57 protein-coding genes and 1 riboswitch (2 of these 58 running past the window's edge) are annotated in these 55,062 nt (G+C 64.9%); of the genes, 25 read left to right on the top strand and 32 right to left on the bottom strand.

The window, feature by feature from the left end:
- Window positions 1-1,211: the 5' end (the start) of an ATP-dependent chaperone ClpB gene (gene clpB / locus ASG57_RS20720; protein WP_024337301.1), read on the bottom strand. 1,429 nt of this gene lie to the left of the window's left edge; the window shows 1,211 of its 2,640 coding nt (coding positions 1-1,211); the start codon lies at window positions 1,209-1,211; its stop codon lies off the left edge, out of view.
- A 240-nt stretch (window positions 1,212-1,451) separates the two neighbouring features.
- On the opposite strand from clpB, the gene ASG57_RS20715 reads away from it, so the two are divergent.
- On the top strand, window positions 1,452-2,240 hold the full coding sequence (locus tag ASG57_RS20715) for an MOSC domain-containing protein (RefSeq protein ID WP_057197259.1): 789 nt from the start codon (window positions 1,452-1,454) through the stop codon (window positions 2,238-2,240).
- Between the two features lie 116 nt (window positions 2,241-2,356).
- Here ASG57_RS20715 and ASG57_RS20710 read toward each other — a convergent pair whose 3' ends face one another.
- Window positions 2,357-3,001, bottom strand: a complete 645-nt coding sequence (locus tag ASG57_RS20710; protein WP_057197258.1) for an NlpC/P60 family protein — start codon at window positions 2,999-3,001, stop codon at window positions 2,357-2,359.
- Between the two features lie 200 nt (window positions 3,002-3,201).
- Here ASG57_RS20710 and ASG57_RS20705 point away from each other — a divergent pair, with 200 nt between their 5' ends.
- Window positions 3,202-4,065: an alpha/beta fold hydrolase gene (locus ASG57_RS20705; RefSeq protein ID WP_057197256.1), complete on the top strand. Its 864-nt coding sequence runs from the start codon at window positions 3,202-3,204 to the stop codon at window positions 4,063-4,065.
- 122 nt (window positions 4,066-4,187) lie between these two features.
- Here the strand turns inward: ASG57_RS20705 and metW are convergent, their stop codons facing one another.
- Window positions 4,188-4,850 (bottom strand): methionine biosynthesis protein MetW, encoded by a 663-nt coding sequence (metW, locus tag ASG57_RS20700; protein ID WP_057197254.1) that lies wholly within the window; start codon window positions 4,848-4,850, stop codon window positions 4,188-4,190.
- Window positions 4,851-4,852: 2 nt separating this feature from the next.
- Window positions 4,853-6,058: a homoserine O-acetyltransferase MetX gene (metX, locus tag ASG57_RS20695; RefSeq protein ID WP_057197477.1), complete on the bottom strand. Its 1,206-nt coding sequence runs from the start codon at window positions 6,056-6,058 to the stop codon at window positions 4,853-4,855.
- A gap of 85 nt (window positions 6,059-6,143) precedes the next feature.
- A riboswitch (SAM riboswitch) is annotated at window positions 6,144-6,223 on the bottom strand.
- 194 nt (window positions 6,224-6,417) lie between these two features.
- Here metX and ASG57_RS20690 point away from each other — a divergent pair.
- From ASG57_RS20690 to ASG57_RS20680, 3 genes are read left to right on the top strand one after another with little or no spacing between them, the layout of a single operon-like run.
- Window positions 6,418-7,263, top strand: coding sequence for a chorismate mutase (locus ASG57_RS20690; protein WP_024337295.1), 846 nt, complete (start codon window positions 6,418-6,420; stop codon window positions 7,261-7,263).
- A 36-nt stretch (window positions 7,264-7,299) separates the two neighbouring features.
- Entirely contained in the window at window positions 7,300-8,397 is a 1,098-nt protein-coding gene (hisC, locus tag ASG57_RS20685) for a histidinol-phosphate transaminase (protein ID WP_024337294.1), read from the top strand.
- On the top strand, window positions 8,394-9,326 hold the full coding sequence (locus ASG57_RS20680; RefSeq protein ID WP_024337293.1) for a prephenate/arogenate dehydrogenase family protein: 933 nt from the start codon (window positions 8,394-8,396) through the stop codon (window positions 9,324-9,326). The genes hisC and ASG57_RS20680 overlap by 4 nt, the downstream gene beginning before the upstream one ends.
- A 58-nt stretch (window positions 9,327-9,384) precedes the next feature.
- Here the strand turns inward: ASG57_RS20680 and ASG57_RS20675 are convergent, their stop codons facing one another.
- A complete protein-coding gene (locus ASG57_RS20675; RefSeq protein ID WP_024337292.1) occupies window positions 9,385-10,569 on the bottom strand; it encodes a DUF2125 domain-containing protein in 1,185 nt (394 codons plus the stop codon).
- A 110-nt stretch (window positions 10,570-10,679) separates the two neighbouring features.
- Here ASG57_RS20675 and ASG57_RS20670 point away from each other — a divergent pair, with 110 nt between their 5' ends.
- Window positions 10,680-11,285: a gamma-glutamylcyclotransferase gene (locus ASG57_RS20670; RefSeq protein ID WP_057197475.1), complete on the top strand. Its 606-nt coding sequence runs from the start codon at window positions 10,680-10,682 to the stop codon at window positions 11,283-11,285.
- Here ASG57_RS20670 and ASG57_RS20665 read toward each other — a convergent pair.
- The 4 genes from ASG57_RS20665 to ftsE all read right to left on the bottom strand — a co-directional run bounded on the left by ASG57_RS20665 (window position 11,282) and on the right by ftsE (window position 14,522).
- Window positions 11,282-12,055, bottom strand: coding sequence for a lysophospholipid acyltransferase family protein (locus ASG57_RS20665; protein WP_024337290.1), 774 nt, complete (start codon window positions 12,053-12,055; stop codon window positions 11,282-11,284). The genes ASG57_RS20670 and ASG57_RS20665 overlap by 4 nt on opposite strands.
- An 11-nt stretch (window positions 12,056-12,066) precedes the next feature.
- Window positions 12,067-12,771: a YdcF family protein gene (locus ASG57_RS20660; RefSeq protein WP_057197252.1), complete on the bottom strand. Its 705-nt coding sequence runs from the start codon at window positions 12,769-12,771 to the stop codon at window positions 12,067-12,069.
- Between the two features lie 130 nt (window positions 12,772-12,901).
- Window positions 12,902-13,870, bottom strand: a complete 969-nt coding sequence (locus tag ASG57_RS20655) for a cell division protein FtsX (protein WP_024337288.1) — start codon at window positions 13,868-13,870, stop codon at window positions 12,902-12,904.
- Window positions 13,863-14,522 carry a cell division ATP-binding protein FtsE gene (ftsE, locus tag ASG57_RS20650; protein ID WP_018646542.1) on the bottom strand — a complete coding sequence of 220 codons (660 nt, stop codon included), beginning with the start codon at window positions 14,520-14,522 and terminating at the stop codon, window positions 13,863-13,865. Before ftsE ends, ASG57_RS20655 begins: the two co-directional genes overlap by 8 nt.
- Before the next feature lie 179 nt (window positions 14,523-14,701).
- On the opposite strand from ftsE, the gene ASG57_RS20645 reads away from it, so the two are divergent.
- Together ASG57_RS20645 and ASG57_RS20640 are read left to right on the top strand one after the other, a co-directional pair.
- Complete coding sequence (locus ASG57_RS20645) at window positions 14,702-15,580, top strand: MJ0042-type zinc finger domain-containing protein (RefSeq protein ID WP_057197473.1); 879 nt, start codon at window positions 14,702-14,704, stop codon at window positions 15,578-15,580.
- A 30-nt stretch (window positions 15,581-15,610) separates the two neighbouring features.
- On the top strand, window positions 15,611-15,985 hold the full coding sequence (locus ASG57_RS20640) for a response regulator (RefSeq protein ID WP_024337286.1): 375 nt from the start codon (window positions 15,611-15,613) through the stop codon (window positions 15,983-15,985).
- Window positions 15,986-16,010: 25 nt separating this feature from the next.
- Here the strand turns inward: ASG57_RS20640 and ASG57_RS20635 are convergent, their stop codons facing one another.
- Window positions 16,011-18,671, bottom strand: coding sequence for a TIGR02302 family protein (locus ASG57_RS20635; protein ID WP_024337285.1), 2,661 nt, complete (start codon window positions 18,669-18,671; stop codon window positions 16,011-16,013).
- A gap of 169 nt (window positions 18,672-18,840) precedes the next feature.
- On the opposite strand from ASG57_RS20635, the gene ASG57_RS20630 reads away from it, so the two are divergent.
- A complete protein-coding gene (locus ASG57_RS20630; protein WP_008567285.1) occupies window positions 18,841-19,224 on the top strand; it encodes a carboxymuconolactone decarboxylase family protein in 384 nt (127 codons plus the stop codon).
- An 83-nt stretch (window positions 19,225-19,307) separates the two neighbouring features.
- Complete coding sequence (locus ASG57_RS20625) at window positions 19,308-20,216, top strand: NAD(P)-dependent oxidoreductase (protein WP_024337284.1); 909 nt, start codon at window positions 19,308-19,310, stop codon at window positions 20,214-20,216.
- 180 nt (window positions 20,217-20,396) lie between these two features.
- On the opposite strand, the gene lysA is transcribed toward ASG57_RS20625, so the two are convergent.
- The 3 genes from lysA to argH all read right to left on the bottom strand — a co-directional run bounded on the left by lysA (window position 20,397) and on the right by argH (window position 23,461).
- On the bottom strand, window positions 20,397-21,662 hold the full coding sequence (gene lysA, locus ASG57_RS20620) for a diaminopimelate decarboxylase (protein ID WP_057197250.1): 1,266 nt from the start codon (window positions 21,660-21,662) through the stop codon (window positions 20,397-20,399).
- 23 nt (window positions 21,663-21,685) lie between these two features.
- Window positions 21,686-21,970, bottom strand: coding sequence for an LPS translocon maturation chaperone LptM (gene lptM, locus ASG57_RS20615; protein ID WP_024337282.1), 285 nt, complete (start codon window positions 21,968-21,970; stop codon window positions 21,686-21,688).
- Between the two features lie 93 nt (window positions 21,971-22,063).
- Window positions 22,064-23,461, bottom strand: a complete 1,398-nt coding sequence (gene argH, locus ASG57_RS20610) for an argininosuccinate lyase (protein WP_024337281.1) — start codon at window positions 23,459-23,461, stop codon at window positions 22,064-22,066.
- 101 nt (window positions 23,462-23,562) lie between these two features.
- Between argH and tlpA the strand changes: the two genes are divergently transcribed.
- Window positions 23,563-24,228, top strand: a complete 666-nt coding sequence (gene tlpA, locus ASG57_RS20605; protein WP_024337280.1) for a thiol:disulfide interchange protein TlpA — start codon at window positions 23,563-23,565, stop codon at window positions 24,226-24,228.
- A gap of 6 nt (window positions 24,229-24,234) precedes the next feature.
- Here the strand turns inward: tlpA and ASG57_RS20600 are convergent, their stop codons facing one another.
- From ASG57_RS20600 to ASG57_RS20575, 6 genes are all read right to left on the bottom strand, one after another.
- On the bottom strand, window positions 24,235-24,429 hold the full coding sequence (locus ASG57_RS20600) for a putative motility protein (protein ID WP_028182113.1): 195 nt from the start codon (window positions 24,427-24,429) through the stop codon (window positions 24,235-24,237).
- Window positions 24,430-24,500: 71 nt separating this feature from the next.
- On the bottom strand, window positions 24,501-25,382 hold the full coding sequence (locus tag ASG57_RS20595) for a 3-hydroxybutyryl-CoA dehydrogenase (RefSeq protein ID WP_024337278.1): 882 nt from the start codon (window positions 25,380-25,382) through the stop codon (window positions 24,501-24,503).
- Window positions 25,383-25,573: 191 nt separating this feature from the next.
- Entirely contained in the window at window positions 25,574-26,518 is a 945-nt protein-coding gene (locus ASG57_RS20590; protein WP_024337277.1) for an electron transfer flavoprotein subunit alpha/FixB family protein, read from the bottom strand.
- Window positions 26,518-27,267, bottom strand: a complete 750-nt coding sequence (locus ASG57_RS20585; protein ID WP_024337276.1) for an electron transfer flavoprotein subunit beta/FixA family protein — start codon at window positions 27,265-27,267, stop codon at window positions 26,518-26,520. The genes ASG57_RS20590 and ASG57_RS20585 overlap by 1 nt, the downstream gene beginning before the upstream one ends.
- Window positions 27,268-27,393: 126 nt before the next feature.
- Window positions 27,394-27,966, bottom strand: a complete 573-nt coding sequence (locus tag ASG57_RS20580; protein WP_057197248.1) for a cob(I)yrinic acid a,c-diamide adenosyltransferase — start codon at window positions 27,964-27,966, stop codon at window positions 27,394-27,396.
- Between the two features lies 1 nt (window position 27,967).
- Complete coding sequence (locus ASG57_RS20575; protein ID WP_024337274.1) at window positions 27,968-28,162, bottom strand: twin transmembrane helix small protein; 195 nt, start codon at window positions 28,160-28,162, stop codon at window positions 27,968-27,970.
- A 295-nt stretch (window positions 28,163-28,457) separates the two neighbouring features.
- Between ASG57_RS20575 and ASG57_RS20570 the strand changes: the two genes are divergently transcribed.
- Entirely contained in the window at window positions 28,458-29,351 is an 894-nt protein-coding gene (locus ASG57_RS20570) for a YihY/virulence factor BrkB family protein (protein WP_024337273.1), read from the top strand.
- On the opposite strand, the gene ASG57_RS20565 is transcribed toward ASG57_RS20570, so the two are convergent.
- Both ASG57_RS20565 and gluQRS read right to left on the bottom strand, forming a co-directional pair.
- The gene (locus ASG57_RS20565; RefSeq protein ID WP_028145786.1) at window positions 29,278-30,546 is read right to left on the bottom strand and encodes an ATP-binding protein; all 1,269 of its coding nucleotides are present in this window, start codon (window positions 30,544-30,546) and stop codon (window positions 29,278-29,280) included. The two genes, ASG57_RS20570 and ASG57_RS20565, sit on opposite strands and share 74 nt — an antisense overlap.
- A 101-nt stretch (window positions 30,547-30,647) precedes the next feature.
- A complete protein-coding gene (gene gluQRS / locus ASG57_RS20560) occupies window positions 30,648-31,520 on the bottom strand; it encodes a tRNA glutamyl-Q(34) synthetase GluQRS (RefSeq protein WP_028145787.1) in 873 nt (290 codons plus the stop codon).
- A gap of 111 nt (window positions 31,521-31,631) precedes the next feature.
- Here gluQRS and ASG57_RS20555 point away from each other — a divergent pair, with 111 nt between their 5' ends.
- Entirely contained in the window at window positions 31,632-32,285 is a 654-nt protein-coding gene (locus ASG57_RS20555) for a DNA-3-methyladenine glycosylase family protein (RefSeq protein WP_024337271.1), read from the top strand.
- On the opposite strand, the gene ASG57_RS20550 is transcribed toward ASG57_RS20555, so the two are convergent.
- Entirely contained in the window at window positions 32,282-33,169 is an 888-nt protein-coding gene (locus tag ASG57_RS20550) for a LysR family transcriptional regulator (RefSeq protein WP_057197246.1), read from the bottom strand. The two genes, ASG57_RS20555 and ASG57_RS20550, sit on opposite strands and share 4 nt — an antisense overlap.
- A gap of 174 nt (window positions 33,170-33,343) precedes the next feature.
- Between ASG57_RS20550 and ASG57_RS20545 the strand changes: the two genes are divergently transcribed.
- From ASG57_RS20545 to ASG57_RS20520, 6 genes are all read left to right on the top strand, one after another.
- Window positions 33,344-34,318: an NAD(P)H-dependent flavin oxidoreductase gene (locus tag ASG57_RS20545; protein ID WP_024337269.1), complete on the top strand. Its 975-nt coding sequence runs from the start codon at window positions 33,344-33,346 to the stop codon at window positions 34,316-34,318.
- A 32-nt stretch (window positions 34,319-34,350) separates the two neighbouring features.
- Window positions 34,351-35,535, top strand: a complete 1,185-nt coding sequence (locus ASG57_RS20540; RefSeq protein WP_024337268.1) for an ABC transporter substrate-binding protein — start codon at window positions 34,351-34,353, stop codon at window positions 35,533-35,535.
- Complete coding sequence (locus ASG57_RS20535; RefSeq protein ID WP_283806203.1) at window positions 35,532-37,112, top strand: acyl-CoA synthetase; 1,581 nt, start codon at window positions 35,532-35,534, stop codon at window positions 37,110-37,112. The genes ASG57_RS20540 and ASG57_RS20535 overlap by 4 nt, the downstream gene beginning before the upstream one ends.
- A gap of 134 nt (window positions 37,113-37,246) precedes the next feature.
- Window positions 37,247-39,019, top strand: a complete 1,773-nt coding sequence (locus ASG57_RS20530; protein ID WP_057197471.1) for a flavin-containing monooxygenase — start codon at window positions 37,247-37,249, stop codon at window positions 39,017-39,019.
- Window positions 39,020-39,072: 53 nt separating this feature from the next.
- Window positions 39,073-40,047: a peptidyl-alpha-hydroxyglycine alpha-amidating lyase family protein gene (locus tag ASG57_RS20525; RefSeq protein WP_057197242.1), complete on the top strand. Its 975-nt coding sequence runs from the start codon at window positions 39,073-39,075 to the stop codon at window positions 40,045-40,047.
- Between the two features lie 203 nt (window positions 40,048-40,250).
- Window positions 40,251-40,808 carry an HNH endonuclease gene (locus tag ASG57_RS20520; RefSeq protein ID WP_008142962.1) on the top strand — a complete coding sequence of 186 codons (558 nt, stop codon included), beginning with the start codon at window positions 40,251-40,253 and terminating at the stop codon, window positions 40,806-40,808.
- Between the two features lie 16 nt (window positions 40,809-40,824).
- Here ASG57_RS20520 and ASG57_RS20515 read toward each other — a convergent pair whose 3' ends face one another.
- The gene (locus tag ASG57_RS20515) at window positions 40,825-41,706 is read right to left on the bottom strand and encodes a DMT family transporter (RefSeq protein WP_024337264.1); all 882 of its coding nucleotides are present in this window, start codon (window positions 41,704-41,706) and stop codon (window positions 40,825-40,827) included.
- Window positions 41,707-41,852: 146 nt separating this feature from the next.
- On the opposite strand from ASG57_RS20515, the gene ASG57_RS20510 reads away from it, so the two are divergent.
- Complete coding sequence (locus tag ASG57_RS20510; RefSeq protein WP_024337263.1) at window positions 41,853-42,074, top strand: dodecin; 222 nt, start codon at window positions 41,853-41,855, stop codon at window positions 42,072-42,074.
- Window positions 42,075-42,187: 113 nt separating this feature from the next.
- Here the strand turns inward: ASG57_RS20510 and ASG57_RS20505 are convergent, their stop codons facing one another.
- The 6 genes from ASG57_RS20505 to ASG57_RS20480 form a co-directional block, all read right to left on the bottom strand.
- Window positions 42,188-43,156 carry an ABC transporter ATP-binding protein gene (locus tag ASG57_RS20505; RefSeq protein ID WP_024337262.1) on the bottom strand — a complete coding sequence of 323 codons (969 nt, stop codon included), beginning with the start codon at window positions 43,154-43,156 and terminating at the stop codon, window positions 42,188-42,190.
- Entirely contained in the window at window positions 43,153-44,148 is a 996-nt protein-coding gene (locus ASG57_RS20500) for an ABC transporter ATP-binding protein (protein ID WP_024337261.1), read from the bottom strand. Before ASG57_RS20500 ends, ASG57_RS20505 begins: the two co-directional genes overlap by 4 nt.
- On the bottom strand, window positions 44,148-45,065 hold the full coding sequence (locus ASG57_RS20495; RefSeq protein ID WP_057197470.1) for an ABC transporter permease: 918 nt from the start codon (window positions 45,063-45,065) through the stop codon (window positions 44,148-44,150). The genes ASG57_RS20500 and ASG57_RS20495 overlap by 1 nt, the downstream gene beginning before the upstream one ends.
- Window positions 45,031-45,990, bottom strand: a complete 960-nt coding sequence (locus ASG57_RS20490; RefSeq protein WP_057197241.1) for an ABC transporter permease — start codon at window positions 45,988-45,990, stop codon at window positions 45,031-45,033. Before ASG57_RS20490 ends, ASG57_RS20495 begins: the two co-directional genes overlap by 35 nt.
- A gap of 26 nt (window positions 45,991-46,016) precedes the next feature.
- A complete protein-coding gene (locus tag ASG57_RS20485; RefSeq protein WP_024337259.1) occupies window positions 46,017-47,807 on the bottom strand; it encodes a peptide ABC transporter substrate-binding protein in 1,791 nt (596 codons plus the stop codon).
- Window positions 47,808-48,095: 288 nt separating this feature from the next.
- Window positions 48,096-49,514, bottom strand: a complete 1,419-nt coding sequence (locus ASG57_RS20480; protein WP_024337258.1) for a M20 family metallopeptidase — start codon at window positions 49,512-49,514, stop codon at window positions 48,096-48,098.
- Between the two features lie 289 nt (window positions 49,515-49,803).
- Between ASG57_RS20480 and ASG57_RS20475 the strand changes: the two genes are divergently transcribed.
- The 3 genes from ASG57_RS20475 to ASG57_RS20465 all read left to right on the top strand — a co-directional run bounded on the left by ASG57_RS20475 (window position 49,804) and on the right by ASG57_RS20465 (window position 52,158).
- Window positions 49,804-50,775 carry a S1C family serine protease gene (locus tag ASG57_RS20475; RefSeq protein ID WP_057197468.1) on the top strand — a complete coding sequence of 324 codons (972 nt, stop codon included), beginning with the start codon at window positions 49,804-49,806 and terminating at the stop codon, window positions 50,773-50,775.
- 24 nt (window positions 50,776-50,799) lie between these two features.
- Window positions 50,800-51,870, top strand: a complete 1,071-nt coding sequence (locus ASG57_RS20470; RefSeq protein ID WP_057197239.1) for a carboxylesterase family protein — start codon at window positions 50,800-50,802, stop codon at window positions 51,868-51,870.
- Window positions 51,871-51,951: 81 nt separating this feature from the next.
- On the top strand, window positions 51,952-52,158 hold the full coding sequence (locus ASG57_RS20465; RefSeq protein ID WP_024337255.1) for a hypothetical protein: 207 nt from the start codon (window positions 51,952-51,954) through the stop codon (window positions 52,156-52,158).
- A 79-nt stretch (window positions 52,159-52,237) separates the two neighbouring features.
- On the opposite strand, the gene ASG57_RS20460 is transcribed toward ASG57_RS20465, so the two are convergent.
- Both ASG57_RS20460 and ASG57_RS20455 read right to left on the bottom strand, forming a co-directional pair.
- On the bottom strand, window positions 52,238-52,894 hold the full coding sequence (locus ASG57_RS20460) for a DsbA family protein (protein ID WP_024337254.1): 657 nt from the start codon (window positions 52,892-52,894) through the stop codon (window positions 52,238-52,240).
- Window positions 52,895-53,006: 112 nt separating this feature from the next.
- Window positions 53,007-53,456 carry a PaaI family thioesterase gene (locus tag ASG57_RS20455; protein ID WP_057197466.1) on the bottom strand — a complete coding sequence of 150 codons (450 nt, stop codon included), beginning with the start codon at window positions 53,454-53,456 and terminating at the stop codon, window positions 53,007-53,009.
- A 103-nt stretch (window positions 53,457-53,559) separates the two neighbouring features.
- Between ASG57_RS20455 and ASG57_RS20450 the strand changes: the two genes are divergently transcribed.
- Window positions 53,560-54,108, top strand: a complete 549-nt coding sequence (locus ASG57_RS20450) for a TetR/AcrR family transcriptional regulator (RefSeq protein WP_057197237.1) — start codon at window positions 53,560-53,562, stop codon at window positions 54,106-54,108.
- A gap of 81 nt (window positions 54,109-54,189) precedes the next feature.
- Here ASG57_RS20450 and ASG57_RS20445 read toward each other — a convergent pair whose 3' ends face one another.
- Entirely contained in the window at window positions 54,190-54,660 is a 471-nt protein-coding gene (locus tag ASG57_RS20445; protein WP_024337251.1) for a hypothetical protein, read from the bottom strand.
- 200 nt (window positions 54,661-54,860) lie between these two features.
- Here ASG57_RS20445 and ASG57_RS20440 point away from each other — a divergent pair, with 200 nt between their 5' ends.
- Window positions 54,861-55,062 carry the 5' portion of a PsiF family protein gene (locus ASG57_RS20440; protein WP_024337250.1) on the top strand. The gene runs 80 nt beyond the window's last position, so only the first 202 of its 282 coding nucleotides appear in the window; the start codon lies at window positions 54,861-54,863; its stop codon lies off the right edge, out of view.

Raw genomic sequence — 55,062 nt, 5'->3', positions numbered from 1 at the left:
TTCAGCCGCGCCGCGGCCTCGTCCATGAGGTCGATCGCCTTGTCCGGCAGGAAGCGGTCGGTGATGTAGCGGTTGGACAGCGTCGTCGCCGCAACAAGCGCGGAATCGGTGATCCGCACGCCATGGTGCTGCTCGTACTTGTCCTTCAGGCCGCGCAGGATCGAGATAGTGTCTTCGACCGAGGGCTCGCTGACGAAGATCGGCTGGAAGCGCCGCGCCAGCGCCGCGTCCTTCTCCACGTGCTTCTGATACTCGTCCAGCGTGGTCGCGCCGATGCAGTGCAGCTCGCCGCGAGCGAGCGCAGGCTTGAGCAGGTTGGAGGCGTCCATCGCGCCGTCGCCCTTCCCGGCGCCGATCAGCGTGTGCATTTCGTCGATGAACAGGATGAAAGTGCCCTCGCTCCCGGTCACTTCCTGGAGCACGGCCTTCAGCCGCTCCTCGAACTCGCCGCGGTACTTCGCACCGGCGATCAGTGCGCCCAGGTCGAGCGAGAGCAGCTTCTTGTCTTTCAGGCTCTCCGGCACGTCGCCGTTGACGATGCGCAGCGCAAGGCCTTCCGCGATGGCAGTCTTGCCGACGCCGGGCTCGCCGATCAGCACGGGATTATTCTTGGTCCGGCGCGACAGCACCTGGATGGTGCGGCGGATCTCCTCGTCGCGGCCGATGACCGGATCGAGCTTGCCGTCGCGCGCAGCCTGGGTCAGGTCGCGGGCATATTTCTTCAGGGCGTCATAGGCGTTCTCGGCGGTCGCCGAATCCGCGGTGCGGCCCTTGCGCAACGCCTCGATCGCCGCATTGAGGTTTTGCGGGGTGACGCCGCCCTTATTGAGGATCGTGCCGGCCTCGCTGGTCTTCTCCAGCGTGAGGCCGAGCAGCAGCCGCTCGACGGTGACGAAACTGTCGCCAGCCTTCTCGCCGGCCTTCTCGGCCGCGTCGAAGGTGCGGGCAAGCTCCGGCGCGAGGTAGATCTGCCCGGCGCCACCGCCGGAGACCTTCGGCACCTTGCCGAGCGCGTCCTCGGTCGCCTTCAGGATTGCACGGGAATTGCCGCCGGCACGGTCGATCAGACCGGCAGCGAGGCCCTCATTGTCGTCCAGCAGGACTTTCAGAACGTGCAGGGTGGAGAATTGCTGGTGCCCCTCGCGCATCGCGAGCGACTGCGCAGACTGGATGAAGCCCCTGGAGCGTTCGGTGTACTTCTCGATGTTCATCTTTTCTGTCCCTCGGCCTGCCCTTGGGGCCCTCTCAGGCACCCCAATACGGCATCTTCATTGGGTTTCCGCTGTCCGCATTGACGTTTCTCAAGCGGGAACGGTCGTGTTTTGCCGACGTTGCCGACGGCCTGAGGCAGATGTGGGAAGCTGGGGGCCGGTGCGAAAGAGGCAAATTCACAATTTCGTGCGCTTGTGGGACGGCTTGGCGCAGACAGGCCGAATCCCTTAAGTAACGGCATGATAGACAGCCACATTGCCGAGATTACCGATCTCTACCGATACCCGATCAAGGGCCTGACGCCCGAACGCCTGTCGCGGGTCCCTTTGCGGGTCGGCAAGACCCTGCCCGCCGATCGCCGCTACGCCATCGAGAACGGCCCGAGCGGCTTCGATCCTGATGCGCCCCAGTGGAAGCCGAAAATCCAGTTTCTGATGCTGGCGCGCAACGAGCGGCTGGCTGAACTCCATACCCGGTTCGACGACGCCAGCCATGTGCTGACCATCAGCAGGGACGGCCGAATCGTCGCGAGCGGGGACCTCGAGACCGCCGCCGGACGTGCGGCCATCGAGGCCTATTTCAGTGAGAACTTCCAGCCGGAGCTGAAGGGCCCGCCCAAGGTTCTGTCCGGCCGCGACCACAGCTTCTCCGACGTCGCCCGCAAGGTCGTCTCGATCATCAATCTCGACAGCGTCCGCGCGATCGAGAACATGCTGGACGGCGTCGCCGTGCATCCCCTGCGCTTTCGCGCCAATCTCTACGTCAAGGGCTGGCCGGCTTGGTCGGAGCTCGACCTCGTCGGCCGGACGCTTGCGGTCGGGCAGGCCCGGCTGCAGGTGGTCAAGCGCATCGTCCGCTGCCCGGCCACCAATGTCGATCCTGAAACGGCCAAGCGCGATCTCGAGATACCGCCGACGCTCTCGCGCCATCTCGGCCACATGGATTGCGGCATCTACGCCGAGGTCATCGCCGACGGTGACATTGGCGTCGGCGATGCGGTGGCGGTGGAGGAGCCGAAGCTGGTGTGAGCTGCTGCGCCGGCTGCGCACACTCCGTCATTGCGAGGAGCGATGCGACGAAGCAATCCAGACCATTTCCGCGGAGGGATTCTGGATTGCTTCGCTCGCAATGACGAGGCGTCACCTCAATTGGGCATCACATACGCATAGATCCGGCCGCGCGAGACCGGCGCTTCGCGGACGCGGTTGCCGCTGTTGCCGGAGATCATGATCGGATTGCCCTGCGCATCGATGCCGGTGATGATACCGACATGGCCGCCCCGGCGCCCGCGCGACATCACCGCGATGGCGCCGACCTGCGGGCCGGACACGCGCGTGCCGTAGCGCGCGAAAGAGCTCGCCATGTCGGAGCCGGTACCCTGATGGCCGGTCTGTTGCAGCACCATATTCATGAAGCGCGCGCACCAAAGTCTGCCGCGCCCGGTCGGATTGCCGCCGAGATAGCGGCGCGCTTCGGACACGAGACCCGATCCGCCACCGAAGCCGCCGTTCATCCCCGCACCGCCGGCGTTGGCATTCGGATCATAGCTGGCCTGGGTGTTGTCGAAGCCACTCGCCTGCAGCTGTGCCGCGCTCCGCGCGAAGCGCGAGCTGCGTGCATGATGGCGGTGATGATGATGTCTGGCGTGGTGCACGTGACTGTGCCGCTCTGCGCTATGACGATGAAGCGGCCGTGCCGAGGCCGGAGAAACGAACGCGGCGACCGCCGCAAAGAAAAGCGCCAGCGCGACAACACAACGCGACAGGCGAAACGCAAACAACTCAACCATTCTTCATCCTTCGTTACACCCCGCTTTCCCGATCGGCCCGTGCGGTGGGCCAAACATGCAGGCGCGTATCAGAATCCGGATGTGGCGAGATCAAGACACGTTCTTGGAGATTTTGCGCGGAGGTTAACGATGCTAGAACTCGCATGCGTGAACTGCAGAACGGCATTCCAATGCCGCAGCACTCTCAGGGAGCAAACCCGATGCCTTACGCCGTGACGAGGGACAAGTGCCGACTTTATTTCGAGGAAGCCGGCAGCGGCACGCCGATCATCTTCCTGCACGAATTTGCGGCCGACTACACCAATTGGGAGCCGCAGATGCGCTACTTCTCGCGCGGCCATCGCTGCATCACCTATTCGGCGCGCGGCTATACGCCGTCGGATGTGCCCGACGGCGAGGTCTACACCTACACGCATTTCTACTCCGATGCGCTCGCGGTGCTCGACCATCTCGGCATAGATCGCGCGCATCTGGTCGGCCTGTCGATGGGAGCCTATTCCTCGCTTCAGATCGGATTGAACGCCCCGCAGCGCGCCTTATCGATGACGCTCGCCGGCGTCGGCTCCGGGTCGGAGATCGAGAATCTCGAGAACTGGCGCAAGCAGTGCCGCGCCAATGCCGAGCAGTTCGAGACCCTCGGCTCCGTCGAGGTCGCAAAGATCACGCGCGAGGCACCGAGCCGGATTCCGTTCCTGGTGAAGGATCCACGCGGGCATGCCGATTTCTATGCCGCGCTGGCCCGGCACGACGCCAAGGGATCGGCCAATACGATGCGCGGCTTCCAGGGCGGTCGCCCCTCGATCTACACCATGACGGACGCGATCAGGGGCGTAGCGACGCCCGCACTGATCATCTGCGGCGACGAGGACGATCCGTGCGTCGGGCCGAGCCTGTTCCTGAAGAAGCACCTGCCCGCGGCCGGCCTCGCGATGTTTCCGAAATCTGGCCACGTCCTCAACCTGGAAGAGCCCGCACTGTTCAACGAGAGCGTGGCGCGGTTCGTCACGCTGGTGGAAGCCGGTCGTTGGCCGGCGCGCGATCCGCGGTCGCTGGCGGCGCACTAGAGCGAAGGCGTCGCCAAACACTCCGTCTCGTAGCCCGGATGGAGCGCAAGCGTAATCCGGGACTCTCGAGCGCGGCGCGACCTGCCCCGGATTGCGCTCCGCTCCATCCGGGCGACGGCAGACTATTTCCCGGCGCCCCTGCTCAGCAAGAACACCGCCTGCTCGCCGAACATGTTCCACACCCACCAAGGCAGGTTCAGCGGCACGGGCCGGCCATAGAGATCGAGCGCGACGGAGCGTTCCATCTTGACGTTGATCTCGTCGCAAAGCTCGACGAAATCCTTGATCGTGCAGAAATGGATGTTGGCGGTGTCGTACCATGTCGCCGGCAAGTTCTCGGTGCGTGGCATGTGGCCCCCGATCAGCAGCTGGAGTCGCATCTTCCAGAAGCCGAAATTCGGGAACGACACGATGGCGCGGCGGCCGATGCGCAGGAGATTCTCCAGCACGACACGCGGCTGCCGCGTCGCCTGCAGCGTCTGCGACAGGATCACGTAGTCGAAGGCGTCATCGGGATAATTCACGAGATCGGTGTCGGCATCGCCCTGCACCACCGCGAGCCCCTTGGCGACGCAGCGGTTGACGCCCTCGCGCGACAGCTCGATGCCGCGGCCGTCGATGCCGCGGGTCTCCAGCAGTTGAAGCAGATCGCCCTCGCCGCAGCCGACATCGAGCACCTTCGACCCCGGCTTGACCATCTCGGCCACCAGCAGATGATCGACGCGATACTGACCGGCCGCCCCGCTCGTCACGCCGTTCAGCGGCAGCACTTCCTGCACAGACATCGCTAGCCGTCCTTTCTGCCCGTGAGCCCGCGGGCCTTCCCGGCGGACTGCAGGAACGCGCGCGAGATGTCGAAGAACTCGGGAACGTCGAGCAGGAAGGCGTCGTGGCCACGATCGGTCTCGATCTCGGCAAACGACACCCGCGCGCTGGAAGCGTTCAACGCGTGCACCAGCGCGCGCGATTCCGAAGTCGGGAACAGCCAGTCGCTGGTGAAGGACACCACGCAGAAACGCGTCTTGATGCCCGCAAACGCCTTCGCCAGCACGCCGCCGTGATCGGCGGCGATGTCGAAATAGTCCATCGCACGCGTCAGGTAGAGGTAGGAGTTGGCATCGAAACGCTCGACGAAGGACGAGCCCTGGTAACGCAGATAGGACTCGACCTGGAAGTCGGCGTCGAACGAGAAGGTCGGCAGATCTCGATCCTGCATGCGCCGGCCGAACTTGCGATGCAGCGCCGCGTCCGAGAGATAGGTGATGTGCGCCGCCATCCGCGCCACGGCGAGCCCGCGATGCGGATGGATGCCGCGATCTGCATAGCCGCCGCCGTGCCAGTCGGGGTCGGCCATCACCGCCTGGCGGCCGAGCTCGTGGAAGGCGATATTCTGCGCCGAGTGACGCGTCGAGCATGCAATTGCCAGCGCGGAGAACACGCGGGCGGGATAGGCCGCGGTCCATTGCAGCACCTGCATGCCGCCCATCGAGCCGCCGACGACGGCAAACAGCGTCTCGATGCCGAGCCTGTCGATCAGCATCGCCTGCGCGCGGACCATGTCGGGAATGGTGATGACGGGAAAATCCAGGCCCCAGACCTTGCCGGTGACGGGATTGATCGAGGCCGGCCCGGTCGAGCCCATGCAGCCGCCGATCACGTTGGAGCAGATGATGAAGTAGTGCTTGGGATCGATGGGCCGTCCCGGGCCCACCAGCGTCTCCCACCAGCCCGGCTTGCCGGTGACGGGATGCACATTGGCGACATGTTGATCGCCGGTCAGCGCATGGCAGATCAGCACGGCGTTGGAGCGATCGGCGTTGAGCTCACCATAGGTCTGATAGGCGATCTGGAACGGGGTGAGATCGACGCCGCAATCGAGCCGCAGCGGCTGCTCGGCGCCGAAATGCGCGACCTGCGAGCTTGGATGATCCACTTCATGCGACCGTTCGTCGGCGCTGATCGCAGGACTGGGTACCGACTTGACGCCAACCATCATCGACCTCGTTTGCGACTGCCCTCAGACCGCCGCTGGAATCAGGCCATGAAAAACCCGGCCTGAACGATAGGTTCGGCCGGGATCGGAAGCGTCCCCGGCCTGTTTAGCGAGTTTTTTAACGTGGCTGCAAGCCGGCCGGCTCAAATGACCACGGAACGGGCAAAAGCTACCGTCTTGGGCGGTTTTCGTCAAGTCGCGGCCCGAATGAGCTAAGATCAGTGCGGCGCCGCCCGCAGAAAGAGCCGTCATTTCTCTTTGCTTTCGCCGGGCCGACTGCCTAATCAGGATGTTGCTCGCAGCGGATCCACCCCTAAGGCTGATCCGCATCGGAACGTCTTCAACAGCCCTCGCCAGATATGTCCCAACGTCCGCCCGCGCCACCCTCGCTTCAGGAACTGCGCAAGGAGATCGATGCGATCGACGAGAGCATGCATCGCTTGCTGATGCAGCGCGGCGACATCATCGACCGCCTGATCCAGGTCAAGCAGACACAGGAGGTCGGCTCGGCGTTTCGGCCTGCGCGCGAGGCCGACATGATGCGCCACCTCGTGCAGCGCCATCGCGGCATCCTGCCGCTCGACACGGTCGAGAGCATCTGGCGCGTCATCATCTCGACCTTCACTTACGTGCAGGCGCCGTTCTCGGTGCATGCCGATATCTCGGCGAGCGAGCCGGCGATGCGCGATTCCGCGCGCTTCCATTTCGGTTTTACCGTGCCTTACGTCGCGCATTTCAGCGCGCAGGCCGCAGTCGAAGCGGCAGCAAAGTCCAAGGGCGATCTGGCGCTGGTCTCGGCGACGTCGAGCCGCACGCCGTGGTGGCTGGAGTTGGAAGCCGATGGCGCGCCGAAAATCATCGCGCGGCTGCCATTCGTCGAACGCGCGGACCATCCGGCCGCCTTGCCGGTGTTTACGATCTCGCGGGTCGCCGACAGCGCGCTGGTTACGGAGGTCGAGACCTTCAGCGTGCGCGTCTCCGGGTGGAACGCCGAGGTCGCACGGGCCCTGTCGCCGCTGGCGGAGATCGTGGCGGTGCCGGACACGGCCTTCGACGGCGCGGCGCTGCTGGTCTCGGTCACGAGCGCAACCAGCATCGACAAAATTAAGGCTGCCCTGATCGAGGCGGGGGCGTCGGTGCGCTCCACGGCCCTCGTCGGCAGCCACGCAACGCGCTATACGGTGCCCCCGACCGGCACGAAATAGTAAATCGCGAGCAGCCCAGCCTATCCGGAGTCCCAGATGTCCCGCCCCGTGCCGAATCCCGGCATTCTCGATATTGCACCCTACACCCCCGGCAAGAGCCCGGTGCCGGAGCCGGGCCGCAAGGTGTTCAAGCTCTCCGCGAACGAGACGCCATTCGGGCCCTCGCCCAAGGCGATCGAAGCGTTCAAGCGCGTGGCGGATCATCTCGAGGACTACCCGGAAGGCACCTCGCGCGTGCTGCGCGAGGCGATCGGCCGCTCTTTCGGGCTCGATCCCAACCGCATCATCTGCGGCGCCGGTTCGGACGAGATCCTCAACCTGCTCGCCCACACCTATCTCAGCCACGGCGACGAGGCGATCTCCACCACGCACGGCTTCCTGGTCTACCCGATCGCGACCATGGCCGTCGGCGCCAAGAACGTGGTGGCGCAGGAGAGCAACCTCACCGCCGACGTCGACGCCATCCTGAAGGCCGTGACGCCGCGGACAAAGCTGGTCTGGCTCGCCAATCCCAACAATCCGACCGGCACCTATCTTCCGTTCGACGAGGTCAAACGGCTGCGCGCCGGCCTGCCCTCGCACGTGTTGCTGGTGCTCGACGCCGCCTATTGCGACTACGTCTCGCGCAACGACTACGAGATGGGGATCGAGCTCGTCGCCACCACCGAGAACACAGTGGTGACGCACACCTTCTCCAAGATCCACGGGCTCGCTGCGCTGCGCATCGGCTGGATGTTCGGGCCCGAGCACATCATCGATGCCGTCAACCGCATCCGCGGTCCCTTCAACGTGTCGACACCGGCGATGTACGCCGCCGTCGCCGCGATCGAGGACACCGCGCACCAGGCGATGTCGAAGCAGTTCACCGAGACCTGGCGCAACTGGCTCACCGAGGAAATCGGCAAGCTCGGACTGAAGGTAACGCCAAGCGTCGCCAATTTCGTGCTGATCCATTTCCCGACCGACAAGGGCAGGACCGCCGATGACGCGGACGCTTTCCTGACCAGGCGCGGTCTCGTCCTGCGTGCGCTGAAGAACTACGGACTTCCGCATGCGCTGCGCATGACGATAGGTACCGAAGAGGCCAACCGCCTCGTCGTCGAGGGCTTGCGCGACTTCATGGCCGGCAAATGAGCGAACAGGCGCACTTCCAGCGCGTCGCACTGATCGGCTTCGGCCTGATCGGCGGCTCGATCGCGCGCGCTGCGAAGCTCCAGGGCCTGGCTTCCGAGATCGTCACCACCGCACGCTCGGAGAAGACCCGCGCGCGCGTCGCCGAGCTCGGCATCGTCGATCAGGTGGTGGCGACCAATGCGGAGGCGGTGAAGGATGCCGATCTCGTCATCCTCTGCATTCCGGTCGGCGCCTGCGGAGCTGTGGCGCAGGAGATCGCCGCGCATCTGAAGCCGGGCGCGATCGTCTCCGATGTCGGCTCGGTCAAGGGCGCGGTTGTCCGCGACATGGTCCCGCATCTGCCGAAAGGCATTCATTTCGTGCCGGCGCATCCGGTTGCGGGCACCGAGCATTCCGGCCCGGATTCGGGTTTCGCCGAGCTGTTCATCAATCGTTGGTGCATCCTGACCCCGCCGGAAGATACCGATGCGGCGGCCACGGAGCATCTGCGGGCGTTCTGGGCGGCGATGGGCGCCAAGGTCGAGATCATGACGCCGGATCATCACGATCTCGTGCTCGCGATCACCAGCCATCTGCCGCATCTGATCGCCTACACCATCGTCGGCACCGCCGACGAGCTGGCGCAGGTGACGGAATCCGAGGTGATCAAATTCTCCGCCGGCGGCTTCCGCGATTTCACCCGCATCGCCGCGTCCGACCCGACGATGTGGCGCGACGTCTTCCTCGCCAACAAGGAGGCCGTGCTGGAGATGCTGGGCACCTTCACCGAGGATCTCGCAAAACTCACCCGCGCGATACGGCGCGGCGATGGCGAGGCGCTGTTCGACCACTTCACCCGCACCCGCGCCATCCGCCGCGGCATCGTCGAGATCGGCCAGGACTCGGCGGCGCCCGACTTTGGTCGCCTGGCTGCGCTCAAGAAGCCGTAGCTTCACACTCGAGGTTCCGGGTTCATTCGCTTTGCGAATGCCCCGGAGTAACGGCAAGTCAATACAGCGGCGGAATCTGGCCGACCTTCACCGGGCCGAGCAGCACGGCGCCGTCGACGAATTTCAGCGGGAAACTTCGCGCCTTCTTGCCTTCCAGCGTGCTCTCTGTGCCGATCGAATTGATGCCGGCCGCAACGCCCGCATTGGCGTTCTGCTTGATGACCTTGCCGAGGCCGGGAACGGCGCGGTCGAGCGCTCCAAAGAGATTGTTGAGGTCCTGCGACTTCACGCCCGGCGCGAGTCGATCCAGCGTCGCCTGCGGCACGCCCTCCTCCAGCATCTTCTCGATGCCGAGCGCCGGGATCACGCGCTCGAGGCCTGTGACGGTCATCTGCAATTCGCCGTCGAGCCGGCCATTGGGCGAGAGGCCGAGCTTGCCGGCCGCGACCGCGATCATCTCGCCCTGCTGGATGCGCGACTGCACGATCTCGATATGGCCGCCGGCGGCCTGGATCTCGCGAAAGCGCTGCGGCCAGGGCTTTGGCGTGAGGTCGGAGAGGCCGGTGATCTTGGCGCGGGTGTCGGCTTCGAACGGCTCGGCTAACAGCGGGTGCACGCCCTGAATGCTGCCCTGCGCGACGTGAAGCACGGTCTCGATCACGGGATGATCGGGCTTTGATCCCTCCGCGAGACGTCCGTGCAGCTCGACCTGCCTGGCGCGCGCAAGCGGCACCTGGACGCTGCCGTCGAGCCGATTGAGGCTGGGGTCGTCGAACACGATGGAGGCACGGTCCGGCACGGCCGGCAGGCCAGCCACGCTGGCGCGCCCCTTGCTCCAGTTCACCGCGAAGGTGTTCTGCGTGATGCCGTCGGTCAGCGTGGCCGGCGCGGAGAATTCCGCGATGACGCGCTTGGGGTCGTAGACCTGGGCCACGACCAGGATGTTGTCGAGCTTCGCCGTGAACGGTGTCTTGCTCGCGTTCTGCGACACCAGGGCGACGCTGGCGCCGGAGCATTGCACCTCGAAGCGGAACGGGAAGCCCGCGATCGAGCGCTTGGCGCAATCATAGATGCGGCCGGACTTGGCCTCCTGCGCGCGCCAGGCGTCGGCGGCGATTTCGGCCTGCGACGCCGCATAGAACCAGAAGCCGCTCCACGCAACGGCGAGGATCAGGACAAAGACGGGGGCGATGAAAAGGCCCCAACGGGAGCGGCGGCCTGTGGCAACGGTCATATTGGACATGCGGCGACCCTTTGACGCCAGATTCAGGCAAATGTAAGCGGGGCCGGCCTACGACGAAAGGCCGAGAAATCGCTTCGCTTCGGGGCATGGTTCTGGTAGCCGTGCCCGAAATGTCGGAAATCACCGTCCCCTCCGTCACCACCGCCAAGGGCGACCTCTGGGTGTTCGGCTACGGTTCGCTGATGTGGCGGCCGGGCTTCGAGTTCGAGGAACGCGTCCCGGCACGGCTGGTCGGCGAGCATCGCGCGCTCTGCGTCTATTCCTTCGTGCATCGCGGTACGCCAGAAAAGCCGGGTCTGGTCCTTGGACTCGACCGCGGCGGCGCCTGCCGCGGCATCGCCTTTCGTGTCGCCGAGAAGAACCGCGCCGACGTTGTCGCCTATTTGCGCGCACGCGAGCAGGTCACGTCGGTCTATCGAGAGGTGATGCGTTCGGTGTGGCTGGAGAACGATGCGCGCCAGCGTGTCTCGGCGCTCGCCTACGTCGTCGACCGCGGCCATGTGCAATATGCCGGCCGGCTGTCGCTGGCCGAGCAGCACCGTCATGTGCTCCAGGGCCATGGGCAGTCCGGCGCCAACCGCGATTACCTCACGGCAACGGTAAAGGCGATCGAGGCGGAAGGCTTTCGCGACGCCCAGCTGCACCAGCTTGCATTGATGCTGCATGGTGATGCGCTGCACGTGCCGGCCCCGACCGGAGATCGCGAAAGCCGCTAGCCACCGGTCGGCGCGTAGCTTGGCGCGGAGCCAATCAATTGCTCCTGCTCCTTGCGGCCGGCTTCGACGAGACGGCCGGTCGCGTCCTCGATCGCCGTCTGCACGCGCGAAAGAAACTCGTCCTTCGGCAGCCCCGCCGGCAGCGGGTCGAGAAACTCCACCACCAGGGTTCCAGGATAGCGCATGAAGGTGCGGCGCGGCCAGAACAGACCGGAGTTCAGCGCGATCGGAAGGCACGGCACGCCGCAGGACGAATAGATCTGCGCAAAGCCGGTCTTGTAGTCGGGCGCCGCCCCGGGAGCACGGCGCGTGCCTTCCGGAAAGATCACGAGCTGCTTTCCGCTGCGCACCGCCTCGCGCGCCCGCCGCGTCATGTCGAGCAGCGCCTTCACGCCGGCATTGCGGTCGATCGCGATCATCCCGGTCTTGACCAGGAATTGACCGAACACCGGGATCTGCATGAGCTGGCGTTTGAGGATGAAGATGGGCCGGTGGAAGAAACCCGGCAGCACGAAGGTCTCCCAGAACGACTGATGCTTGGCCACGATCAGCAGCGGTCCCTTCGGAATCTTCTCGACACCCCGGAATTCCACCTTGATGTTGCAGACCACGCGCATCAGGAACAGCGTCGTCTTGGCCCACCATTCCGCCACCGTGAGCATGGCTCGCGGCGGCAATGCGAAGGTCGGCAGCGCCACGATCGCAAGACACACCAGCACGGCGTAGAACAGCACGTTGAATACGAGCGAGCGGAGAAATATCAGAAACATCGATGGTCCGATCAATTGGCCTGTGCGGTGGCGGGCCGCTTCGGCTGCTGACCTGCAGGCTGCTCCGATATCTCGGGCCAAAGGTCAATCCCGAGATCCTCCAGCCGCACCCTGAGCTCGGCCGCGATGTATTTGACATATTCCGACAGAAGCAGCCGGAGCGTCGAGCCCGACGTCCACCACGGCTCCTCGCGCCATTTTTCGCCGACCACGGCGAACGGGATCAGCGTCGTCTGTGGCATCGCATGTGAAAATTCCACCAGCGCGCGCGGCATATGATAGTTGGAGGTGACCACGATCAGCGATCTGAACCGGCGCCCCTCGGCCCAGCGGCGCGCCTCCGCTGCGTTGCCGCGGGTCGTGAGCGCGGTACGGTCGAGATCGACGCAACAGGTCATGAATGACTGGTTCTCCGGCAGGGTCCGGGAGATGTCGCTCGCCGTCGAAGTCGGATGCACGCCGGAGATCAGGAGCCGCCTGCCGTAGCCGGCAGCGAGCAGCTCCATCGCGTCCGATACCCGCGAGGAGCCGCCGGTCAACACCACGATCCCGTCCGCCTTGCGGTCGGGCACCGTCTCCACGCCGCGCAATTGCGACAGGAATGCAAGGAAGCCTGCGGCCGCGGCGACGAAGGCAAGCGCGATCGTCGACACGATGGCCGCGCGCAGCCAGCCGCGCGGCAGTTTCGGCGATCGATCGTCGGTCGGCGAGGTCATGCGATGTCGGTGATCCCTTCCCTGAGATGATTTTAAGACGTTTTTGGGCGAAGTGGAGTCCGGTTAGTGCGAAGAACAACTCGGTCTGAGACCGGTCGCCTTCTACAACAGCAAGCGGGAAAGAAAGAACTCAATCAACATCATTCAACGTCGCAAACAGAGTCTGGCGTGCGGCCGCCGCGGTGATGGCGCCGATCAGCACGGCCTGGACGGCGAGCACGATGTAGCCGGATGGCCGCAGCGAGAAGGTGCCGAGCAGCGCGGCGAACTGGTCGCCGACGGGGGTACCGGAGAACCAGCCCGCGACGGACTCGGAGAAGCCGAACACCAGCATGGCCGCGCCGCCGCCGATCAGACCGCCTTCGAGGCCCAGCCTGAGGAAATGACGCAGGAAGTGATTGGCAATGTAGCGATCGCCGGCGCCGACGAAATGCAGGACTTCGACGATCGGACGGTTCGCCGCCATGGCGCCGCGGGTTGCGAACGAGACCGATATGATGGTGGCGATGATGACAAGCGCGAGGATGCCGAGGCCGGCCAGCACGGTCGCGTTGGTCATCGAGCGCATGCGCTCGATCCAGGCCCGGTGATCGTCGACGCTGGCACCCGGCGCAACCTGTGTCACGAGCGCGCGCAAGGCGCCGAGATCGAGTGGCGTGCCCGGCTGCACGCGCGCGATGATCATGCGCGGCACCGGCAGATCGTCCATCGACAGGCCGGTGCCGAGCCAGGGCTCGAGCAGCCTGCCGCTCTCTTCCCTGGTGAACGGCTTGACCTCGACTATGCCGGCTTGCGTGCGCATTGCCTCGGTCACGGCTGCGGTGTCACGATCAAGGTCACGACCGGCCTGCGGACGAACCTGGATGGTGATCTCGCTCGCGACGTCGGACTGCCATTCGGCGGCCGAGGCACTCACCAGCAGCACCGTGCCCGTGGCCATCGAGGCGAGGAAGCTCATGATGGCGACGACGGCGACCAGCGCGCGGCCGTGGATCGAGGCGCGCGGGACGATCGGCGACATGTTGCGCGCCTTGGCCGGAAGCTGCGGACGCTCCTGCCCGAGGTCGACCAGGACGCCGCGCTCGTCGGTCCTACTCATAGACGTGCAGCCGTCCCTGGTGCAGCACCAACCGTCGTGCTTCGTATTGATCCATCAGGCCGATGTCGTGGGTAGCGATGATGACGGCGGTGCCTGACTTGTTGAGCTCGATGAACAGCCGCAGCAGGCGGCGTCCGAGCGTCGGGTCGACGCTGCCGGTCGGCTCGTCCGCAAGCAGCAGCTGCGGCCGCGAGATCACGGCGCGGGCGATCGCCGCGCGCTGCTTCTCGCCGCCCGACAGGATCGGCGGCAGCGCGTCCATGCGATCGCCGAGGCCGACCCAGCGCAACAGGTCGATCACCTCCTTGCGGTAACTCGACTCGCTGCGGCCCATGACGCGGAACGGCAGCGCGACGTTCTCATAGGTCGTCATGTGATCGAGCAGGCGGAAATCCTGGAGCACGATGCCGATGCGCTTGCGCAAATCCGCGATCTCGTCCTTGCCCAGTTGCGAGATATCGTGGCCGAAAAGGTTGACGAGGCCCCGCGTCGGCCGATGCGACAGAAACAACAGGCGCAGCAGGGAGGTCTTGCCGGCGCCGGACGGTCCGGTGAGAAACTGGAAGGAATGCGCCGGAATCTGGAAGCTGAGATCGCGCAGGATCTCCGGCCCCAGGCCATAACGCAATCCGACATTTTCGAACCGAACCAAGCTCAGCTCCGTTCGAGAGGGGCGGCAGGCTGCACGCCATCGCCCCGCAATATGCGATTAACGGCTTTTGCGACCGTTATGGTTTCCGGTTCGTTAACGCTCCCCCGGTAGCATACAGGCAGCCCGGTTGTCCGGGCCTGCGGCTTCTTCAAGACCAGTTCATGCATCAAGGCTCGTCCATGCATATCGTCTGCCCCCATTGTATGACATCCTACGCGATCAAGCTTGCGAGCCTGGGGGCGAACGGACGGGCCGTCCGCTGTTCCCGCTGCAAAGAGACCTGGATCGCTCATCCCGAGGACGCGGTCGAGGAGGCCTCCGTTCCGGCCATGGCCGCGGCCGGCCGAGCCGACGAGCAGTCCGATCTCGCCGAGCAATGGAACTCCTATGCCAGGGACGACGGCGTCGCTGATGCGCCGGTCGTTGACAGTCCCTCGATTGCCAGCGACTGGCCGGACGAAGCGGCCAGGGAAGCCGAGGACGAATGGTCAGCGGCGGCTCGGCAGGCCGAGGCGGAGGTCGTCGGCGCGCAGCATCAATCCTGGTTCTCCGGCCTGTTCCGCCGCCGCGGCGCACGGGTAAGTCGCCCGGTTGCTACCGCGGCTCCGCCCAGGTCCTATTTTGGCCTGCCGACCGCCTGCGCCGCGATGGGCGCACTGGTGCTGGCGCTGGTGATCTGGCGCGGCGACGTGGTGCGGCTGCTGCCGCAGACGGCGGCGTTCTACAAGATGGTCGGCCTCGAGGTGAACCTGCGGAGCCTCGCCTTCAAGGACGTCAAGCTCTCCAGCGAGACCGTAGACGGTAAGCAGGTGCTGGTCATCGAGGGCGTGATCGTCGGCCAGGGTAAGAAGCCGCTCGATATCCCACGCTTGCGCTTTGCCGTGCGCGACGCGCAAGGCGCGGAGATCTACGCCTGGAATACGGTACTGGAACAGACCGTGCTGCGGCCCGGCGAGCGCGCCTTCTTCCGCTCGCGCCTCGCCTCGCCCCCGCCGGAGGGCCGCAACATCGACGTTCGCTTCTTCAACCGGCGCGACATTGCCGGCGGCAGCGTATAATCGACCCCGCAGGGCCCAAAGGTTGGTCTCATGCCGAAAATCTTGATCGCCGACGACGAGGACTCGATGCGCACGCTTGTGGCGCGCGCCATCGCGATGGACGGCCACGAGACCGTCACCGCCCAGGACGGCGCCGAGGCGCTGGAGATCCTGACCCGCGAACACGGCGCTTTCGACCTGCTGCTCACCGACATCCAGATGCCGGTCATGGACGGCATCGCGCTGGCGCTCTCCGCCGCGCGCGATTTCCCCGATCTGACGATTTTGCTGATGACCGGCTTTGCCGACCAGCGCGAGCGCGCCTCGAACCTGAATGCGCTGGTCCATGATGTCGTGACCAAGCCGTTCTCGGTCGCGGATATTCGCACGGCGGTTGCCGATGCGCTGGCAGTGAAGAAGAGATAGCGGCGCTGCTTCTCCAGATTGCCGCTCAAAACTCCTTCAGCAGCCGCTCGATGTAATCGAGCTCGATCTGCGGGCGCGAGGGATCGCCGAGACGGCGGCGGAGCTCTTCGAGAATGCGGCGAACACGCTGGGTGTCGATCTCGCCGGGAATCTTGACCGTGTAATCGTCGCCATATTCGCGCCCGTGCAGCGGACGGCCGAGCGGATCGGTCTGGTTGCCGCCGCTCTGCTGGCGCCCGGCGCGCTGTCCGGGGCCATCGCCCTGGCCGTCGCCATCGCCCTGCTGCATGGCCTCGGCCATCTTCTGCGCACCCTTGCGCATCGCGTCGAGCGCCTTGCCCTGCGAATCCACGGCGCCGTCGGCGTTGCCCTCGCCGAGCTTTGATCCCGCATCGCCCATGGCACCGTCGGCGGCATCCAGACCGCCGTCGTCATCGCCCTGGTCGCCGTCCTGATCGCCGTTCTGACCCGGCTGGCCCTGGTCGCCTTGCTGGCCCTTCTGTCCCTGCTGCCCTTTCTGCCCCTTCTCTCCCTTCTGCCCAAGGCCGCGCTTGGCAAGCTCGTCCTGCAACTTCTTCAGCCGATCGCGCAGCCCCTGCTGGTCCTGCTGCAGCTCGGACATGGACTGATCGCCCTGTTGCTGCTTGCCGCGCGAGCGTTCGCGCCGGGAATCCTGGCCCTGCTTGAAAGTCTTGTCGCGCAATTGCTGCTGCTTGCGGATCATATCGCCGAGCTCGTTGAGCGCCTGCTCCATGTCGCTCTCGCCGGCTTGCCCCGGCTGCGCCATCTGGAGGCCCTCCAGCATCTGCTGGAGCTGGTCGAGCAGCTGCTTGGCGGCATCCTTGTCGCCGGACCGCGACAGACGCTCCATCCGGTCGATCATGTTCTGCAGATCCTGCTGCCGCAGGACCTTGGTATTAGGGTCGAGCGGCCGCGCCAGCTGCTGCGGATCATTGTTGTTGCGGAGCTGCTCGGCAAGCTGGCGCATGAAATCGTTCAGCGCCTGACGCAGATCCTGCGTGAGCTTCTTGATCTCTTCATCGCTCGCGCCGCGCTCCAAGGCCTGCTTCAGCGCATCCTGAGCTGCGCGCAGGGCCTTCTCGACGTCGGAGATCTTGCCGTCCTCGATCGTCACCGCAAGCGCCCACAGGCTCGCCACGACCTCGCGCAGGGCATCGTCGGTGCGCGCGGCCTCGAGCTGCCGGGCCACGCTGTGCAGGCCGAGATATTGTCCGGGCTCCGGCGTAAACATTTCCGGCGCAATCATCAGGGCGTCGAGCGCCGCATACACGTCGGAGTTCTTGTTGGCGTCGAGCGCGAGAATGCGGCGCTGCTCGATCAGTGCACGTGCCACCGGCTTCGTGAAGAGCCGTTCGGGCAGGCGCATATTGAATGCCTCGCTTGTGGCCTCATTGCCGGCCTCGTCCTTGGCCGTGAGGGTCAGCGCGACCTCGGCGCCGGCATAGGGATCCTCGCTGAGATCCTTCACCGACTGTCCGACAGCGTTGCGGGTCCGCGCATTCGGCAGCGCGAGCGGGAATCGCGGTGGCTGGAACAGCGGACGCGCAGCCGTCCTGGTGTCGCCGTCGCCGGCAGCCTTCGGCGCATCCTTGGCGGGGTCCTTGGTGTCGTCCGGGGCATCGGTCGAACGCAGGGCAAATTTCGCCTCGGCGCCGGTGACGCCGTAATCGTCCTCGATCTTGTAGGAGAGCTGGAGTGCGCCGCGCGCCTGGCGCTCCGGGTCCTTGGCGAGCGCGATCGTCGGCGCACGGTCTGGCGTTGCCGCAAAGGCCCATTGCGGCTGTCCGGAGGGCGCGCGGACATGTGCAGTGCCGTCGCCGGAAATGGCAAAATGCCTTTCGTTGGTCCCCTGGGGGCTAGCCTCGGTGGGAGCCACCTCCTTGAGGCCGCCCGAGACGGCGACATCGAGGCTACCGCCGGACGAGCGCACGATCAGGGTCGAGCCGGCGGGAACGGCGAGAGGACCGCTGGCGGGCAGCGCCGCGGCCTCCTTGTTGGCGGCCGACAGGATAACCGGCGGCTTGCCGGTATAGAGCGGCGGCGTGACCCAGGCGTCGACGCGAACATTGGTCGGCGCCAGCACCCCATTCCAGTTGAAGGCGGCGCCAAGCCGCATCGCACGCTCGTCACCGGCGGCGAAGAAGGTCGCAACCAGCATCACCATGACCAGCGCCCGCAGCGCCCAGGGGTCGTGAAGCGCGAGCCGCGGGTGCGGCAGACCGGCGTGGATGCGCTTGAGGGAGGCCAGCGTACGCTCGCGCTGCGCCTGCCACAGCGCCTGCGCGACCGGATCCTGCGAGGTCAGCGTGTCCGTGAGCGTGGTGGCCGGGCGGTGACGGATGCCGGAGCCACGATCGAGCCGGGCGAGCGCTTCCTCGCGGCTCGGCCAGCGGAAGCGACTCAACGGGAACAGGGCGGCAAGTGCGACGGCGGCGAAGAGCCCCAGGCCAATGGCCCGGGCCAGGAACGGCACCGCCAGCCAGAGGCCGGCCCAGGACACCACCAGAAACAGGCCGACGACGGTCAGGAGGCGCGCCACATTGGGCCAGGCACGCTCCCACGCGATGGCATAAGTAGCCCGGTCGAGGGCCTGCGCCAGCTTCAGCCGCGACAGCGCATCACTGTTGCGGATCGGGTCTGACGGGTCGGGGGTGACGCCGTTCAATCAACTCTCCAGGTTGCCCGGTACAGCAAAGCGTATCACAACGGCAGCACTGAGGCATCCGTTCCTGTACGGGAGAGCCCCCTTTTCCCGCATAACACGAGGACGTGACTGGCTCGGAACAACCCCGTAATTTCCGCGCGCCATCCACCAGAGAAACGAAGGAAACGTCATGGACAAGAAGATGCACGACAAGGGCCTGGAAGTCCGCAAAGCGGTGCTGGGCGAGGCCTATGTCAACAACGCCCTGAAAAACGTCGACGATTTCAATCGCCCGTTCCAGGAGATGCTCAACGAATATTGCTGGGGCACGGTATGGGGCCGCGAGGAGCTGCCGCGCAAGACCCGCAGCATGCTTAACATCGCGATGATCGCGATCCTCAACCGCCAGCACGAGTTTCGGGCGCATTTGAAGGGCGCCCTGACCAATGGCGTGACGCGCGACGAGATTCGCGAGATCCTGATGCAGGTCGCGATCTACGGCGGCATGCCGGCCGCAGTCGACAGCTTTCGGATCGCGCGCGAGGTGTTCGCGGAGATCGACGGCAAGGCGTAAGACAGGATAGCCGCTCTGAAATCGTATTGCTCCGTGATCGGGAGCGAAGCAACGAAGCAATGACGACGGGAGGAAGGATCACCATGGACATCGGATTCATCGGGCTTGGAAACATGGGCTTCCCGATGGCGCGGCGGCTGATCGAGGCGGGACACAGGCTCGTCGTTTTCGATACGCGTAAGGAGATCATGGACAAGCTCGTGGTGCGCGGCGCCACGCCGGCGACTTCGCCAAAGGACGTCGCCGATCAGGTCGAGACGGTCATGGCGAGCCTGCCCTCGCTGCAGGCTTCGCTCGAGGTCGCGACGGGCGCAAACGGCGTGATCGAGGGCAGACGCGCCAAGCGCTTCGTCGATCTGTCGACCGTCGGCTCGGCGATGGCTGCGAAGATTCACGGCCTGCTCGCCAAGCGCAACATCGTGCAGATCGACTGTCCCGTCTCCGGCGGCGTCGGCGGCGCCGAGAAGGGCACGCTTGCGGTGATGGTGTCGGGGCCTAGGGCCGAGTTCGAGCTGTTGAAGCCTGCGCTCGACGTCATCGGAAAGGTCTTCTTCATCGGCGAGAAGCCCGGCGCGGCGCAGACCATGAAGCTCGCCAACAATTTCCTGTCAGCGACCGCGATCGTGGCGACCTCGGAAGCGGTGGTGATGGGCGTGAAGGCCGGCCTCGATCCCGCAGTGATGATCGACGTCATCAATGCGGGCTCGGGCATGAATACCGCGAGCCGCGATAAATTCCCGCGCGCGGTGCTGCCGCGCACGTTCGATTTCGGCTTCGCCACCGGATTGATGGTGAAGGACGTGCGCCTGGCGCTGGAGGAGATGAAGCAGCTCGGCCTGTCGATGGAGGTTGCGGACGCAGTCGGGCGGCTATGGGAGACGGTGATCAGCACGGAAGGCGCCGAGTCCGATTTCACCGCGGCGATCAAGCCGATCGAGAAGAAGGCGGGGGTGGTGGTGGGTGGAGCGAAGGGTGGATTGGCAGGAAAATAGCCGCCCCAATCTCCGCTGTCGTCCCCGGGGCGCGCGAAGCGCGAGCCCGGGACCCATAATCACGGGGCAGGATTTGGCGAAGACTCGTAGTGACCGATTTCGCGGAGCAACTTATCCCTGTTGTTATGGGTCCCCGCCTTCGCGGGGACGACACCGAGGTCGTTGCAGCGGGTCGTCAGCTCACAGCCACGGCGCAGGCTTGTCCATCGCGATCAGCTGCTCGACCTCGACGCGCGGGCGCACCACGGCATATTGGTCGCCCTTCACCAGCACCTCGGGCACCAGCGGCCTGGTGTTGTATGTACCGGCCTGCACCGCACCGTAGGCGCCTGCGGTCATGATGGCGAGGAGATCGCCCGCCTTCGGCGTCGGCAGCGTGCGATCGAGGGCGAGATAGTCGCCGGTTTCGCAGACGGGACCGACGACGTCCGCCTTGATGGTGGCGGCACCCTTCGCGGGCTGCTTCACCGGCAGGATGTCGTGATAGGCCTCATACAGCGTCGGGCGGATCAAATCGTTCATGGCTGCGTCGATGATGACGAAATTCTTGCCGTCGCCGTGCTTCACATAAATGACCTTCGTGACCAGGATGCCGGCGTTGCCGACGATCATGCGGCCCGGCTCGAACATCAGCGTGCAACCGAGATTGTGGCTGACGCGCTTGACCATGGCGGCATAGGCATCGGGCGCCGGCGGCACCTCGCCGTCCATGTCATAGGGAATGCCGAGGCCGCCGCCGAAATCGACGTGGCTGATGTTGTGGCCATCGGCGCGCAGCGTCTGCACGAATTCGGAGAGGATGCGGAACGCGGTCTCCATGCCGGAAAGGTCGGTGATCTGGCTGCCGATATGCACGTCGGCCCCGGTCACCTCGATGCCCGGGAGCTTCGCGGCGCGCGCGTAGACCTCGCGGGCATGCACGATCGGGATGCCGAACTTGTTCTCGGACTTGCCGGTGGAGATTTTTGCATGCGTGCCGGCATCGACGTCGGGGTTGACGCGCAGCGAGATCCGGGCGGTCTTGCCCGTCTCTGTCGCCAGGCGCGACAACAATTCGAGCTCGGGCTCCGATTCGACGTTGAGACAAAGGATGTCGGCAGCGAGCGCTGCGCGCAGCTCCTCTTCCGTCTTGCCGACGCCGGAGAAGACGATCTTGCTGGCGGGAATGCCGGCGGCCAGTGCGCGCTTCAGCTCGCCGCCGGAGACGACGTCAGCACCGGCGCCGAGCTTGGCCAGCGTGCGCAGCACCGACTGGTTCGAGTTCGCCTTCATGGCGTAGCAGACCAGCACCTTCTCGCCGGCGAAGGCGTCCGCGAAGACGCGGTAGTGCCGCTCGAGCGTTGCAGTCGAATAGCAATAGAACGGCGTGCCGACGGTCGCGGCCAGCTCGGACAGATTCACCGCCTCGGCGTGCAGCACGCCGTTGCGATAATCGAAATGGTTCATGGCGTGGGCTCGGTTGTGCCGGCTTATCTCTTGCCGGGAGGTTCGTCCAGGAGCGGGTCGAGAATGAACGGTTTCTTCCTGCCCCTGCCTGCCGCGGGTGCGGCATCCGCACCGTAGGTTGGGTTGAACACGCTCGGCGTCCTCTGGGCTTCGGTCTCGGTATCGGTCGGTGCGGCACCGCCGGCGGTTGACGCGGTCGGCGGCAAGTCCAGCGGGCCCTTGCGGCCGCAGCCGGCGAGCGCGAGCGCCGTCAGGCTCAAGACAATGATGGCCCACCCCGAGCCGGCCGGGCGAAACTTTGACGTCACGACGAAATCCCCACTACGCGGGCCGCACCATACAGAGATTGGCGCGCTCTGGCGAGAGCCGGATGACTATGAAACATCAGCGAAATTTTACCCTCAGCCCCGTTTTCGCTCTTTTTCCAGCCGCTTCGCCCAGGCCTTGGCCTGAGCCGCCACGTTCTTCGGCGCAGTGCCGCCAAAGCTGGTGCGGCTCTTCACCGAGGATTCGACCGAGAGCACACCGAGGACATCCTTGGTGATTCTTGGCTCGATCGCCTGCATCTCCTTGAGCGGCAGTTCGTGCAGGGCGACGCCGCCCTCGGCGGCCTTGGCGACGATGCGGCCGGTGACGTGATGGGCCTCGCGGAACGGCATCTTCAAGGTCCGCACCAGCCAGTCGGCGAGGTCGGTCGCGGTGGCGTAGCCCTCGCCTGCGGCCGCCTTCATCTTGGCTTCGTCGGGCACGAGGTCGTGGACCATGCCGGTCATGGCGCGGATCGCCAGCGACAGCGCGGCGAACCCTTCCATGGCGCCCTGCTTGTCCTCCTGCATGTCCTTTTGATAGGCGAGCGGCAGGCCCTTCATGACGATCAGGAGGCCATTGAGCGCGCCGATGACGCGGCCGGTCTTGGCGCGCACCAGCTCGGCAGCATCCGGGTTGCGCTTCTGCGGCATGATCGAGGAGCCGGTCGTGAACTTGTCGCTGAGTCGGATCAGGCCGACCAAAGGCGAGGTCCAGATCACGATCTCCTCGGCAAAGCGCGACATGTGCACGGCGCAAATCGCGGCCGCCGACAACGTCTCCAGCACGAAGTCGCGGTCGGAGACCGCGTCGAGCGAGTTCGCCATCGGCCGGTCGAACAGAAGCGCCTTCGCGGTGGCGTGGCGATCGATCGGGAACGAGGTGCCGGCCAGCGCGGCCGCGCCGAGCGGGGATTCATTGAGCCGCTTGCGCGCATCCTGGAACCGGCCGCGGTCGCGCGCGGCCATCTCGACATAGGCGAGCAAATGGTGGCCGAAGGTCACGGGCTGCGCGGTCTGCAGATGCGTGAAACCGGGCATGACGGTCGCGGCATGCTCCAGCGCGCGCTCGACCAGCGCCTGCTGGAACGCGGCCAGCGCCGCATCGGTCTCGTCGATGACGTCGCGGACGAACAGGCGGAAATCAGTCGCGACCTGGTCGTTGCGCGAGCGCGCGGTGTGCAGCCTCCCGGCCGCCGGACCGATCAGCTCCGACAGGCGGCTCTCGACGTTCATGTGAATGTCCTCGAGCGCGCGCTTGAACTCGAAGCCGCCCTTGCCGATCTCTGACAAGATCGTGTCTAGACCCTTGCCGATATTTTTCGCATCAGAGGCCGTGATGATGCCCTGGTCGGCCAGCATCGCGGCGTGGGCCTTGGACGCGGCAATGTCCTGGGCGAACAGGTGACGATCGACGTCGATGGAGACGTTGATCTCTTCCATGATCTCGTCGGGACGTTCCGAGAATCGGCCGCCCCACATCTTGTTGCTCATGATCCCGTGCTCACGCCTCGAATTACCGCGCATTTGCTGGCCGCAACCAGCCGTATTAAGAGGCCCCTGATAGCCATATCTGCGACCGGATGACAAACGATATGCTCGACAAGACGCCCTCGGCCACGCGCCGGATCCCCCTCATCGTCGCCGCCGTGACGGTCGTGGGCCTGGCCGGCTTCGCCGCACTGTACGGGTTCGGCCTGAGCCGGGCGCCTTCCGGCGACCCGACCTGCAAGCCGGCGGTGGCGACGGCGCAAAAGATCGCCCCCCTCGCCCACGGCGAGTTGGCGGCGCTGACCATGGCGAGCGCCCCGTTGAAGCTGCCCGACCTCGCCTTCGAGGACGCCGACGGCAAGCCGAAAAAACTGTCCGACTTTCGCGGCAAGACGCTGCTGGTGAACCTCTGGGCCACGTGGTGCGTGCCCTGTCGCAAGGAGATGCCGGCGCTGGACGAGCTCCAGGGCAAGCTGTCGGGCCCGAATTTCGAGGTGGTGGCGATCAACATCGACACCCGCGACCCGGATAAGCCCAAGACGTTCCTGAAAGAGGCCAATCTTGTCAGGCTCGCCTATTTCAGCGACCAAAAAGCCAAGGTTTTCCAGGATCTTAAGGCTGTGGGCCGGGCGCTGGGCATGCCGACCTCGGTGCTGGTCGATCCCCAAGGCTGCGAGATCGCGACGATCGCGGGGCCGGCGGAATGGGCGAGCGAAGACGCGCTCAAGCTGATCCGGGCCGCTACCGGCAAGGCCGCCGCGTCGCTCTAGAATAGCTCAGGCGGTGACGTTGAGATTGCCGCCCACGCCAGGACCGACATTGGCAAGCGAGGGCTGCCCGGCACCCATCAGGGTCAGGACGGTGGATTTCTCCATGTCCATGTTCTGCTTGGTCAGCGTCGCCGCGATGTTCGACTGCAGCGCACCTTGCTGAGCGGCCAGCATGGTGCTGACCATTGCCATCATGTCCATTACGCGAACCCTCTTACCGGCCGTAACCTAGGCGCGAGAGGTTAACGCGACATGAATTGTCACGAAACGGATCAACGAGTCGGAACCGGCTTGGCGCCGCGGTAATCGTAGAAGCCGCGCTGGGTCTTGCGGCCGAGCCAGCCGGCCTCGACGTACTTCACCAGCAACGGGCACGGGCGGTACTTGGAGTCGGCCAGCCCCTCATGCAGCACCTGCATGATGGAGAGGCAGGTATCGAGACCGATGAAGTCGGCAAGCTCCAGCGGGCCCATGGGATGGTGCGCCCCGAGCTTCATGGCGGCGTCGATCGCCTCGACATTGCCGACGCCTTCGTACAGCGTGTAGATCGCCTCGTTGATCATCGGCAGCAGGATGCGGTTGACGATGAAGGCGGGGAAATCCTCGGAGACCGCGACCTGCTTGCCGAGCTTGCCGACGAATTCCTTGGCGGTCTCGAAGGTGGAGTCGTCAGTAGCGATGCCGCGGATCAGCTCGACCAACTCCATCAACGGCACCGGATTCATGAAGTGAATGCCGATGAAGCGCTCGGGCCGGTCGGTGGCGGCGGCCAGCCGCGTGATCGAGATCGACGACGTGTCGGAGGCGATGATCGCCTCCGGTTTCAACACGGCGCAGAGCTCGTGGAAGATCTTGCGCTTGACCTCTTCCTTCTCGACCGCGGTTTCGATGACGAGGTCGCAATCGGCGAGGTCGTCGAGCTTCTCCGCGGGCGAGATGCGCGCCAGCGCCTTGGTCTTGGCCTCCTCGGTGACGACCTTCTTGGAGACCTGGCGCGCCAGATTGCCGTTGATGGTGGCCATGCCGGACTTGAGGCGGTCGGCCGAAACGTCGTTGAGCATCACGTCGAAGCCGGCGAGCGCCGCGACATGCGCGATGCCATTGCCCATCTGACCCGCGCCGATCACGCCGACCTTCTTGATCTCTGCCGCCATAATGTCATCCACCGGAACGGCGCGCATGTCGCGCCTGCCTATCCCCCGAGCCGGGAGGATCGATTTAATCAGAACCTTGGCTCGAAACCTAGATTGGATCGCTTCGAAGGCGCGCCCAACGCCAAAGAAAGCGCCTCAGAAATGCAACACCGGCCGGAGCTTATACCTCCGGCCGGTGTTTTTCCTGCCTTTTACTTGCCGAGCTTGCCGAGTTCGGCCGTCAGCTCCGGAACCGCCTGGTAGAGATCTGCAACCAAGCCGTAATCGGCGACCTGGAAGATCGGCGCGTCCTCATCCTTGTTGATCGCGACGATCACCTTGGAATCCTTCATGCCGGCCAGATGCTGAATGGCGCCGGAAATGCCGACGGCGACATAGAGCTCGGGAGCCACGACCTTGCCGGTCTGGCCGACCTGCCAGTCGTTCGGCGCATAGCCGGCGTCGACCGCGGCGCGCGAGGCACCGACGCCAGCGCCGAGCTTGTCGGCGAGCGGCTCGATGTACTTGGCGAAGTTCTCGCGGCTTTGCATCGCGCGGCCACCGGAGACGATGATCTTGGCCGAGGTCAGCTCGGGACGATCGCTCTTGGCGACCTCCTCACCGACGAAAGTCGACAGGCCGGGATCGGCCGCCGCCGCAACGTTCTCGACCGGCGCACTGCCGCCTTCGCCCGCTGCGGCGAAGGTGGAGGTCCGCACCGTGATCACCTTCTTGGCATCCTTCGACTTCACGGTCTGGATGGCGTTGCCGGCATAGATCGGCCGCTCGAATGTGTCGGGCGCGACCACCTTGATGATCTCCGAGACCTGCATGACGTCAAGCAGGGCGGCAATGCGCGGCATCACGTTCTTGAAGCGCGAGGTCGCCGGCGCGACGATCGCGTCGTAGCCGGACGCCAGCGATACGACCAGCGCAGCCAGCGGCTCGGCCAGGTCGTGCGCGTAGAGGTCGCCATCGGCGAGCAACACCTTCTTCACGCCGGCAAGCTTCGCGGCGGCATCGGCCGCGGCCTTGGCATTCTGCCCGGCGACCAGCACCTCGACGTCCGCGCCGAGCGCGGCAGCTGCGGTGAGAGCCTTGTTGGTAGCGTCCTTGAGCGACGCGTTGTCGTGTTCGGCAATCAGAAGCGTCGTCATCAGAGCACCCCGGCTTCGTTCTTGAGTTTCGACACGAGCTCGGCGACGTCCTTGACCTTGACGCCTGCCTTGCGGCCGGCCGGCTCCGTCGTCTTGAGAATCTCGAGACGCGCTGCGACGTCGACGCCGTAATCGGCCACGGTCTTCTCCGCGATCGGCTTCTTCTTGGCCTTCATGATGTTGGGCAGCGAAGCGTAGCGTGGCTCGTTGAGGCGAAGATCGGTGGTGACGATCGCGGGCCCCTTCAGCTTCACGGTCTGCAGGCCGCCGTCGACTTCGCGGGTGACCTTGAAGTCGGACCCTTCGACCTCGAGCTTGGAGGCGAACGTCGCCTGCGACCAGCCGAGCAGCGCGGCCAGCATCTGTCCGGTCTGGTTCGAGTCATCGTCGATCGCCTGCTTGCCGAGGATGATCAGGCCCGGTTGCTCTTCTTCCGCGACCTTCTTCAGGATCTTGGCGACAGCGAGCGGCTCGACATTGCCCTCGGCCTTCACCAGGATGCCTCGGTCGGCACCCATGGCGAGGCCGGTGCGGATCGTCTCCGACGCCTGCGCCGGTCCGATCGAGACCACCACAACCTCAGTGGCCTTGCCGGCTTCCTTCAGGCGCAGCGCTTCCTCGACCGCGATCTCGTCGAACGGATTCATGGACATTTTGACGTTGGCGAGTTCAACGCCCGATCCATCGCCCTTGACGCGGACCTTGACGTTGTAATCGACCACCCGCTTTACCGGCACTAAGACCTTCATCGATCCTCTTTCACTCAATTTGGGAGGGGGGTTATCAACTGGCGCGGAACCTAAAGGCCCGATCTGCCCCGGTCAACGCGCGAACGGCTCTAATTTTGGCCCTCTGAGATGCGGGCGCGCGATGGGTCAGCGGTTCTGGCCGGGAACCCAGAGCACGTCGCCGGCGCCATTGCCGTTGGCAGCACGGCTGGCCACGAACAGGAAGTCGGACAGGCGATTCATATAGTGAATGCCAGCCGCGTTAACCGTCTCGGCTGGCCGAGCCGCCAGTTCCACGATCACACGTTCCGCCCGGCGGCATATCGTTCGGGCCACATGCAGATGGGCAGCGGCGGGCGTGCCACCCGGAAGCACGAAGGAGGTCAGCGGCGCGAGCTTGTCGTTGAGCTTGTCGATGTCGCGCTCGAGCCGTTCGACCTGGCTCGCCACCACCCGCAGCCGCTCGGCTTTCCCCTCCCGTTCGGGCACGGCGAGATCGGCACCGAGATCGAACAGATCATTCTGGATGCGGCCGAGCATCGCATCGAGTTCGGGCATGTCCCGGGTGTGGAGCCTGACCACGCCGATTACGGCATTGGTCTCGTCAACGGTGCCATAGGCCTCGATGCGCAGATCGTATTTGGGGCGGCGCTCACCGGTTCCCAGCGCCGTCGTGCCGTCGTCGCCGGTCTTCGTGTAGATGCGGTTCAATACGACCATGTCAGCGTCCCATCGCCCAGACCGCGGCCATCGCGATGATGATCGCCACGAACTGAAGCAGTACGCGCCAGCGCATCAGCTTCTGCGAGGTGTTAGGCGAGCCGCCACGCATCATGTTGATGAGCCCGAGCAGCAACACCAACGCCACGGCGCCGGCTGCCGCCGGCAGGATGAAAGTACTCAGGAGAGATGCCATTTGAGGGTAGATAACACCGTGTGCACGGATGCGCCATGGCGCCGCGACAGCCTCCGGCGTGATTCCGGGGCGATGCGAAGCGCGAGCCGGGCATCCATCGGGCTACCTGCCTGCGGCCAGATGGATTCCGGGCTCGCGCTTCGCGCCCCCCGGAATGACGGCAGGGCGCTTCGCGAACTGGCTTTCGGACCGATAATATCAGATGGTAGCACCATGATTACCGATTTGCGCTCATTGCCAGCTGTCCTGACCTCTCCCTGCGTGCGGGGGGAGAGAGCAGTCGTTTAGGCCGGGCATGAAAGCGATCCGCTACATCTACGCTGTGGTGATGGACGCGTTCTACACGTTCCTCGCCGATGACGGCTGGGCGATCGCAAGCCACATCGCGCTGTCGACGCTGATGGCGCTGTTCCCGTTCCTGATCGTGCTGACCTCGCTCGCCGGCTTCTTCGGCTCCAAGGAGCTTGCCGATCAGGCCGCCAGCCTGATGCTTCAGGTCTGGCCCAAGCAGGTCGCCGATTCCATCTCGGGCGAGGTCCATGACGTGCTCACCACTACCCGCACCGGACTTCTGACCATCGGCGCGGCGCTGTCGGTCTATTTCGCTTCCAATGGCGTCGAGGCGCTGCGGGTGGCGCTCAACCGTGCCTACGCGGTGGTGGAGATGCGGAGCTGGTATTGGCTGCGGCTGGAATCCATTGCCTACACGCTCATCGCAGCCTTCACTGCGCTCGCGATGGCGTTCCTGATCGTGCTCGGTCCGCTGATCATCGAGGCCGCACGGCGCCACATTCCACTGTTCGTCGAATCGAACGAAAGCATTCTCACCTGGCTGCGCTACGGCATCACCATCAGCGCGCTGGTGTTGGCGCTGTTCATCCTGCACGCTTGGCTGCCGGCGGGGAGACGCAGCTTCCTCCAGATCATGCCGGGCATCATCTTCACCGTGGTGGCGTCGCTGATCTCCGGCATCGTCTTCGGACAGTATCTGGCGCGCTTCGCCAACAATTACGTGACGATGTATGCGGGCCTCGCCTCGGTGATCATCGCGCTGGTGTTCCTGTATTTCATCGCCGCGATCTTCGTTTACGGCGGCGAGCTCAACGCCGCGATCATCAAGTCTCGGCTTCCTCACGGCGTGTCGCTTCAAGCAGCGCAGTCGCTAAAGCCCGGGGAGACACAGGCTTGACAAGGAAGGCGTCGGCACCGGCCTCGCGCGAGGCCGCCTCGTCCTCGCCGCGGCCGGACACGCCGATGATCGGGATCTGAGCCAGCGGAGACGGCAGGGTCCGGATCCGCCGGATAGCTTCGACGCCATCGATGCCCGGCAGCACCATGTCCATCAGCACCGCGTCGAATGCGCCCTGCTCCAGCCGGTTCACGGCATCCTCGCCGCGCCCGATGAACTCGGCATGATGGCCAAGCTCGGTCAGAATGGTGTTGAGCACGACGCGGCCGAACGGATTATCCTCGACGCTGAGCACGCGAAGGGCGGCGATCGCCTCGGGCTCGCTGCCGTCCTTCGCCTTGCGGCTCTTGCCCGATCCTGCCGCATCCAGCGACACCGTCAATGTGAAAGTGGCACCGCCACCGCGACGCGGTGCGACCGTGATGTCGCCGCCCATCGCACGCGCCAATTGCTTGACCGAGGAAAGCCCCAAGCCGGCGCCGCCGAAGCGCGAGGCGATGGTGACATTGGCCTGGGTGAACGGGCGGAACAGCCGCTTGATCTCGGCCATGGTGAGGCCGATGCCGCTGTCGGACACCTCGAAGGCGACGCCGACCCTGCCTTTGCCCTTCGCTCGACCTTTACCGGGACGCCATGGCGCGACGGCGAGCGCCACGCCGCCTTGGTCGGTGAATTTCACCGCGTTGTCGATCAGGTTCTCGAGCGCGGCGCGCAGGCGGACGGGATCACCGACCACAAGTCCGGGAAGCTTTTCGGAGATATCAACCTCGGCCTGGAGACCCTTGGCAGCGGCGCGGCCGGTCAGCGAATCGCCGGCGCTGCGGGCAAGCGTCCTCAGGTCAAACAGGTCCTGCCGCAGCTTGCTGCCACCCTTCCCCGTTCCCTTGCCGGTTCGGGCAGCGTCCACGAACAGCGTGGCAAGGCTCGCCAGGTGCTCGGCACCGGCCTTGATGGTGTCGGCCCAGCGCCGCTCTCGTTCCCCGAGATCTGACGTCGCGAGCAGGTCGCTGATCGCCAGAATGCCGGTCAGGGGGGTGCGGACCTCATGAGCAAAGGCAGCCAGCGCTGCCTGGACCACGCCCGGCGCGACGGTCGTGTTGCTGCGCTTACGCGCCTTTCCGGCCGTCCCGGACCGCTTTCGAGGCAGCCGCCTGGACGTCCGTGTTGTGCGCACTGGACGCGTTTTCGCCGCCATGAATCCCCTTCGAAGTACTCTCTTCGAACCCCGCGCTGGCCAAGCATGGCACGGAGGAACACCCGGAGTCACGGCGACGTTTTGCTAACCCCCAGAGAAACTTAATCTAATCCCATCAGCTGGCGGATGCGAGCGGGCGTGACTCCGGCCGCGCGCAAGGCACGCAAACCGGTCGACCGGCTCGATTTCGACAGCTTCCGGCCCGCCTCATCGCGAATCAGCCGGTGATGGCGGTAGGCGGGCTCCGGCAGGCCGAGCAGGACCTGGAGCAAGCGGTGCACCGCGGTGGCGTAAAACAGGTCCCGGCCCCGCACGATCTCGCTGACGCCCTGGAGCGCGTCGTCGACCACCACCGACAGATGGTAGCTGGTCGGCGTCTCCTTGCGGGCCAGGATCACGTCGCCCCACGCCTCCGGCCGCGCCGCGACGATGCCGTACTCGCCGGCCGGCCCCTCGCCGAGTTCATTCCAACTCAGACGGGCGGCACGGCGGCAGGCGGCAGGCATGTCGAGCCGCAGCGCATACGGCGCGCCCGAGGCGATCAACTGCGACCGCTCGTCGGCCGACAGTGATCTGGCGGCGCCGGGATAAAGCGGCGCACCGTCGGGATCGCGCGGCCATGGCCCTTCCACCTCGCGCGCGGCGATGAGCCTTGCGATCTCGGCGCGGCTTTCGAAGGCGGGATAGACGAGACCAAGCGCAGACAGCTTTTCCAACGCAGCACGATAGTCGGCGAGATGCTCCGACTGCCGTCGCACCGGCGTCTCCCAGGCAATTCCGAGCCAGTCGAGATCCTCGTAGATCGCCGTCTCATAGTCCGGCCGGCAGCGTGTCGCATCGATGTCCTCGATCCGCAGCAACATCCGCCCGCCGGTCTCTTGCGCGCGATCAAAGTTGAGCAGCGCGGAATAGGCGTGGCCGAGATGCAGGAGGCCATTGGGGCTGGGGGCAAATCGGAAAACGGGTTGTGCCATCAGATGAATCTCGTCATGGCCGGGCTTGACCCGGCCATCCATCGTCCAAGGACTCTGTTACGATAGGAGATGGATGCACGGGTCAAGCCCGCGCAGCACGAGCCAAACACCATGACCATCCATCTCGAAACCCAGTCCGATCTCGAAGAGGCCGTCCACGCGCTGATCAAGCGCGATCCGCGGCTGAAGCCGATTCTGGAGATCGCAGGCATGCCGGCGCTGCGGCGGCGCGAGCCGGGCTTTACCGGGCTCGCGCACATCGTCTGCGGGCAGCAGCTTTCCACCGCGAGCGCCGCGGCGATCTGGGGACGTCTTTCGGCCGCCTTCGATCCGTTTGATCACGATGCCGTGCGACGGGCCCGCACCGACCGGCTGGGACGGCTCGGCCTCTCCGCCGCCAAGATCAAGACGCTCAAACATCTCGCCCGCGAGATCGCCGCCGAGCGGCTGAACCTCGACGTGCTCGCGGAGGAAGATGCCGATGCCGCCCATCACACGCTGATCGCGCTGCCCGGCATCGGCCCCTGGACCGCCGACGTCTACCTGCTGTTCTGCCTGGGCCATGGCGATGCCTGGCCGGCCGGCGACCTCGCCGTGCAGGAGGGCATCCGGATCGGGCTAGGCCTCAAGGCGCGACCGACGGAGAAGCAGATGGCACCGCTCGCCGAACCCTGGCGCCCGCTGCGCGGTGCGGCGGCGCATCTGTGGTGGAGCTATTACCGCGCCGTGAAGAAGCGAGAGGGCGTGCTGGCGGGATCAGGCTAGCCGCGCAGCCTGGCGCGGTCGGCCCGGGCGCATTCGGCGACGAAATCGACCACGGCGCGCACCGCCGGGAGCTCCACGAGGTCGGGATGGGCCAGCAGCCAGAGATCGGCGATACTCGCGAGCTTCTGCGGAGCGACGCGCACGAGATCCGAATAGGTTTCAGCGACGAAGCATGACAGCGCGGAGATGCCAATTCCGGCACGAACCGCCGCCAGCATGTCCCCCTGGGACGAGCAGCGCATCACCACCCTCGCCTGTTGCGTGACGACATCGCTCCAGCGCGCGAGCTGCACATTGGATGCTTGGTCGGCGAAGCCGATGACGCTGTGCTCCTTCCAATCGCCGCGGCGCTCCGGCAGGGACCGGCCGGCGGCATAGTCGCGCGAGGCATAGAAGCCGGTGCCGAGACGGCCGATCTTGCGGCCGACCAGATTCTCCTCTCCACTGTCGACTGGCCGCAGCACCACGTCGGCCTCACGCCGGCGTACGCTTGCCGGAAACGGATGAGTGATGATCTCGAGCTGGATATGATCGTGCGCACGCAGGAAGGTCGGCAACCGCGGCATCAGCCAGTGCGAGGCCAGCGTCGCGCCGATCGACAGCTTGACGATGCCGCGCGCCCTGTGCCCTCCCGCCGCCACCGCGGTCTCAGCCCGTAGCGCCGCGGCCGCCATCGCCTCGGCGTGCTCGCGCAAGGTCCTTCCATCCGCGGTCAGCGCCAGGCCATCTGCGGCGCGCGCCACCAATCGCGTGCCGAGCTGGGCTTCGAGGGCCGCGATCTTGCGGCTGACCGTAGGATGGCTGGTGTGCAGCCGGCGCGCGGCAGCGGTGAAGCTGCCGGTGTCGGCGACTGCGACAAAGGTCTTGCAAAGGTCCCAGTCCATCGGCAGCTCCGTTCACATTTGAATGGCCCTTCGTTCATTATTGAACGGCCGGACCGCGCCGTCCAACCTTATAGTGGCCGTCAATCCGCAACCGGCGGCACTCCGCCCGCACGACAATCAACAGGAAACGTCACGTCGTCCGCCCGCCGGCGGGCCGCGTTTCGGGAGGACAAGATGGCGCTGCCCACTCTCTTGAAGGATTCGCTGGAACTGCCCGTCGTCGGCTCTCCCCTCTTCATCGTTTCCGGGCCGGAGCTGGTGATCGCCCAGTGCAAGGCGGGCGTCGTCGGCTCCTTTCCTGCACTCAATGCCCGCCCAGTCGAGAAGCTCGACGAGTGGCTGAGCCGCATCGAGGACGAGCTCGGGGAATACAGATCGCGCAATCCCGGCAAGAAGGTCGCCCCCTACGCCGTCAACCAGATCTGCCATGCCTCCAACGATCGACTGATGAAGGACATGGAGATCTGCGTGAAGCACAAGGCGCCGATCATCATCACCTCGCTGCGGCCGCCGGCGGAGATTGTTGAAGCCGCGCATTCTTATGGCGGGCTGGTGTTCCACGACGTCATCAACGTCAAGCATGCGCGGAAAGCCGCCGAGCAGGGCGTAGACGGCCTGATCCTGGTCTGCGCCGGTGCGGGCGGACACGCCGGCACGCTGTCGCCCTTCGCATTGGTGCGCGAAGTCAAGCAGTGGTTTGGTGGAGCGATCCTGCTGTCGGGCGCGATCAGTGACGGCTTCGGCATCGCCTCCGCGCTGACGCTCGGCGCCGACCTCGCCTATATGGGCACGCGTTTCATCGCGACCCAGGAAGCCAATGCGGACGACGCCTACAAGTCCGCGCTGACGCGGCACGCCGCGCACGACATCGTCTACACCAACCTGTTCACCGGCGTGCACGGCAATTACCTGGGCCCCTCAATCGCGGCCGCAGGGCTGGACCCGGACAATCTTCCCGCTGCCGACAAATCGAAGATGAATTTCGGCTCCGGCGGCAACATGAAATCGAAAGCGTGGCGCGACATCTGGGGATCAGGCCAGGGTATCGGCCAGATCGTGGATGCCCCGCCGGTCGCCGAGCTCGTCGAGCGCATGAAGGGGGAATTCGACCAGGCGCGGCGCGATTTCCTGATGCGCGTGAGCGCCTGACGTCTCGGACTGAATAAACACGGGAGGACATCATGAAGCAGGCAGCCGCACTGATCGGACTATCGTTGCTGACACTTGGCGCGAGCGGCGCCCATGCCGAAGGCGCCGGCGAGATCCGCATCGGGCAGACCCTGCCTTATAGCGGCCCTGCCTCCGGCTTCGGCACGATCGGGCGGACGCAAGAAGCCTTCTTCGAGAAGATCAATGCCGAGGGCGGCATCAACGGTCGCAAGGTCAAGTTCATCACGCTGGACGATGCCTACTCTCCGCCCAAGACGGTCGAGCAGACCCGCAAGCTGGTGGAGCAGGACGAAGTGCTGATGATGTTCGGCTCGCTCGGCACCGCCACCAACAGCGCCGTGCAGCGCTATCTCAACGGCAAGAAGGTGCCCCAGCTGTTCGTGCTCTCCGGCGCGACGAAATGGGCCGATCCGCAGAAATATCCGTGGACCATGCCCGGCATGGCCGCCTACGAATCCGAGGGCGTGGTCTATGCCAAGCACGTGCTGCGCACCAAGCCGGGCGCCAAGATCGCCATCCTGTCCCAGAACGACGATTTCGGCCGCGACTATGTGGCAGGCTTCAAGCGCGCGCTCGGCGACAAGGCCAACAGCATGATCGTGGCCGAAGCGACATACGAGACCAGCGCGCCGACGATCAGCTCGCAGCTATCGGCCTTGAAGGCTTCGGGCGCCGACGTGCTGTTCGGGGTCGTGCTCGGAAAGTTCACCTCGCAGATGATCAAGGGCGTAGCCGAGCTCGGCTGGAAACCCGAACTGTTCTTCGTGCCGACCTCGGCCTCGTCGATCTCGTTCCTGGAGCCGGCTGGGCTCGACAACGCGGTCGGCCTGATCTCGTCCAGCAATCAAAAGGACACGATGGATCCGCAATGGGCCGACGATCCTGGCGTGAAGGAATACTTCGCGTTCATGAAGCAATACATGCCCGCCGCCGACCTCTCCAACTCCAACTATGCGGCCGGCTATCATTATGCGACCCTGCTCATGACCGTACTCAAGGCCTGCAAGGATGACTTCAGCCGCGACAACATCATGCGCCAGGCAGCCTCGCTCAAGGACGTCCAGCTGCCGTTGCTGCTACCGGGCATAACGGTTGCGACCGGGCCCGACGATTATCTTCCTTTCCAGCAGCTGAGGCTCCGGCGCTTCAATGGCAAGAGCTGGGTGGGATTCGGCGACGTGCTGGATGACCGCTGACATCCCGGAAGGAGGATAGGCCCATGATCATCAGCGGCGACCGCCGGATTAGCTACAGCGAAATCCAGGCACGCATCAGACGCGCCGCCAGCGGGTTTCGCGCGCTTGGCCTTGCCGAGGGCGCACCTGTCGCAATGATGCTGCGTAACGATTTCGCCCTGTTCGAGGTGGTGGCAGCTTCGGCCGCCCTGGGGAGCCCGGTGGTGCCGATCAACTGGCATCTCAAGGCCGAAGAGGTCCGATACATTTTGGCCGATAGCGGCGCAAACATCCTGGTTTGCCACGCCGACCTGCTGCCGCAAATCCGCTCCGGCCTGCCACCAGACTTCCGCCTCCTCGTGGTCGAGACCCCGCCCGAACTCAAGGCTACGTTCGCCGTGCCCGCGGCGCTGGCGCAGGTCCCGTCCGGAATGACCGATTGGGATCGCTGGCGGGAGGATCACCCGGAATCACAGGAGCCGCCGAGGCGAGCTGCCGCAATGATCTATACGTCCGGTACCACCGGCATGCCGAAGGGCGTGCGCCGGATGCCGATGCAGCCGGATCAGGCCGCCGCATCAGAACGCGTCGGCGCGATCACATACGGCATCAAGCCGCGCGAGGGCCAGGTCGTGCTGATCAACGGGCCCATGTACCACTCGGCCCCGCACTCCTATGGCATGATGGCGTTCCGCAACGGCTGCACGATCGTCCTGCAGCCGCGGTTCGAGGCAGAGGAACTGCTGGCTCTGATCGAGCGCCACCGTGTGACGCATATCCACATGGTACCGACCATGTTCGTCCGGCTGTTGCGCCTTCCTGACACAGTCAGGCGGCGCTACGACCTGTCGTCGCTGCGCTTCGTCGTGCACGGCGCCGCGCCCGGCCCGCCCGAGGTGAAGAAGGCGATGATCGATTGGTGGGGACCCGTCATCAACGAATATTTCGGCTCGACCGAGACCGGGATTCCGGTCTGGCACTCGGCCGAGGAAGCGTTGAAGAAGCCCGGCACGGTCGGCCGGGCAATCGAGGGCGGCATCATCAGGATCTTCCGCGACGACGGCAGCCAGTGCGGCGCTGGCGAAGTCGGCGAGATCTACATGCGCCAGAGGGCGGTGCCCGACTTTGATTATCACGGTAAGGCGCAAGCCCGGGCGGAAGCAGGGCGCGACGGTCTGGTCAGTGTCGGCGACGTCGGCTATCTCGACGAGGACGGCTATCTGTTCCTGTGCGACCGCAAGCGCGACATGGTGATATCAGGCGGGGTCAACATCTACCCCGCCGAGATCGAGAACGTGCTGATCGGGATGCATGGGGTGCGCGACTGCGCCGTGTTCGGCATCCCGGATGCGGAATATGGCGAACGGCTGTGCGCCTGCATCGAGCCGGAAAGGGGCGTGCAGCTCTCAGCTGCCGCGGTGCAGGCCTTTCTGCGCGAGCGGCTGGCCAACTTCAAGGTGCCCAAGGAAGTCCAGTTCCTGGATGCGATGCCGCGCGAGGCAACCGGGAAGATCTTCAAGCGCAAGCTGCGCGATCCCTATTGGGCGGACTGGAAACCGGACGGGCCTGAGCCGGCGGCCCCGAAATCCCGGGCTTGAAGAATCACGCGGCCTATTCCGCCCGAGCAGGGCTATATGCCGGCATTACTCGGGTCACCGGCTTTTGGCGGTCTGCGAAAGCGTATAGCGTCAGCCTCAGAGGAAACGCCGCGAAGGCCGCCATGAGGTCGCGCATGCTGGACAAGACCAAGGATATTTACGTCTCCGCACAGTCCTGGCTCGATGAATTCGAGCGCGCCCTGGGCAAGCCTGATGCCGCCCTGAAGCGCCTCTTCCTTGCAGACGGCTTCTGGCGCGACGTACTGGCGCTGAGCTGGAACCTGCAGACGATCGCGGGCGCCGATCCGATCACGCGGGAATTGGCCGCGCGCGCGCCCAAGGCCGCGCCGACCAATTTCAGGATCGCTCCGAACCGCGCGCCGCCACGCTGGGTTACCCGCGCCGGCACCAATACCATCGAAGCGATCTTCGATTTCGAGACCGCAATCGGCCGCGGCAGCGGCATCGTGCGGCTCGTCCCGGACCCTGCCGACGGCGACCGCCTGAAGGCATGGACGCTGCTGACCGCCCTCGATGAATTGAAAGGCTACGAGGAACAGCTCGGCACCTCCCGGCCGCGCGGTCAGGCCTATTCCCGCGATTTCCGCGGGCCGAACTGGCTCGATCTCCGCAACGCCTCGCGCGACTACGCCGACCGCGACCCGGCCGTGCTGGTGGTTGGCGGCGGCCAGGCTGGGCTTGCGATAGCGGCGCGGCTGAAGCAATTGAAGGTCGACACGCTGATCGTCGATCGCGAGGCGCGGATCGGGGACAATTGGCGCAAGCGCTATCACGCGCTCACCCTGCACAACCAGGTGCAGGTCAATCATCTCCCCTACATGCCGTTCCCGCCGAACTGGCCGACCTACATCCCGAAGGACAAGCTCGCCAACTGGTTCGAAGCTTACGTCGATGCCATGGAGCTGAACTTCTGGACCGGCACCGAGTTCGAAGGCGGCGCGTACGAGGAGGCGAAGGGCCACTGGACCGTGAGGCTGCGCCGTGCCGATGGCAGCCGACGCACCATGCATCCGCGCCATGTGATCATGGCGACCGGCGTCAGCGGCATCGCCAATATTCCGGACATTCCGACGCTTTCCAATTTCAAGGGCACGCTGGTGCATTCGAGCCGCTACGAAGACGGTGAGAACTGGACCGGCAAGCGCGCCATCGTCATCGGCACCGGCAACAGCGGCCACGACATCGCGCAGGACCTGTATTCCAGCGGCGCCGAAGTGACGCTGGTCCAGCGCTCGCCGACACTCGTTACCAACATCGAGCCCTCAGCGCAGCTCGCTTACGCCACCTACAACGAGGGTACGCTCGAGGACAATGATCTGATCGCGGCGTCGATGCCGACGCCGCTGGCGAAGAAGACGCACGTGATGCTGACCGAGCAGTCGAAGGAGCTCGACAAGGAGCTGCTCGAGGGCCTCGCCCGCGTCGGCTTCAAGCTCGACTTCGGCGAGGCTGGGACCGGCTGGCAGTTCAAATACCTCACCCGCGGCGGCGGGTATTATTTCAACGTCGGCTGCTCGAACCTGATCCTCGAGGGCAAGATCAGGCTCAAGCAGTTCTCCGATATCGACAGCTTCGTTGCCGAGGGCGCCCGGATGAAGGACGGCTCGACCATTGCGGCCGACCTCATCGTGCTTTCGACCGGCTACAAGCCGCAGGAATATCTGGTGAGAAAGCTGTTCGGCGATGGTGTCGCCGACCGTGTCGGCCCGATCTGGGGCTTCGGCGACGGCTTCGAGCTGCGCAACATGTATGCGCGCACGAAGCAACCCGGCCTCTGGTTCATCGCCGGCAGCCTCGCACAATGCCGCATCAATTCGAAATACCTCGCGCTCCAGATCAAGGCCATCGAGGAAGGGATTTTGGGGCGTGAGGAGGGCACGGCTTAACCCTCGCGTCGTTGGACGCGATGCGTATCTCTGCAACGGGTGAGGAGAGACCAATGCCCGCCATTCTCGGCGCCGGCGAGCACCGCTACCGCGTTGTCGAAGACTTCGCCAAGCTCCCGGACGGCTGGCAGCTCACGGACGTCGCCTCGGTCGCCGTTGACAGCAAGGACCGCATCTACGTCTTCAACCGCGGCGCACACCCGATGGTGGTGCTGGATCGCGAGGGAAACTTTTTGCGCAGTTGGGGCGAAGGCCTGTTCTCCCGCGCGCACGGACTGCACATCGATGCCGACGACCATCTCTATTGCACCGACGACGGCGATCACACCGTGCGAAAATGCACTGCGGAAGGAAAGGTGTTGCTCACGATCGGCATCCCGGCAAAGCCGGCGCCGTTCATGAGCGGCGAGCCGTTCCACCGCTGCACCCACACTGCGCTCTCGCCGAAGGGCGAGATCTACGTCTCCGACGGTTACGGCAACGCCCGCGTGCACAAGTTCACGCCGGACGGCAAGCTGATAAAAAGCTGGGGCGAGCCGGGCACCGATCCCGGCCAGTTCAATATCGTGCACAATATCGCCACAGACGCCGACGGCTGGGTCTATGTCGCCGACCGCGAGAACCATCGCGTGCAAGTGTTCAACGGCGAGGGCAAGTACGAGACGCAGTGGAACAATCTGCATCGGCCCTGTGCGCTGTGCTGCTACGGCGGCAGGAGTCCCACCTTCGTGATCGGCGAACTCGGCCCCGGCCTTTCCATCAACCGCAATGTACCCAATCTCGGCCCCCGACTGTCGATCGTGGACGCCAAGGGAAATCGCATCGCACGGTTGGGCGGCGAGGAAGGTCCGGGCCTTGCCAGCGGCAAGTTCCTGGCACCGCATGGCATCGCACTGGACTCCAAGGGCGACATTTATGTCGGCGAGGTCGGCGTCACCAACTGGCAGTCCAGCTTTCCGGACGAGAAGATGCCGGCCGCGGTGCGCACGACGCGGTGCCTGCAGAAGCTGGAGCGGGTACGGGAGTAGCCGCCATTGCAAGTCCATGAGGTGCGGACAAGCGGTTTCACACGCCCGCCGGGATCGCAGCGTTTTGACCGCTTTTGCCACCCCGCCGCCGCATTGCTCGCGCCTGAATAAGTCGCTCAACGGGCTTCACAATCCCGTCACGCTGCATGTAGTATGTCACTACATGCTGCTTCGCAGCGTACATTGGAGGCCGGGAGCGTTACTTGAACGCACATGTCTCGCAAGGCAGTTGGCCGGTGTTGGTGCTGAATGCGGACTTCCGGCCGCTGAGTTACTACCCACTGTCGTTGTGGTCGTGGCAGGACGCGATCAAGGCGGTGTTCCTCGACCGCGTCAACATCGTCGCGCATTACGATCAGGCGGTCCACAGTCCCACGCTGCAGATGCAGCTTCCCAGCGTCGTCTCGCTCAAATCATTCGTCAAGCCGACCACTCATCCGGCCTTCACCCGTTTCAACGTCTTCCTGCGCGATCGTTTCGCCTGCCAATATTGCGGCTCGCCAGAAGACCTCACCTTCGATCACATCATCCCGCGCAGCAAAGGCGGCCAGACCACCTGGGAGAACGTGGTCGCGGCATGCTCGCCGTGCAATCTGCGCAAGGGCAACCTGACGCCGGCGCAAGCAAAGATGTTTCCGCGCCAGAGCGCGTTCGCGCCGACCGTGCACCAGCTCCACCGCAACGGCCGGTTGTTTCCGCCGAACTATCTGCACGACAGCTGGCTCGACTATCTCTACTGGGATACGGAGCTCGATCCGTAGGGCGGGCCTCCGCAGGTTATCCCCGCTGCAGAGCGAGCGTCACGCCGCCGAGCGTGAGCGCCATCGCCGTCCATTCGCGATAGCCCAGCGGCTCGCCCAGAATGATGGCGGCGGAGATCACGCCGATCACCGGCACGATCAGCATGCCGGTCGAGGCCGTGGTCGGTGGCAGACGGCGCAGCGTCTCGAACCAGGTGACGTAGCAGAGGCCCATCGGCACCAGCGTCATGTAGGCGAAGCAGCCGAGTCCCAGCGGGGTAATCGCGGTGATATCGGGATGCTCGAACACGACGCCGAGGATCAGCATCGTGGCGCAGCCGAGCCCGACCTGCCAGACAACGACGACCAGCGGCGGCATCGGCAGCGGCTTGCGGTTGAGCACGTTGCCGAGGGCGAAGAGGATGGCGCAGAGCAGCGCGAGCACGATGCCCAGCAGCTTGTCGGCGCTGAACGCAAGGCCGTTGCCGCTCAGGAGCAGCGTGACGCCGGCAACGCCGAGGACGAGCCCGAAAATGTCCCGGGGCGCCGGCCGCGTGTTGAGCACCGGCCAGGCGAACAGCATCGCCCAGATCGGCATGGTGTAGGCGAGCAGAGCGCCCTCGCTCACGCTCACATATTTCATCGCGACCGTGCCGAGCCCCATCCAGGCGAAGACGTTGGTGAAGGTCGCAAACAGAAGCCGCGGGACGGCTTCGCGCGGAACGGCGAAGGACTCCTTCCGGCTCAGCACGAGGGCGGCGAGAATGAGCGAGGCGCAAACGCCCGCAAGGCCGCGCGCGAACAGCGGCGGCCATTGCTGGAGCAGAAGCTTCATCAGCGGCCAGTTCAGTGCCCAGCCGCATGCCGTCACGCCCAGGCAGAGTGAGCCGATCGTCCTGTCGCGCCGTGCCGTGTCCATGGATAGCGCTTAGCAGCCCAGCACCAGCCGCTCCACCTCGAATGGCGCATGCGGGGGCATCGCGCAGGACGGAACCGGACCGGCCGGCGGTCGTTCAAATGGAAGCCCACGCGTCGATGCGTGCCGCACAACCGAGGGAGGCCATCATGCCCGCAGCCGAGAAAGACCACGTTTACAAGATTCTGGACCTGGTCGGATCGTCCGAGACCTCGATCGAGGACGCGATCAAGAACGCGATCGGCCGCGCCTCGAAGACCGTTCGCGAAATGAAGTGGTTCGAGGTGGTGCAGACGCGCGGTCACATCGAGAACGGTACGGTCGGCCACTTTCAAGTCACCTTGCGCGTCGGCTTCACGCTGGAGGAGTGACGGCGGTCCCGAGGTCGCGGCCGATCCGCTATCTCGGCACATGACCTGTTTGCACATCCCACATCGGTGAACGGAAGTCCTTCGGAATACCGGCTCCCTTCGGGTAACATAGGTCAGGCCAGATGACACGCCACGAAGTGCCCGCCCGCCCCTTCCCTCAGCTCCGGCGCGACCTCGGCGCAGCGCGGCTGAGCGATCGGGCAGCGGGTGTGGAAGTGACAGCCTGACGGCGGCTTCATCGGACTCGGCACGTCGCCCTTGAGACGGATGCGTTCGCGCTTGAGCTTTGGGTCGGGCACCGGCACCGCAGACAGCAGCGCCCTGGTGTAGGGATGCTGCGGAGTGCGGTAGAGGTCGCTCGCTTTCGCCAGCTCGACGATACGGCCGAGATACATCACGGCGACGCGGTCGGAGATGTGCTCGACCACCGAGAGGTCGTGCGCGACGAAGAGATAGGTGAGGTTCAGTTCGGCCTGAAGATCCTCCAGGAGGTTGATGACCTGGGCCTGGATCGATACGTCGAGCGCGGACACCGGCTCATCGCAGACGATCAGCTTCGGCTCGACCGCGAGCGCGCGCGCGATCACGATGCGCTGGCGCTGGCCGCCGGAGAATTCATGCGGATAGCGCCGCATGTGCTCGGCCTTGAGCCCGACCTTGACCAGCAGGCCCGCGACGCGCTCCTCACGCTCCTTGGCGGAGGTCGCCAGATTGTGGATGGTGAAGGCCTCGCCGAGGATCGCGCCGACCGTCATGCGCGGATTGAGCGAGGCGAACGGGTCCTGGAATACCAGCTGCATGTTCCGCCGCATCGCGCGCAGATCGTTGCCGCCGAGCTTGCGCACGTCCTGGCCGTCGAAGGTGACCTCGCCGTCCGTCGGCTCGATCAGGCGCAGCACGCAGCGCCCCGTCGTCGATTTGCCGCAGCCGGACTCGCCGACGAGGCCGAGCGTCTCGCCCCGGTTGACCGAGAACGACACGCCGTCGACCGCATAGACGGTGCCGACCTGCCGCGACAGCAGGCCGCCGAGCACGGGAAAATGTTTCTTGAGGCCGCTGACGCGCAGCAACGGTTCGCTCATGCTGCGCCTCCGAGGCCGGTATCTCCCAAGTGACAGGCCATGCGATGGCCGGGCGCAATCTCGCGCAACAGCGGCTCCCTCTCGGTGCAGACGTTCATGGCGAACTTGCAGCGCGGCGCGAAGCGACAGCCGACCGGCGGATTGATCAGGATCGGCACCGAGCCGCCGATCGCCTCGAGCCGCGTCTTGTGCTCGGCGTCGAGGTCGATGCGCGGGATCGAGCGGATCAAGCCTTGCGTATAGGGATGGCGGGGGTCGCCGAAGAGGTCGTCGACGAGCGCCTCCTCCACCACCTTGCCGGCATACATCACGACCACGCGCTGCGCCGTCTCCGCGACGACGCCCATGGCATGGGTGATCAGCATCACCGCCATGCCGAAGCGGTCCTTCATGTCCTGGAGCAGGTCGAGGATCTGCGCCTGGATGGTGACGTCGAGAGCGGTGGTCGGCTCGTCGGCGATGATCAGCTTCGGCTTGCAGGCGAGCGCCATCGCGATCATCACGCGCTGGCGCATGCCGCCGGAGAACTGGTGCGGATAATTGTGCACGCGGCCTTCCGCGTTCGGGATCTGCACCAGCTTCAGCATCTCGATGGTGCGTTCCAGGGCCTGTTTTCTTGTCACCGCCTCGTGGCGGCGCAGGCTCTCGGCGATCTGCTCGCCGATGGTGAGCACCGGGTTGAGCGAGGTCATCGGCTCCTGGAAGATGAAGCCGATCTCCTTGGCCCTGATCTCATCGAGCTGATTGCTCGTCAGCGGAACGAGATCGCGGCCCTCGAAGATGATCTGGCCCGCCGCGATCCGGCCCGGCGGCATCGCGATCAGCTTCAGGATCGACATTGCGGTGACGGTCTTGCCGCAGCCGGACTCGCCGACGACGCAGAGCGTCTCCCCCTTGTTGATGGTGATGTCGACGCCGTCGACGGCCTGGAGGATGCCGTCGTCGGTGGAGAAGTGGGTCTTGAGGCCCTTGATCTCGAGCAGCGGCGCCATCAGATCACCCGCCGCGCATCGAGCGCGTCACGCAGGCCGTCGCCGATGAAGTTGATGGCGACCACCGCGATGAAGATCGCGCCGCCCGGAAACAACGCCCAATGCGGGCCGATATCGAGGAAATCCTTGGCATCGTACAGCAGTCGGCCCCAGGTCGGGGTATCCGGCGGAAAGCCGAGTCCGAGGAACGACAGCGTCGATTCCGCGATGATGGCGGCGGCGACGTCGATGGTGCCCGCGATGATCACCGGACCAAGCGCATTGGGCAGAATGTGCTTTATCACCTGCCGCAGCGGACTTGCACCGAGCGCACGTGCAGCCTCCACGAATTCCTTTTCGCGGATCGACAGGAACTGCGCGCGCACGAGGCGCGCGACCGGCATCCAGCGGAGCCCCCCGATCACCAGCACGATCAGGATGAAGATGCCGCCTTCGGGCCCGAACACCTGCTTCAGCCCGTCGCGGAAGAGATAGATCAGCAGCAAGAGCAGCGGCAATTGCGGCAGCGACAGGAACAGATCCGTCAGCCACATCAGGCCGTGTCCGAGCGCGCCGCGCGACATACCGGCCAGCGCGCCGATCAGCACGCCGATAAAGACCGAGACCAGCATCGCGGCCAGACCGACCGCGAGCGAGATGCGCCCGCCATAGATCATGCGGGCGAGGATGTCCTGCCCGAGGTCGTCAGTACCGAACGGATGGGCCAGCGACGGCCCCTGCAGACCCGCCACAATGTCGATCTCATCGATCTTGACCCGCCAAACGAACGGACCGAACACCACCGCCAGGACAAGAACCAGGAGCAGGAAAGCGCTGACAACGGCAAGCTTGTGGCGGCTGTAGCGTCGCCACGTCTCGCGCCAGGGCGAGTAGACCCGCCGCTCAGCGGAGGGAGATGCGAGGGTCAAGCAAGCCATAGAGGACGTCCGCGATGAGATTGAACAGCACGACGAGGCACGCGAAGACGAAGGTGACGGCCATCACCACCGGTGTGTCGTTGGAAAGGATGGAGGTGATCAGAAGCGAGCCGATGCCTGGGATGCGGAAGATCTGCTCGGTGACGATGGCGCCGCCGAACACCGCGGGCATCTGCAACGCGATGAGCGTGACGACCGGGATCATGGCGTTGCGCATCACATGCTTGACGATGACGGTGGCCTGACCAAGGCCCTTGGCACGGGCCGTGGTGACATAGTCGAGCCGGATCACGTCGAGCATCGCCGAACGTACGAAGCGCGTCATCGACGCCGCCTGGAACAGGCCGAGCACCGCCACCGGCATGATCGCCTGCCGGATCATCTCTAGCACCCAATGAATGCCGGTCGCCTTGATGTCGGTGGTATAGACGAAAGGCAGCCAGTCCAGCGTGACCGAGAAGATCAGGATGAACAGAATGCCGGTGAAGAAGGTCGGCAGCGAGAAGCCGACGAAGGCGAGCGTATTCGCGATCTGGTCGAACAGCGAATACGGCTTGGTGGCGGCATAGACGCCGACGGGAATCGCGATCAGGAGCGCCAGGATCTGCGCCGAACCGATCACGTAGAGCGTGGCCGGAAGGCGTTGGAGGATCAACGTGTCGACGTCCATCCGGCTGACGAAGGAGAAACCCCAGTCGCCGTGCAGCATGGCGTTGAGCCAGTGCAGGTAACGAAGGTAGATCGGATCGTCGAGCCCGAACTTGGCCCGAAGTGCGGCCTGCACTTCGGGCGGAACGTTCGGATTGGTCGCCAATTCCGAGAACGGATCGCCGGGGGCGAGCGCGAGCACGACGAACAGCACAAGCGAGATGGCCAGCAGGCTCGGAATGGCGATCAAGAGGCGACGCAGGACGTACTGACTCATAGGGAGGACCCCCGTCTAGCCTGCGATCAAGCCTCCCGGTACCAGTCCTGGATGTTGTCAGTCTCGTTCGCCCAGCCGCTCAGCGCTGGCCTCAGGGTGTTGGCCGCGGCTTCCACCTTAAGGCGATGCATCACCGGAATGAACACCGTGTCCTGCCAAAGCAGGTCGTTGCACTTGATGTAGAGCGCGGCGCGCTTGACCGGATCGGTTTCGGTCTCGGCCGCCGCAATGGCGGCATCATAGTCTTTGTTGACGTATCGCGGGAAATTCTGCCCCTGCCATTTGTTCTCCTTGGTGGCCACGTTGGCGGAGATGTAGCGGCGCATGTGCAACGCCGGATCCGGCTGCGTCATCGGGATCTGGAACTCCTCGATGTCGGCATAGAATTTGGGGTAGGTGTCGGGATTGGCAACGTCCGACGAGAAGAACACCGAGGCAACGACCGACTTCAGCTCCACATCGATGCCGGCCTTCTGGCAGGCCTGCTTGACGATCGCCTGGGTCTTCTGGCGCGGACCGTTGGTCGATGTCTGGTATAGAAGTTTGAACTTCTTTCCGTCTTTCTCGCGGATGCCGTCCGATCCGACCTTCCATCCAGCATCGTCGAGCATCTTCGAGGCCTTCTCGATGTTGAACTCCCACGAGGTGTTCTTGGAAACGAATTTCTCGGGACCGTTGAGGTAGTTGGCGGTGGTGCGGCCTGCACGACCGTAGATCGCCTTCTTGACGGACTCGCGGTCGACCAGCAAGGCAAGTGCCTTCCGCACATTCGGATCCGAGAGGATCGGGTGCTTGGTCTTCATCGACGACCGTTCGCCATCGACCTCGGTGTGCGGGTCGGTGAAGTTGATCGCAATGAACTCGATGTCGCCGCCGGTGGCGTAGACAGTCTTGCCCTTGCCGCCCTTCTCGAGGCGCAACAGGACGTCGTCCTCGACCTGCATGTTCCAGGCGAAATCGAATTCGCCGGTCTGGATCACCGCGCGCGCAGCGGAGACTGCATCACCGCCGCCCTTCATTTCGATCGTGTCGAAATGCGGCCGGTTGGGCATATGGTAGTCGGGATTGAGCTGCCCGCGGACCACATCGCCCGGCTTGAACTCCACGAATTTGTAGGGGCCGGTGCCCACGGGGGCCAGATTGTTCGGCGCCTCACGGGACTTCGAGCCCTTGTAGTCCGCGAACAGATGCTTCGGGAGAACGCAGCCATATGCGCCGACGAAGGCATTTGCCCAGAACGGCGTCGGAGTCTTGAACAGGATGCGAATCGAAAGATCGCTCACCTTCTCGACCGTGATCTGACCGTAGGTGCTGATGCTGACGGCGGCCGTTGCGGGATCGCTGGCATATTGCCATGTGAACACGAAATCGTCGGCGGTGAGCGGTTTGCCGTCGTGCCATTTGACACCCGGCTTGATTTTCCAAACCACCGATTTGGCATCGGCGGCGAGACCACCGTTTGCAACCGAGGGAATCTCTGCGGCCAGAATCGGATTGAGATTGCCGTCGGCGTCCCAGCTTGCGAGCGGCTCGTAGAACAGCCGCGACCCGTCCTGGTCCTTGGTGCCGGTCGCGAAATGCGGATTCAGCAGCGTCGGCCCCTGCCACCACAACAGCTTGAGAGGGCCGCCGCCCCCGCGCTTGGTCGGCTTATAGACAGCAGGACTCTGCGCCATGGCGACACCGCCGAGCGCGAGAATCTGGTTGGCCAATGGTGCGGTAAGACCGACAGCGGCCATGCGCTGGATGAAGGCGCGGCGATCCATCCGCCCATCCTTCACCTGGCCGATCATCGAACGCAGTTCTTTATCCAGCATGGTTGTCCCCCGTCTGGTTCCCATAGTGATGACAGCCGCCGAGAAGCACGGCAGCCCATTTGGCTGGCAGTAGATGGCACACCGAATGGGGCGCACGTCAACTGGGACCGTGTGTGTGCAAACGGTCTTCTGGCTGTCTGTTGGGCAAAACTTGCATTCCGCAGCCCATCCGTTCGGCAATCCGGCATCAAAACGTCCCGGATCGCGCGCTGCAGTGCGGAAAATTTGTTCGCCCGATCAGGCGAACATGAACTCGGAATTCTGGGGGTCTGGATCCAGATCTTGGATCTAGATCTTGGACATGTCGAGCGGCGGGGCGACGTGATCCGGCAACGGACAGACGTAAGGCGTCTTGGCCGTCCGCTTCTGAAGATCTGCCTTGGCCGCCTTGATCAGCTCCGGTTCCGTCAGTGCCCTGATGCCGAGACCCGCCATAGCCTTCGCCGCCTGCACCATCGCCTTGTGGGCATGCGGACTCTTGCCCTGCGCCACCACCTGCCAGGTGTGGAAGGGCGTCCCGATGGCAACGGTCGGTGCATGCACCTGCACCGTCGGCACCACCCAGCTCACGTCGCCGACATCGGTCGAGCCGACCAGCGGGTTGCGCTTGGCATCGAGCGGCACCAGAAAGTCGGCCAGCGGGCGGTCCGTCGGCTCCATGCCGATCGCGTAATAGACAGAGTCGATATCCTTGTCGCTCAGCGTTGCGCGGATCTGGCCAGCAAACCTCTTGTCCGCGTCGTCAAAATGCGGCGGTCCGAGCTCTTCCATCACCTGGTGCAGCGCCCGTTCCAGCGGCGCGTTCGGCAGGATATTGGAGACCGCGGAGATGATCTTCATCTCGACCTTGGTCTCTGTCATCAGCGCCGCGCCCTGCGCGATCTTGGACACGCGCTCGACCAGTTCGTTCATGCCGGGAAGATCGCGGGCGCGGATCGAATATCGCACGCGCGCATGGGCCTGCACCACGTTCGGCGCGATGCCGCCGGTGTCGAGCAGTGCATAGTGCACGCGCGCGTCGCTCGGCATGTGCTCGCGCATGTAGTTCACGCCGACATTCATCAGCTCGACCGCATCGAGCGCCGAGCGGCCGAGATGCGGTGAGGCCGCGGCATGCGACGTGCGGCCGGTAAAGATGAAGTCGGCGCGCGTATTGGCGAGCGACGGCGTGACCGCGACCTCCCAGAAGCTGTGCGGATGCCAGGTGATGGCGATGTCCGCGCCCTCGAACGCGCCGGAGCGCACCATGAAGGCTTTTGCCGCGCCGCCTTCTTCCGCGGGGCAGCCGTAATAGCGCACGCGGCCGGGCACCTTGTTCTCGGCCAGCCAGTCCTTCACCGCGGTTGCAGCGAGCAGCGCGGCGGAACCGAGCAGATTGTGACCGCAGCCGTGACCGTGACCGCCGGTCTCGACCGGGCGATGCTCGGCGACACCCGCCTCCTGGCTGAGGCCCGGCAGCGCGTCGTATTCACCCATGAAGGCGATGACCGGACCGCCCTCGCCCCACTCCCCCATCAGCGCAGTTGGAATGCCGGCGACGTTCTCGGTGATCCGGAAGCCCTGATGGCGCAGCTCGGCAAGATGCTCGGCGGCGGACCGCGCCTCGGTGTAGCAGACCTCGGGCATGCCCCAGACCCTGTCGCTGAGATCGATGAAACGCCCCTTGATCGTATCGATGCCACGCCAGATGTCGCTGCGGTTGTCCATGCTTGTCGTCCGCGATGTCTCGGCCAAACGAAGCGGCAAGCGTTAGCAGCTTCACTGCACGGCGCCTAGCACCTCCCCGGACACCAGCCATGCGGGCCATGTCGGATAGGCGCGGCCTGCTCGCCGAGCGCACGAACCGGTTGCGCACATTTCAAAGATTTCACCCGGCGTTCTCACGAATAGTTTGGAACGAGGCTTTCAAGACGGGATCGCCCGGCCTAAATTATGCTTGCTTCGTGCCTCGTTCCACCAGCCCTTCCGGAGCGATGCTCTCAGCCAGGAGGACTCCATGCCCGCTCTGACAGAATGGAGAGTGCCGCCGGCGAACCAGCCGCGCGCGAGCGACTATGGTTTCGATCTCGACCGCGCGCTCGCATCCGTCGTCGGCCTGCACGCCATCATCCCGCCGGACGCCTTCAGCGCCGAAACGCTGGGCACCGAGCGCGCCGGCAACGGCGTCGTGATCGACGACGGGCTGGTGCTCACGATCGGTTATCTCATCACTGAGGCAGAGTCGGTCTGGCTGCACCGCGCCGACGGACGCGTGGTGGAAGGCCATGTGCTCGGCTTCGATTCCGAGACCGGTTTCGGGCTGGTGCAGGCGCTCGGCCGGCTCGACGTCGACCCCTTGCCGCTCGGCAACTCGGCCGAAACCCGGATCGGCGACCGCGTCGTGGTCGGCGGCGCCGGCGGCCGCACACGCTCGGTCGCCAGCCAGATCGTGGCCAAGCAGGAATTCGCCGGTTATTGGGAATATCTGCTGGATGAAGCCATCTTCACCTATCCCGCGCATCCGAACTGGGGCGGCACCGCGTTGCTCAACGAGCGCGGCGAGTTGATCGGCATCGGCTCCCTCCAGCTGGAGCGCGAACGCGACGGCAAGGCCGAGCACGTGAACATGATCGTGCCGATCGATCTGTTGAAGCCCATCCTGGAGGACTTGCGCAAATTCGGCCGCGTCAACAAGCCGGCGCGGCCCTGGCTCGGGCTCTTCTCGACCGAGATCGACAACCGCGTGGTGGTGATCGGGATCTCCGCCAACGGCCCGGCCGCCCGCGCCGAGCTCAAGACCGGCGATGTCATCCTCGCCGTGGACGGCGAGAAAGTCACGAGCCAGAGCGCCTTCTACAGGAAGATGTGGGCGCTCGGCCCCGCCGGCGTCGACGTGCCGCTGACCGTTCACCACGAGGGCGTCACCTTCGACGTCGCGGTGACCTCGACCGACCGCTTCAAGCTCCTGAAGGCGCCGAAGCTGCACTGATCACGAGGCTTGAGGAAGCGGGCGATGACCGAGGCCGTGGTGGACGACATCGTGGCCGTGCTGCCGCCGCTGCTCAATGCGCTGGAAGCGCTCGGCTTCCTCCAGCGGCATTTGCACCCGCCGGCTTTCGCCTCCGTGATGAACGCAATCGGCACACCGGACGAGGCGCTGCGAGCGGCCCGTGCGGCGATCGGCGACTGGCCGGAGCAATTCGCCGGCATCCGCGAGCGGCTCGACGCCGCCTGCAACGAGACGCTCGCCGCCTTTGCCGGAATTCGCGAGGTCGAGCGTGGCAATGGCGATCTCGTCGCCGTCTTTCGCGCGCTTCGCCATGTCCCGCGCGCGCAGGAGGCGCTCTATCCGCTGGCGGTGCAGTTTCCGCCGGTGAGCAGCTTCTTTCTGAACGACGCCAATCGGGAGAACCATGATGTGCTGTCGCGCCTGGAAGTCGGCGCGGGCGAGCACACCGGCATCTTCCACGATCACAATGAGCCCGGCAGCCGCGGCGGCTTCTCGGTCTATGTCCCCGAATATTACGTGCCCGATCGCGCCATGCCGCTGGTGATGGCGCTGCATGGCGGCAGCGGCAACGGGCGCGGCTTTCTGTGGAGCTGGCTGCGCGACGCGCGCAGCCTTGGCGCGATCCTCGTGGCGCCGACAGCGACCGGCCCGACCTGGGCGCTGATGGGCGACGACACCGACACGCCGAACCTCATGCGCGTCCTCGAGACGGTACGTGGACGCTGGAGCATCGATCCCACGCGCATGCTGCTCACCGGCATGAGCGATGGCGGCACTTTCTGTTACGTGAGCGGGCTCGAAAGCGCTTCGCCCTTCACTCACCTCGCGCCGGTTGCGGCGACCTTCCATCCGCTGCTGGCGGAGATGGCGGACGCAACGCGCCTGCAAGGCCTGCCGGTCTTCATCACTCACGGCAAGCTCGACTGGATGTTTCCGGTGCAGACCGCACGCCAGACGCAGGCGACGCTCTCCGCCGCGGGCGCGGATGTCACCTATCGCGAGATCGGTGATCTCAGCCACACCTATCCGCGCGAGATCAACGCGGAGCTGATGGCCTGGCTGAATAGGACGTGAACGATCCGTCCTTACCTGCGCCGTACTGCCGCGGAACCATCACTCCGGGCCGACGTTGTTGCCGGTCACCGGAGGTTCGCCATGCAGACTTTTTTCGGAATGATTTTGGGCGCGCTGCTGCTTGCGGGCGGCGTCTACGTCTATGACTCCATGCAGACGTCGTCGGTCGCCAACGGCGAGGTGGCGACCACCAATCGCACCATCGTGAACTGGGATGTTGCGAAGGCCGACTTTGACGCGCTGCGTGACCGCGCGCACAAGGACTGGGTCCGGATCTCGTCGAAATAATACCGACCGATCACCTGAAGAAGGCGCCGTCGCGAGTTCCGCGGCGGCGTCTTTTTTGCACACCCGGACGCCTTGCGCGTCAGTTCATCTTGGCCTTGCGCGCGTCGGCGATGACCTGCTCGAACTGGGCCATGGTGAGCACACCGGGCACGCGATACTTGCCGACGATGAACGACGGGGTGCCGCGGAAGCCGAAGGCTTCGGCCTGCTCGTTGTTGCGCTTGAGGATGGCGTCGATGTCCTTGGCGTGACCGGCAAGATCCCGCTTCAACCGGTCCATGTCGACACCGGCAGCCGCCAGCAGCTCGTTGATGCGCGCCTCGGTCAGGCGCGAGCTGACGCCCATCATGGCGTCGTGGGCCTGATGGTACTTGTCCTGGAATTTCGCCGCGAGCGCGGTCCGCGCGGCCGTGACCGAGACCGGCCCGAGGATCGGCCAATCCTTCATCACGAGCCGCACCTTGCCATCGTCCTGGACGACCTGACGCAGTTCGGGCTCGAGCTTGCGGCAATAGGGACAATTGTAATCGGACCATTCGACAATGGTGACGTTTCCGTTGGGATTGCCGGCGACGGGCGTGTCCGGATCGCGCAACACCTTGGCTTCGGTCAGCACCTCATCGTCGCTCGCGGCGCGCGCCAACGTGATGCCGCCCGCCGCCAAGCTGCCTGCTCCGATCAGCGTCAAGGCGGCGCGCCGCGTCGGCATGAGGCGCTCTTTCCCAGATCCAGCCATATCTCGTCCCGCGTCGGTTCCCCTGTCGCAAGTACGATTGGGGACCAGGAATTGTTACCGGTCATATAGAATGCCGCGGACGCGATTGCCACGCGAATCGGACCCGGCTCAACTAAGCTGCCGGGCGAGGCATGATCGCCATCAGGGTCCCGGTCATGGCCGCAATCAGCTTGGTTTTGCCGTCATGCTGGGCAAAGGCCTTGGCTTCGCAGAAGGTCAGCGTGCGGCCGGGCTTGATGACTTCGGCCCTGAAGACGAAGCGCTCGCCCCGGGCCGGCGCGAGCAGCGTCGTCTTGAACTCGACGGTGAGGATGTCGGCCTCGCGCGGCATCAAGGTAAAGGCGGCGACGCCGCAGGCATTGTCCAGGCCTGCGGTGATGATGCCGGCATGGACAAAGCCGTTCTGCTGGGTGAAGGCGGTTGCATAGGGCATCGCCAGTTCGACCCGACCCGGCGACAGATCCACGATCGACAGGCCCAGCGTGCGCATCGCCGGTTGGGCGGCAAACATCGCCGTCGCGGCGGTGAGGCACTCAGGGTTTTTCGGCTCGAACGCGGCCATCTCCTCCATCGCAATCCCTCCAGCTTTTCGTTGATACGGTAGCGTATCAACGCCTTGTCGCGCTAGCAATACGGCACCGTATCAAGATCGGCGAGGCTTCCTCATGAGGGACGGCAAGGGTGATGTCTGGGTCGAGGCCGGATTTGCCGAGCTCGCCCGTTCAGGAGTTGAAGGCGTGCGGGTCGAGGTGCTCGCCAAGAACCTCGGCGTCACCAAGGGCGGCTTCTACCGACGCTTCGCCGACCGCGCCGCGCTGCTCAACGCCATGCTGGAGGTCTGGCGCGAGGGGCGCGTCGCCGCAATCGCGCAGCAGACAAGTCTCGACGGGCAAGCGCCCCGCGAGCGGCTAAGCGCGATCATCCAGCTTTACTCCGAGCGGCTCAATCCGGAAGGGATGGCAATCGAGCTTGCGATCCGGCAATGGGCTCGCTCGGACGAGAACGCTGCGGCCGCGGTGGCGAGCGTGGACGCAGCTCGGCTCAAGCACGTGGCCGAGCTCTATTGCGCAACCGGCCTTGCAGCCGAGCAGGCCGAGGCGCAGGCCTTCCTGTTCTACTGCTTCATCTTCGGCCAGAGCCTATTGTTCGTCGAGCACGGTCCGCGCAGGCGGTCGCAGCTGGTGGCGAGATCGGCCGAGAAGCTGCTCGACTGAGCACGATCTGGAAAACCGTGCAGCAAAAATCAAACGAAATGGCCGGAGCGTGGCTCCGGCCATCATGTGTCAGATAGGAGCTCAGGCCGCGCCCTTCAGCTTCTTGGTGCATTCGCTGTAATAGCCGCCGCCCTTCTGGATCCACTTCAAGCCGCCATTGCCGTTGTTGGCCTTGTTGGCATTGTACTGGTCGACGCAGGTGTGCAGACGCGCCTTGCCGGGGGTCTCCTTGGCATATTTCGGATCGACCGCGTTCGGATAGATCGCAGGGCCAGCCGGCAGCGTCGGCGCGGCGGCAGGCTCCCCATCCTTCTTTGCCTGCTTCGGCTCCGCAGGAGCAGCCGGAGTAGCCGCGGCAGACGTTGCGTCTGCCCCGCACTGGGCCTTGCGGAAATCATTCCACTTCATGGTCCCGAGCGAGCCGTCCTTCTTGGCGGCCTGGTATTTCGCGCTGCACTCCTGCGCGGTCAGCGCCTGCGCTGGCGCGCCGGCCAGCAATGTCGCGACACCCGACGCTGCAATCGCGCACAACAATTTCGTCTGAATGGTCATACCTGGGTCTCCTGCTTGATCTTCCCCGACGGAAGTAAAACGAACATTTCTATCCTAGCGTGTCGTCCGCTTTCGACAAGGATGCGATGAGCTGCGTCGGCAAAATATAGTGACTCCCGCTACTCAACCATTCATGCCGCGTTCAGCAACCCAAGCCGACGTTCCCCGCCCCTCGCATTCTCGCGAAAAGAGTGCACCACATGATCTTTTCCTTTCGCCTCGCCGTCATCGCTCTCGCCTCCTTGCTGATCACCGGCGCCGCGTCTGCGCAGACGGCCGCGCCCGCTGCCAAAACCGATGCCGCTGTCACCACCGAGAAGAAGACGGCGATGGAGCGCTCGGCCGAGTCGCTCGAATGCTCCAAGCAGGCGGACACCAAGGGACTGAAGGGCAAGGAGCGCA

Origin of the sequence: Bradyrhizobium sp. Leaf396 (assembly GCF_001424605.1) — a bacterium.
In the GTDB taxonomy this organism is placed as follows: domain Bacteria; phylum Pseudomonadota; class Alphaproteobacteria; order Rhizobiales; family Xanthobacteraceae; genus Bradyrhizobium; species Bradyrhizobium japonicum_C.
The sequence above is the reverse complement of the archived record's forward strand: the minus strand, read 5'-3'. Positions and strand labels throughout refer to the sequence as shown.

Coding starts and splice junctions, on each gene's coding strand:
- ASG57_RS20715 (WP_057197259.1), top strand. CDS start 1,452: ATGATAGACAGCCACATTGCCGAGATTACCGATCTCTACCGATACCCG.
- ASG57_RS20710 (WP_057197258.1), bottom strand. CDS start 3,001: ATGGTTGAGTTGTTTGCGTTTCGCCTGTCGCGTTGTGTTGTCGCGCTG.
- ASG57_RS20705 (WP_057197256.1), top strand. CDS start 3,202: ATGCCTTACGCCGTGACGAGGGACAAGTGCCGACTTTATTTCGAGGAA.
- metW (WP_057197254.1), bottom strand. CDS start 4,850: ATGTCTGTGCAGGAAGTGCTGCCGCTGAACGGCGTGACGAGCGGGGCG.
- metX (WP_057197477.1), bottom strand. CDS start 6,058: ATGGTTGGCGTCAAGTCGGTACCCAGTCCTGCGATCAGCGCCGACGAA.
- ASG57_RS20690 (WP_024337295.1), top strand. CDS start 6,418: ATGTCCCAACGTCCGCCCGCGCCACCCTCGCTTCAGGAACTGCGCAAG.
- hisC (WP_024337294.1), top strand. CDS start 7,300: ATGTCCCGCCCCGTGCCGAATCCCGGCATTCTCGATATTGCACCCTAC.
- ASG57_RS20680 (WP_024337293.1), top strand. CDS start 8,394: ATGAGCGAACAGGCGCACTTCCAGCGCGTCGCACTGATCGGCTTCGGC.
- ASG57_RS20675 (WP_024337292.1), bottom strand. CDS start 10,569: ATGTCCAATATGACCGTTGCCACAGGCCGCCGCTCCCGTTGGGGCCTT.
- ASG57_RS20670 (WP_057197475.1), top strand. CDS start 10,680: ATGTCGGAAATCACCGTCCCCTCCGTCACCACCGCCAAGGGCGACCTC.
- ASG57_RS20665 (WP_024337290.1), bottom strand. CDS start 12,055: ATGTTTCTGATATTTCTCCGCTCGCTCGTATTCAACGTGCTGTTCTAC.
- ASG57_RS20660 (WP_057197252.1), bottom strand. CDS start 12,771: ATGACCTCGCCGACCGACGATCGATCGCCGAAACTGCCGCGCGGCTGG.
- ASG57_RS20655 (WP_024337288.1), bottom strand. CDS start 13,870: ATGAGTAGGACCGACGAGCGCGGCGTCCTGGTCGACCTCGGGCAGGAG.
- ASG57_RS20645 (WP_057197473.1), top strand. CDS start 14,702: ATGCATATCGTCTGCCCCCATTGTATGACATCCTACGCGATCAAGCTT.
- ASG57_RS20640 (WP_024337286.1), top strand. CDS start 15,611: ATGCCGAAAATCTTGATCGCCGACGACGAGGACTCGATGCGCACGCTT.
- ASG57_RS20630 (WP_008567285.1), top strand. CDS start 18,841: ATGGACAAGAAGATGCACGACAAGGGCCTGGAAGTCCGCAAAGCGGTG.
- ASG57_RS20625 (WP_024337284.1), top strand. CDS start 19,308: ATGGACATCGGATTCATCGGGCTTGGAAACATGGGCTTCCCGATGGCG.
- lysA (WP_057197250.1), bottom strand. CDS start 21,662: ATGAACCATTTCGATTATCGCAACGGCGTGCTGCACGCCGAGGCGGTG.
- argH (WP_024337281.1), bottom strand. CDS start 23,461: ATGAGCAACAAGATGTGGGGCGGCCGATTCTCGGAACGTCCCGACGAG.
- tlpA (WP_024337280.1), top strand. CDS start 23,563: ATGCTCGACAAGACGCCCTCGGCCACGCGCCGGATCCCCCTCATCGTC.
- ASG57_RS20600 (WP_028182113.1), bottom strand. CDS start 24,429: ATGGACATGATGGCAATGGTCAGCACCATGCTGGCCGCTCAGCAAGGT.
- ASG57_RS20595 (WP_024337278.1), bottom strand. CDS start 25,382: ATGGCGGCAGAGATCAAGAAGGTCGGCGTGATCGGCGCGGGTCAGATG.
- ASG57_RS20590 (WP_024337277.1), bottom strand. CDS start 26,518: ATGACGACGCTTCTGATTGCCGAACACGACAACGCGTCGCTCAAGGAC.
- ASG57_RS20585 (WP_024337276.1), bottom strand. CDS start 27,267: ATGAAGGTCTTAGTGCCGGTAAAGCGGGTGGTCGATTACAACGTCAAG.
- ASG57_RS20580 (WP_057197248.1), bottom strand. CDS start 27,966: ATGGTCGTATTGAACCGCATCTACACGAAGACCGGCGACGACGGCACG.
- ASG57_RS20575 (WP_024337274.1), bottom strand. CDS start 28,162: ATGGCATCTCTCCTGAGTACTTTCATCCTGCCGGCGGCAGCCGGCGCC.
- ASG57_RS20570 (WP_024337273.1), top strand. CDS start 28,458: ATGAAAGCGATCCGCTACATCTACGCTGTGGTGATGGACGCGTTCTAC.
- ASG57_RS20565 (WP_028145786.1), bottom strand. CDS start 30,546: ATGGCGGCGAAAACGCGTCCAGTGCGCACAACACGGACGTCCAGGCGG.
- gluQRS (WP_028145787.1), bottom strand. CDS start 31,520: ATGGCACAACCCGTTTTCCGATTTGCCCCCAGCCCCAATGGCCTCCTG.
- ASG57_RS20555 (WP_024337271.1), top strand. CDS start 31,632: ATGACCATCCATCTCGAAACCCAGTCCGATCTCGAAGAGGCCGTCCAC.
- ASG57_RS20550 (WP_057197246.1), bottom strand. CDS start 33,169: ATGGACTGGGACCTTTGCAAGACCTTTGTCGCAGTCGCCGACACCGGC.
- ASG57_RS20545 (WP_024337269.1), top strand. CDS start 33,344: ATGGCGCTGCCCACTCTCTTGAAGGATTCGCTGGAACTGCCCGTCGTC.
- ASG57_RS20540 (WP_024337268.1), top strand. CDS start 34,351: ATGAAGCAGGCAGCCGCACTGATCGGACTATCGTTGCTGACACTTGGC.
- ASG57_RS20530 (WP_057197471.1), top strand. CDS start 37,247: ATGCTGGACAAGACCAAGGATATTTACGTCTCCGCACAGTCCTGGCTC.
- ASG57_RS20525 (WP_057197242.1), top strand. CDS start 39,073: ATGCCCGCCATTCTCGGCGCCGGCGAGCACCGCTACCGCGTTGTCGAA.
- ASG57_RS20515 (WP_024337264.1), bottom strand. CDS start 41,706: ATGGACACGGCACGGCGCGACAGGACGATCGGCTCACTCTGCCTGGGC.
- ASG57_RS20510 (WP_024337263.1), top strand. CDS start 41,853: ATGCCCGCAGCCGAGAAAGACCACGTTTACAAGATTCTGGACCTGGTC.
- ASG57_RS20505 (WP_024337262.1), bottom strand. CDS start 43,156: ATGAGCGAACCGTTGCTGCGCGTCAGCGGCCTCAAGAAACATTTTCCC.
- ASG57_RS20500 (WP_024337261.1), bottom strand. CDS start 44,148: ATGGCGCCGCTGCTCGAGATCAAGGGCCTCAAGACCCACTTCTCCACC.
- ASG57_RS20495 (WP_057197470.1), bottom strand. CDS start 45,065: ATGGCTTGCTTGACCCTCGCATCTCCCTCCGCTGAGCGGCGGGTCTAC.
- ASG57_RS20490 (WP_057197241.1), bottom strand. CDS start 45,990: ATGAGTCAGTACGTCCTGCGTCGCCTCTTGATCGCCATTCCGAGCCTG.
- ASG57_RS20485 (WP_024337259.1), bottom strand. CDS start 47,807: ATGCTGGATAAAGAACTGCGTTCGATGATCGGCCAGGTGAAGGATGGG.
- ASG57_RS20480 (WP_024337258.1), bottom strand. CDS start 49,514: ATGGACAACCGCAGCGACATCTGGCGTGGCATCGATACGATCAAGGGG.
- ASG57_RS20475 (WP_057197468.1), top strand. CDS start 49,804: ATGCCCGCTCTGACAGAATGGAGAGTGCCGCCGGCGAACCAGCCGCGC.
- ASG57_RS20470 (WP_057197239.1), top strand. CDS start 50,800: ATGACCGAGGCCGTGGTGGACGACATCGTGGCCGTGCTGCCGCCGCTG.
- ASG57_RS20465 (WP_024337255.1), top strand. CDS start 51,952: ATGCAGACTTTTTTCGGAATGATTTTGGGCGCGCTGCTGCTTGCGGGC.
- ASG57_RS20460 (WP_024337254.1), bottom strand. CDS start 52,894: ATGGCTGGATCTGGGAAAGAGCGCCTCATGCCGACGCGGCGCGCCGCC.
- ASG57_RS20455 (WP_057197466.1), bottom strand. CDS start 53,456: ATGGCCGCGTTCGAGCCGAAAAACCCTGAGTGCCTCACCGCCGCGACG.
- ASG57_RS20450 (WP_057197237.1), top strand. CDS start 53,560: ATGAGGGACGGCAAGGGTGATGTCTGGGTCGAGGCCGGATTTGCCGAG.
- ASG57_RS20445 (WP_024337251.1), bottom strand. CDS start 54,660: ATGACCATTCAGACGAAATTGTTGTGCGCGATTGCAGCGTCGGGTGTC.